Source organism: Pseudoalteromonas sp. T1lg23B (assembly GCF_002964665.1).
Taxonomy (GTDB): Bacteria; Pseudomonadota; Gammaproteobacteria; order Enterobacterales; family Alteromonadaceae; genus Pseudoalteromonas.
This window is the reverse complement of record NZ_PQBZ01000037.1, coordinates 1-45,484: the sequence shown is the minus strand read 5'-3', so window position 1 is coordinate 45,484 and position 45,484 is coordinate 1. Positions and strand designations below refer to the sequence as shown.

General features: G+C 43.5%; 51 protein-coding genes and 2 pseudogenes. 36 read left to right on the top strand and 17 right to left on the bottom strand.

What is annotated here, in order from left to right; genetic code table 11:
* Window positions 1-234 precede the first annotated feature (234 nt).
* From C2M32_RS16150 to C2M32_RS16130, 6 genes are all read right to left on the bottom strand, one after another.
* Complete coding sequence (locus C2M32_RS16150; protein WP_105169364.1) at window positions 235-1,383, bottom strand: dipeptidase; 1,149 nt, start codon at window positions 1,381-1,383, stop codon at window positions 235-237.
* Window positions 1,384-1,459: 76 nt separating this feature from the next.
* A complete protein-coding gene (locus tag C2M32_RS16145; RefSeq protein ID WP_105169363.1) occupies window positions 1,460-1,708 on the bottom strand; it encodes a YheU family protein in 249 nt (82 codons plus the stop codon).
* Window positions 1,705-2,685: a hydrolase gene (locus C2M32_RS16140; RefSeq protein ID WP_105169362.1), complete on the bottom strand. Its 981-nt coding sequence runs from the start codon at window positions 2,683-2,685 to the stop codon at window positions 1,705-1,707. The genes C2M32_RS16145 and C2M32_RS16140 overlap by 4 nt, the downstream gene beginning before the upstream one ends.
* Before the next feature lie 259 nt (window positions 2,686-2,944).
* The gene (locus C2M32_RS20670) at window positions 2,945-3,085 is read right to left on the bottom strand and encodes a hypothetical protein (RefSeq protein WP_199886177.1); all 141 of its coding nucleotides are present in this window, start codon (window positions 3,083-3,085) and stop codon (window positions 2,945-2,947) included.
* 122 nt (window positions 3,086-3,207) lie between these two features.
* The gene (locus tag C2M32_RS16135) at window positions 3,208-3,669 is read right to left on the bottom strand and encodes a TIGR02444 family protein (protein WP_105169361.1); all 462 of its coding nucleotides are present in this window, start codon (window positions 3,667-3,669) and stop codon (window positions 3,208-3,210) included.
* Window positions 3,666-5,585, bottom strand: coding sequence for an ATP-binding cassette domain-containing protein (locus C2M32_RS16130; RefSeq protein WP_105169360.1), 1,920 nt, complete (start codon window positions 5,583-5,585; stop codon window positions 3,666-3,668). Before C2M32_RS16130 ends, C2M32_RS16135 begins: the two co-directional genes overlap by 4 nt.
* 177 nt (window positions 5,586-5,762) lie before the next feature.
* Here C2M32_RS16130 and C2M32_RS16125 point away from each other — a divergent pair, with 177 nt between their 5' ends.
* Window positions 5,763-5,963 carry a YheV family putative zinc ribbon protein gene (locus tag C2M32_RS16125; protein ID WP_105169359.1) on the top strand — a complete coding sequence of 67 codons (201 nt, stop codon included), beginning with the start codon at window positions 5,763-5,765 and terminating at the stop codon, window positions 5,961-5,963.
* A gap of 13 nt (window positions 5,964-5,976) precedes the next feature.
* Here the strand turns inward: C2M32_RS16125 and C2M32_RS16120 are convergent, their stop codons facing one another.
* Window positions 5,977-6,189 (bottom strand): SlyX family protein, encoded by a 213-nt coding sequence (locus C2M32_RS16120; protein ID WP_105169358.1) that lies wholly within the window; start codon window positions 6,187-6,189, stop codon window positions 5,977-5,979.
* A complete protein-coding gene (locus tag C2M32_RS16115) occupies window positions 6,186-7,175 on the bottom strand; it encodes a WD40 repeat domain-containing protein (protein ID WP_105169357.1) in 990 nt (329 codons plus the stop codon). The genes C2M32_RS16120 and C2M32_RS16115 overlap by 4 nt, the downstream gene beginning before the upstream one ends.
* 254 nt (window positions 7,176-7,429) lie before the next feature.
* Here C2M32_RS16115 and fkpA point away from each other — a divergent pair, with 254 nt between their 5' ends.
* Window positions 7,430-8,182: an FKBP-type peptidyl-prolyl cis-trans isomerase gene (gene fkpA / locus C2M32_RS16110; protein WP_105169356.1), complete on the top strand. Its 753-nt coding sequence runs from the start codon at window positions 7,430-7,432 to the stop codon at window positions 8,180-8,182.
* A 79-nt stretch (window positions 8,183-8,261) separates the two neighbouring features.
* On the opposite strand, the gene rsd is transcribed toward fkpA, so the two are convergent.
* Window positions 8,262-8,732 (bottom strand): sigma D regulator, encoded by a 471-nt coding sequence (gene rsd / locus C2M32_RS16105; RefSeq protein ID WP_105169355.1) that lies wholly within the window; start codon window positions 8,730-8,732, stop codon window positions 8,262-8,264.
* A 448-nt stretch (window positions 8,733-9,180) separates the two neighbouring features.
* On the opposite strand from rsd, the gene hemE reads away from it, so the two are divergent.
* Window positions 9,181-10,245, top strand: coding sequence for a uroporphyrinogen decarboxylase (gene hemE / locus C2M32_RS16100; protein ID WP_105169354.1), 1,065 nt, complete (start codon window positions 9,181-9,183; stop codon window positions 10,243-10,245).
* A 71-nt stretch (window positions 10,246-10,316) separates the two neighbouring features.
* Here the strand turns inward: hemE and speE are convergent, their stop codons facing one another.
* The gene (gene speE, locus C2M32_RS16095) at window positions 10,317-11,177 is read right to left on the bottom strand and encodes a polyamine aminopropyltransferase (protein ID WP_105169353.1); all 861 of its coding nucleotides are present in this window, start codon (window positions 11,175-11,177) and stop codon (window positions 10,317-10,319) included.
* Between the two features lie 374 nt (window positions 11,178-11,551).
* Between speE and speA the strand changes: the two are divergent.
* The 4 genes and pseudogenes from speA to C2M32_RS16075 all read left to right on the top strand — a co-directional run bounded on the left by speA (window position 11,552) and on the right by C2M32_RS16075 (window position 16,574).
* A pseudogene (gene speA / locus C2M32_RS16090) lies at window positions 11,552-13,431 on the top strand (biosynthetic arginine decarboxylase).
* 122 nt (window positions 13,432-13,553) lie between these two features.
* Complete coding sequence (locus C2M32_RS16085) at window positions 13,554-14,423, top strand: acyltransferase (RefSeq protein ID WP_105169352.1); 870 nt, start codon at window positions 13,554-13,556, stop codon at window positions 14,421-14,423.
* Between the two features lie 25 nt (window positions 14,424-14,448).
* Window positions 14,449-15,369 carry an acetyltransferase gene (locus tag C2M32_RS16080; RefSeq protein ID WP_105169351.1) on the top strand — a complete coding sequence of 307 codons (921 nt, stop codon included), beginning with the start codon at window positions 14,449-14,451 and terminating at the stop codon, window positions 15,367-15,369.
* Window positions 15,366-16,574: a mechanosensitive ion channel family protein gene (locus tag C2M32_RS16075; protein ID WP_105169350.1), complete on the top strand. Its 1,209-nt coding sequence runs from the start codon at window positions 15,366-15,368 to the stop codon at window positions 16,572-16,574. Before C2M32_RS16080 ends, C2M32_RS16075 begins: the two co-directional genes overlap by 4 nt.
* Here the strand turns inward: C2M32_RS16075 and chrA are convergent.
* Window positions 16,539-17,663 carry a chromate efflux transporter gene (gene chrA / locus C2M32_RS16070; RefSeq protein WP_105169349.1) on the bottom strand — a complete coding sequence of 375 codons (1,125 nt, stop codon included), beginning with the start codon at window positions 17,661-17,663 and terminating at the stop codon, window positions 16,539-16,541. The genes C2M32_RS16075 and chrA overlap by 36 nt on opposite strands.
* 188 nt (window positions 17,664-17,851) lie before the next feature.
* On the opposite strand from chrA, the gene C2M32_RS16065 reads away from it, so the two are divergent.
* Together C2M32_RS16065 and C2M32_RS16060 are read left to right on the top strand one after the other, a co-directional pair.
* Window positions 17,852-18,586: a substrate-binding periplasmic protein gene (locus tag C2M32_RS16065; protein ID WP_105169348.1), complete on the top strand. Its 735-nt coding sequence runs from the start codon at window positions 17,852-17,854 to the stop codon at window positions 18,584-18,586.
* A gap of 69 nt (window positions 18,587-18,655) precedes the next feature.
* Complete coding sequence (locus C2M32_RS16060) at window positions 18,656-19,288, top strand: OmpA family protein (RefSeq protein WP_105169347.1); 633 nt, start codon at window positions 18,656-18,658, stop codon at window positions 19,286-19,288.
* Between the two features lie 82 nt (window positions 19,289-19,370).
* On the opposite strand, the gene C2M32_RS16055 is transcribed toward C2M32_RS16060, so the two are convergent.
* Window positions 19,371-19,715 carry a rhodanese-like domain-containing protein gene (locus tag C2M32_RS16055; protein WP_105169346.1) on the bottom strand — a complete coding sequence of 115 codons (345 nt, stop codon included), beginning with the start codon at window positions 19,713-19,715 and terminating at the stop codon, window positions 19,371-19,373.
* Window positions 19,716-19,718: 3 nt separating this feature from the next.
* Window positions 19,719-19,892 carry a YgaP family membrane protein gene (locus tag C2M32_RS16050; RefSeq protein WP_442792721.1) on the bottom strand — a complete coding sequence of 58 codons (174 nt, stop codon included), beginning with the start codon at window positions 19,890-19,892 and terminating at the stop codon, window positions 19,719-19,721.
* A gap of 111 nt (window positions 19,893-20,003) precedes the next feature.
* Here C2M32_RS16050 and C2M32_RS16045 point away from each other — a divergent pair, with 111 nt between their 5' ends.
* The 3 genes from C2M32_RS16045 to C2M32_RS16035 are packed head-to-tail and all read left to right on the top strand — an operon-like array spanning window position 20,004 to window position 24,642.
* Window positions 20,004-20,300, top strand: a complete 297-nt coding sequence (locus C2M32_RS16045; RefSeq protein WP_105169344.1) for an ArsR/SmtB family transcription factor — start codon at window positions 20,004-20,006, stop codon at window positions 20,298-20,300.
* 9 nt (window positions 20,301-20,309) lie between these two features.
* Complete coding sequence (locus C2M32_RS16040) at window positions 20,310-23,600, top strand: efflux RND transporter permease subunit (protein ID WP_105169343.1); 3,291 nt, start codon at window positions 20,310-20,312, stop codon at window positions 23,598-23,600.
* Window positions 23,584-24,642 (top strand): efflux RND transporter periplasmic adaptor subunit, encoded by a 1,059-nt coding sequence (locus tag C2M32_RS16035; protein ID WP_105169342.1) that lies wholly within the window; start codon window positions 23,584-23,586, stop codon window positions 24,640-24,642. Before C2M32_RS16040 ends, C2M32_RS16035 begins: the two co-directional genes overlap by 17 nt.
* Before the next feature lie 28 nt (window positions 24,643-24,670).
* Here C2M32_RS16035 and C2M32_RS16030 read toward each other — a convergent pair whose 3' ends face one another.
* Window positions 24,671-25,348 carry a nitroreductase family protein gene (locus C2M32_RS16030; RefSeq protein WP_105169341.1) on the bottom strand — a complete coding sequence of 226 codons (678 nt, stop codon included), beginning with the start codon at window positions 25,346-25,348 and terminating at the stop codon, window positions 24,671-24,673.
* 721 nt (window positions 25,349-26,069) lie between these two features.
* On the opposite strand from C2M32_RS16030, the gene C2M32_RS16025 reads away from it, so the two are divergent.
* From C2M32_RS16025 to C2M32_RS16000, 6 genes and pseudogenes are all read left to right on the top strand, one after another.
* The gene (locus C2M32_RS16025; protein ID WP_105169340.1) at window positions 26,070-26,798 is read left to right on the top strand and encodes a hypothetical protein; all 729 of its coding nucleotides are present in this window, start codon (window positions 26,070-26,072) and stop codon (window positions 26,796-26,798) included.
* 1 nt (window position 26,799) lies between these two features.
* A complete protein-coding gene (locus tag C2M32_RS16020; protein WP_105169339.1) occupies window positions 26,800-27,498 on the top strand; it encodes a hypothetical protein in 699 nt (232 codons plus the stop codon).
* A complete protein-coding gene (locus C2M32_RS16015) occupies window positions 27,488-28,189 on the top strand; it encodes a hypothetical protein (RefSeq protein ID WP_105169338.1) in 702 nt (233 codons plus the stop codon). The genes C2M32_RS16020 and C2M32_RS16015 overlap by 11 nt, the downstream gene beginning before the upstream one ends.
* Window positions 28,190-28,324: 135 nt before the next feature.
* Window positions 28,325-28,987, top strand: coding sequence for a fumarylacetoacetate hydrolase family protein (locus C2M32_RS16010; protein ID WP_105169337.1), 663 nt, complete (start codon window positions 28,325-28,327; stop codon window positions 28,985-28,987).
* Window positions 28,988-29,022: 35 nt separating this feature from the next.
* Window positions 29,023-30,211 (top strand): annotated as a pseudogene (gene purT / locus C2M32_RS16005) (formate-dependent phosphoribosylglycinamide formyltransferase).
* Entirely contained in the window at window positions 30,208-31,107 is a 900-nt protein-coding gene (locus tag C2M32_RS16000) for an aldo/keto reductase (RefSeq protein ID WP_105169336.1), read from the top strand. Before purT ends, C2M32_RS16000 begins: the two are co-directional and overlap by 4 nt.
* A gap of 59 nt (window positions 31,108-31,166) precedes the next feature.
* Here the strand turns inward: C2M32_RS16000 and C2M32_RS15995 are convergent, their stop codons facing one another.
* Both C2M32_RS15995 and C2M32_RS15990 read right to left on the bottom strand, forming a co-directional pair.
* Window positions 31,167-31,835: a TorF family putative porin gene (locus tag C2M32_RS15995; protein ID WP_105169335.1), complete on the bottom strand. Its 669-nt coding sequence runs from the start codon at window positions 31,833-31,835 to the stop codon at window positions 31,167-31,169.
* 228 nt (window positions 31,836-32,063) lie between these two features.
* Window positions 32,064-33,230: a hypothetical protein gene (locus tag C2M32_RS15990; RefSeq protein WP_105169334.1), complete on the bottom strand. Its 1,167-nt coding sequence runs from the start codon at window positions 33,228-33,230 to the stop codon at window positions 32,064-32,066.
* A gap of 262 nt (window positions 33,231-33,492) precedes the next feature.
* On the opposite strand from C2M32_RS15990, the gene C2M32_RS15985 reads away from it, so the two are divergent.
* The 18 genes from C2M32_RS15985 to rplQ all read left to right on the top strand — a co-directional run bounded on the left by C2M32_RS15985 (window position 33,493) and on the right by rplQ (window position 44,518).
* Window positions 33,493-35,433: an AsmA family protein gene (locus C2M32_RS15985; RefSeq protein ID WP_105169333.1), complete on the top strand. Its 1,941-nt coding sequence runs from the start codon at window positions 33,493-33,495 to the stop codon at window positions 35,431-35,433.
* A gap of 607 nt (window positions 35,434-36,040) precedes the next feature.
* Complete coding sequence (rplN, locus tag C2M32_RS15980) at window positions 36,041-36,409, top strand: 50S ribosomal protein L14 (RefSeq protein ID WP_010378257.1); 369 nt, start codon at window positions 36,041-36,043, stop codon at window positions 36,407-36,409.
* Window positions 36,410-36,419: 10 nt separating this feature from the next.
* Window positions 36,420-36,734, top strand: a complete 315-nt coding sequence (rplX, locus tag C2M32_RS15975; protein WP_070986511.1) for a 50S ribosomal protein L24 — start codon at window positions 36,420-36,422, stop codon at window positions 36,732-36,734.
* Between the two features lie 16 nt (window positions 36,735-36,750).
* Window positions 36,751-37,290: a 50S ribosomal protein L5 gene (gene rplE / locus C2M32_RS15970; protein WP_070986510.1), complete on the top strand. Its 540-nt coding sequence runs from the start codon at window positions 36,751-36,753 to the stop codon at window positions 37,288-37,290.
* A 10-nt stretch (window positions 37,291-37,300) separates the two neighbouring features.
* Window positions 37,301-37,606: a 30S ribosomal protein S14 gene (rpsN, locus tag C2M32_RS15965; protein ID WP_058031299.1), complete on the top strand. Its 306-nt coding sequence runs from the start codon at window positions 37,301-37,303 to the stop codon at window positions 37,604-37,606.
* Window positions 37,607-37,626: 20 nt separating this feature from the next.
* Window positions 37,627-38,019, top strand: coding sequence for a 30S ribosomal protein S8 (gene rpsH, locus C2M32_RS15960; protein WP_105169332.1), 393 nt, complete (start codon window positions 37,627-37,629; stop codon window positions 38,017-38,019).
* A gap of 13 nt (window positions 38,020-38,032) precedes the next feature.
* A complete protein-coding gene (rplF, locus tag C2M32_RS15955) occupies window positions 38,033-38,563 on the top strand; it encodes a 50S ribosomal protein L6 (protein ID WP_070992635.1) in 531 nt (176 codons plus the stop codon).
* Between the two features lie 9 nt (window positions 38,564-38,572).
* Window positions 38,573-38,923: a 50S ribosomal protein L18 gene (gene rplR, locus C2M32_RS15950; RefSeq protein ID WP_070986507.1), complete on the top strand. Its 351-nt coding sequence runs from the start codon at window positions 38,573-38,575 to the stop codon at window positions 38,921-38,923.
* 9 nt (window positions 38,924-38,932) lie between these two features.
* Window positions 38,933-39,439: a 30S ribosomal protein S5 gene (rpsE, locus tag C2M32_RS15945; protein ID WP_070992633.1), complete on the top strand. Its 507-nt coding sequence runs from the start codon at window positions 38,933-38,935 to the stop codon at window positions 39,437-39,439.
* 6 nt (window positions 39,440-39,445) lie between these two features.
* On the top strand, window positions 39,446-39,628 hold the full coding sequence (gene rpmD, locus C2M32_RS15940; protein WP_016710201.1) for a 50S ribosomal protein L30: 183 nt from the start codon (window positions 39,446-39,448) through the stop codon (window positions 39,626-39,628).
* Window positions 39,629-39,633: 5 nt separating this feature from the next.
* Window positions 39,634-40,068 carry a 50S ribosomal protein L15 gene (gene rplO / locus C2M32_RS15935; RefSeq protein WP_070986505.1) on the top strand — a complete coding sequence of 145 codons (435 nt, stop codon included), beginning with the start codon at window positions 39,634-39,636 and terminating at the stop codon, window positions 40,066-40,068.
* Window positions 40,069-40,079: 11 nt separating this feature from the next.
* Window positions 40,080-41,408, top strand: coding sequence for a preprotein translocase subunit SecY (gene secY / locus C2M32_RS15930; RefSeq protein ID WP_105169331.1), 1,329 nt, complete (start codon window positions 40,080-40,082; stop codon window positions 41,406-41,408).
* A 23-nt stretch (window positions 41,409-41,431) separates the two neighbouring features.
* Window positions 41,432-41,545: a 50S ribosomal protein L36 gene (rpmJ, locus tag C2M32_RS15925; protein ID WP_002959476.1), complete on the top strand. Its 114-nt coding sequence runs from the start codon at window positions 41,432-41,434 to the stop codon at window positions 41,543-41,545.
* A gap of 128 nt (window positions 41,546-41,673) precedes the next feature.
* Window positions 41,674-42,030 carry a 30S ribosomal protein S13 gene (rpsM, locus tag C2M32_RS15920; RefSeq protein WP_058031679.1) on the top strand — a complete coding sequence of 119 codons (357 nt, stop codon included), beginning with the start codon at window positions 41,674-41,676 and terminating at the stop codon, window positions 42,028-42,030.
* Between the two features lie 13 nt (window positions 42,031-42,043).
* Entirely contained in the window at window positions 42,044-42,430 is a 387-nt protein-coding gene (gene rpsK / locus C2M32_RS15915) for a 30S ribosomal protein S11 (RefSeq protein ID WP_010363724.1), read from the top strand.
* A 21-nt stretch (window positions 42,431-42,451) separates the two neighbouring features.
* The gene (gene rpsD / locus C2M32_RS15910; RefSeq protein ID WP_070986503.1) at window positions 42,452-43,072 is read left to right on the top strand and encodes a 30S ribosomal protein S4; all 621 of its coding nucleotides are present in this window, start codon (window positions 42,452-42,454) and stop codon (window positions 43,070-43,072) included.
* Between the two features lie 24 nt (window positions 43,073-43,096).
* The gene (locus C2M32_RS15905; protein ID WP_070992631.1) at window positions 43,097-44,083 is read left to right on the top strand and encodes a DNA-directed RNA polymerase subunit alpha; all 987 of its coding nucleotides are present in this window, start codon (window positions 43,097-43,099) and stop codon (window positions 44,081-44,083) included.
* A gap of 36 nt (window positions 44,084-44,119) precedes the next feature.
* On the top strand, window positions 44,120-44,518 hold the full coding sequence (rplQ, locus tag C2M32_RS15900) for a 50S ribosomal protein L17 (protein ID WP_070992630.1): 399 nt from the start codon (window positions 44,120-44,122) through the stop codon (window positions 44,516-44,518).
* Between the two features lie 63 nt (window positions 44,519-44,581).
* Here rplQ and C2M32_RS15895 read toward each other — a convergent pair whose 3' ends face one another.
* On the bottom strand, window positions 44,582-45,196 hold the full coding sequence (locus tag C2M32_RS15895) for a hypothetical protein (protein ID WP_105169330.1): 615 nt from the start codon (window positions 45,194-45,196) through the stop codon (window positions 44,582-44,584).
* Window positions 45,197-45,484 lie beyond the last annotated feature (288 nt).

Sequence of the window (45,484 nt, the reverse complement as noted above, 5' to 3'; positions counted from 1 at the left end):
TTTGTAAACATTAAAAGTCGTCGGTTCACTTTTCATAAGTCACAGCTCCCACAATCACTTCTTTGTAAACATTAAAAGTCGTCGGTTCACACCTTGTAAGTTAAAACTCAAAGTTCTCAAAAATATCGCTATGTTGGACGCGAAGTTGCTGATCCACTGTTGTTAATATGACGATTATTGCAGGAATAAAAGGTGGGAGTGAAGCAAAGCGCTGTCGCGCTTCGCTTGTATTGGTTAGAAGTTGGCCGCGTATTCCTCGGCTTGTTTCCAAACTCGAAGTGTATTGCCTGATAAGATTTTCTTGATATCTACTTCACTGTAGCCTCTATCTAGTAAGCCTTGAATGAGATTAGGGTAGCTTGAGACATCTTTTAATCCCACAGGAAGAGAATCGCCTACACCATCGTAGTCAGATCCAATACCGACATGATCGATACCAATGAGCTTAACCACGTGATCGATATGATCAAGGACTTGCTCAAGGGTTGCAAATGGGAATGGATTGTCTTTGATAAAATCATCCCGTTGCGCAGCGTTATCACGCTTCTTATACCAGTTTTGAGCGCTTGAAGTTACAAAGCTTGAGCCAAAGTTTATCTGGATCACCCCGCCATTTTTTTTCAGTGCTTTGAGCATGTCATCATCCATATTACGCTCAAAGCCTGGTGTGTATTTTCTCAGTGATGAGTGAGACGCGATCACTGGGACTTTTGACAATTCCATGACTTGGTAGAACGCAGCGTCAGAAATATGTGATACATCGACTAACATACCAATTTTGTTCATCTCGACAACCAGTTCTTTGCCAAATGGACTTAATCCCTTCCACTTACGGCGAACATCATAAGATGAGTCTGAAATATGATTGCTTTGTGAGTGCGCCAAAGTGATGTAACGCACACCTCTATCGAAGAAATGTTTGAGATTTTTGAGACTTCCTTCAATGGGAGAGCCATTTTCCATCCCCATCGCAATAGACATCTTCCCTTGTTTAAAATGGGTAAAAATATCTTTACTAGAATAAGCAATCGCGAATTTATCTGGTGCTCTGAATGCCAGAGCCTCCATCCCATCGATCTGCTGATTAGCCAGTTGGTAGCTCTTACCTTGGCCTTCAAACTCAAGGTTAGCAGGGATGTAAATAGACATAAAAGGTGCGTTCAAGCCGCCTTTAACGGCCCTTGGATAATCGAAGTCACCACCTTCGGTAGCCTTACTCACATCATCCCACTTGTCTTCTAGTCGATAAGGTACATCAATGTGGGTATCAATCAGGATGCTTTTTTGCGCTATCCTATGTGCGCGTTCTGATGCTTGATAATCTTGCGCTTGTGCGGTCAAAACCGACAAAGCAAGGGCGCAAAGAGTAAAACGTAATGTCATGAGCCTGCCTTAAGTTATTCTGGATTTATTCAGACTATAACTGAAAAAGCCATCAGGCTAAATGCTCTGCGACCAGTTACTGATAGTCTGAGTAATCCTCGTCTTGCATAGCCTGAAATTGGGCCTTCGAAACAATGTTGACTGACTCATGTAACTGCGAATAGACAATCAAGGCTTCGCCAGACTTCAACTGTGCTCTGACGTGCTCTACTTTGGCTTCGGTCGAAAACTCTTGCTCGCCATAGTCGGTGCCTTCACGTAACACGTAGTGTTCAATGAGGTTATCCAGTGTGGTTGCGTCAAGTTGCTGGTAAGGAACTATCATAGACTGCCCTTTGCTTGTAATGAGTTGAAGTAGTGAGGTACGGCTTTTTCAAGCCAAAACTCAGGTTTGAACGGATTGTTTCCACAGATAAAACCAACATGACCACCGGTATCTGAAACGGCTAAGGTGACACTGTCGCTTACTTGCTCGGGTTTTGGCACCGCCTGAGCTGATAGCATTGGATCATCTTGTGCATGGATCAGCAAGGTTGGCGTGACAATATGCTTTAAGTAGCGCTGTGCACTGGCTTGTCTGTAATAGTCTTCCGCGCCATCAAAGCCATGTAGCGGAGCGGTGATTAAATCATCAAATTGCCAAAGGTCATTGATTGCATGCAACTGCTGCTCATCGACCGTGAGCACATCACAAATGGTGTCTAATTTACGTGAGAAAGAGCGCTTCATTCTATCGAGTAGGTATTTTTGGTAGAGCCCATAACAGCTTTTTCTGATCACCTGACATGAGGATGACAGATGGTGAGGGGCGGAAATAACCGCGGCACCTTGTAAACCACTGTGCTGCTGTTGTTCTCCTAAATACTTAGCGAGTACATTGCCACCTAGTGAAAAACCAACGGCATATAAAGGTCTGTCGACAAAGCGCTGTTTTAAGGTGTGGATAAGAAATCCAAGATCTGATGTTTCACCACTGTGATAGGCTCTTGGTAACTTATTGGCAGCGCGTGAACAATTACGAAAGTGCATTAATACAGCATCAAAGCCTTTGTGTGTTAAAGCTTTGAGCATTCCTTTGGCGTAAAAGCTGTTAATGTTACCCTCTAGGCCATGTAAGATAATGGCTAGCGGCGCATTTGGACGTCTCTCTTTTGCCCAAGCTAATTCTAAAAAGTCCCCATCAGGCGTGGTTAGCTCTTCAAACTGTACGGGTACTTTTTGCAGCGGTCGAAAAAAGCGTGGCAAAATTGTTTGTACGTGTCGATTGCGCATCCACCATGCGCTGTTGAATGAGTAGTCCATAAAGCGTCTTACAATCTAAGGGGGATGAAGTTTAACAAACCTCTGCTCAGGATAACAGGTACATTCGTTTAGCAAATAGCGTAACCGAGTTGTTTGACGATAGTCCAAGTTTCTAAGTGACTAGCATCTATTCATAAATAAAAAGCACCCGACTAACAAGGTTAGTAAGGTGCTTTGTGCGTCGTGCTTAATTTGTTTACTACTGGGGGGAACCAGTTGTGCCATGAGTATTTACTCATAGCCCAATAAAACGTTTTTATTAATGAGGTACTTCCGACTCTTGTACTTTTTTAACAAAGTAATAAACGTAGAAGATACACAGCCCAATCACTGTTCCTAAGATCCCAAAAGAGAGAAATAGTACAGGGTCACTGAAAAAATCTCTGAAGAATACGTTCATGGCTGCGGCCTCCTAACTTGTCGATGTAGTAATCTTAGCCCCGCTTAGAGGCGGTTGATATGATCGAGATCAAGTTTCTAAGCGCGCTCCCTTGATGGTGAATCAGACCTTGATCGAGATCATTATTTGTCGACAGTTAAGCTCTGTTGAAGCAGAACCACATCTTGCTCACTCAAGTAAAGTGACAGGTTGTAGCTTGGACAGAGGGGTTTTAGGGTAAGCTGCTGGGTGTGCGTGAGTAGCTCGGCTTGCTGTAAGCGCTCTAGCTGTAGTTCACTTCTTAATAGCTGTTCGCGCAGCTGAAGATAGTGGGGGTGTTTTAGATAATGAAGTTTGAGTTGAGACCTTACCGCCCTGTGCGGAGCGAGTAATTGAGCGTCTAGCTGCTGAGATAGCTGAGCCAAGCGCATCACATCTGCCTTGCTGATTTGTAGCTGTAACTTTTCTAGATACAGCAGTAGCAGACATAGATTGATATTTTTTTGTCGGTCATTTTGCAGCATCAGCAAGGTGCTTTGCGCATTACCCTGCTGATAGAGCTGGCATGAAAAGTCCCAAAAGGCCTGTTCACTTAACGCGTTCATAGGCCTAGGCTTTGTTCAAACGAAGCTTGTTTTTCTTCGAGTTCTTCTAGCGCCAACAGCAACGACTCTTCGACTTCGTTGAGTAGTGGAGTGACTTTTGCCTGCTGTGCAAGTAGTTCTGTAAGTTGGGCTTTATTCTCTTCTTGATATAGGTCGTTGTTTGCCAGTTGCAGCTCGATTGTTGATAGCTGCTCTGAATACTTATCCAGCGACTTCTCAAGTTTCTCAATATCTTTTTTGAGTGGTTGCACAGATTTACGAAACTCGGCTTCAAGGCGTTTTTGTTCCTTACGATTGCTACTTGAGTGTGCTTTGTTTTCTATTTCAGGCTTTTTACTTGCCTCTTTGTTGGCGTTTAATAGCCATTGATAGTACGCATCAAGGTCATAGCCAAATTGGGTAACTTCGCCATTGTCTACCAAATAGTATTCATCAGCGGTATTTTTCAGCATGTGACGGTCGTGCGAGACGGTGACCATGGCCCCCTCAAAGCCTTGTAGGGCCATCACTAAAGCATGGCGCATTTCTAGATCTAAATGGTTGGTCGGTTCATCAAGTAGCAATAAGTTAGGTTTTTGATAGACCAGCATGGCAAGTACTAGTCGTGCTTTTTCGCCGCCCGAAAAAGGCGCTACAGGTTCAAGGGCACGATCCCCATTAAAAGCAAACCCACCTAAGAAGTCACGTAGAGACTGTTCACTCGCCTTTGGGTCTAAACGCTGAATATGGGTGACTGCGCTGGCATTAAGATCTAAAGATTCTAATTGGTGCTGAGCAAAGTAACCAATTTTTAAGCCCTGATGCGTAAAGACTTCACCCGCTTGTGGACTGAGCTCTCCCGCCAGTAACTTAATCAAGGTTGATTTACCTGCACCGTTACGACCCAACAAAGCAATTCGGCTGCCTGGTACTAAATTCAATTTGATTTTGTGAAGTACTGTTACATCACCGTAGCCCGCTTGCGCGCCATCCAAAGTCATCAGTGGGTTAGGTAAGCTTGTTGGCTCAGCAAATTCAAAATCAAATGGTGAATCAGCATGCGCAGGGGCTAGTTTTTCCATGCGCTCGAGCGCTTTTACGCGACTTTGTGCTTGCTTCGCTTTGCTGGCTTTAGCCTTAAAGCGAGTGATGAACTTTTCTAAGTGTGCAATTTGTTCTTGTTGCTTTTCAAATAGAGCCTGATGCTGTGCCATTCGTTCCGCTTTTTGGCGTTCAAACTGCGAATAGTGGCCTTTATAGACATTGATTTTTTGTTGGTCTATGTGCCAGATTTGATCCACTACCGCATCCAAAAACTCCCGGTCGTGAGAGATAAGCACCAAGGTGCCGGTATAGGCACGTAAAAAACGTTCTAACCAGTACACAGCGTCCAAATCTAAGTGGTTGGTTGGCTCATCGAGTAACAGCAGATCAGCATCACGGATCAGCGCTTGAGCCAAATTCAAACGCATTCGCCAGCCACCAGAAAAGGCGCTGACGGCATGGCTAATTTGTTCATTACTAAAACCCAAACCATGCAACAACTCGCCAGCTTTAGCTTCAATGCTATAACCTTTCATGAGTTCTAGTTGTTGGTGAACTTGTGCTTGTTTTACGCCATCTTGTGCTTGCTCGGCTTGTTGTAGTGCCACTCTACATTGGTAATATTCAGGGTGACCTTGTAGAACGTAATCCAAAGCGCTGATATCGAGGGCTGGTGTTTCTTGTTTTACTGACGCTATCGACCAATCTTTTGGTATGAGAAGCTCGCCAGCATCAAGTGTTAACTCGCCTTTTAATAGTGCAAACAATGAGGACTTGCCGCAGCCATTGGCTCCGACTAAACCCACTTTATGCTCAGGAAATAAGGTCGCACTGGCATTTTTTAATAGGCTTTTGGTGCCGCGCAATAATTCAATTTCAGACAGCTGGATCATAATGCTTTGTTGTTAAACCCGAATGGGCGTCATCATAACATGAAGGTTGGTGTATAAGTCAGCACTGTTGTGCTAATTGGGTTGTTCTATGCTTACAATCGTATCTATGGGTGTCGCTTTAGGTTAAAATGAGCACAATTTGATATTGGCTTAACATGTGTAGTAGGGGCTAAAGTCGTGAGACAGAAAAAACGTTTTATTGCTGGGGCATCGTGTCCTGAGTGTAAAGAGCTGGACGTCATGATGCTTTTTAAAGAGCACGATGTAGAAAAGGTCGAGTGTGTTAAGTGTGGTTATGTGATGACACAACCAAAAGAAGCCGTTCAAGCATCCACTCGTCAATTTGAGCAAGTGATAGGTGTGTTTAAGCCAGAGTAACTCTGGCTTAACGTTAATAATGTGGTGGTGGAGGCTCCTGATGTTGTGGCATAAGGCCTTCTTCTCGACTTTCTTTGATCTTCTCACCCAGTAACTCTATTTGACGCTGCATCTTTGCAAGTCTTTGTTGATGCGCCTTGAGTTCATCATTGAGGGTTTCAATGGTATCGTCTTGAAAGGCCACCTTGGCTTCAAGCTCCATAACGCGATTTTCTAACTCTGTCATCGGGACTCCACTTGATTAAAACGCTCTAATAAGCCGCTTGAGCTTTCCGTTATTAGGGCCGTGTCTTGCTCGACAAATGTGACATCGAACACAACTGCTGATTTTGGGCGGCTGCCTTCACGTGGCTGCACTTTCCATAACCCGAGCTTTTCACCATCCTTCACTCGCCATAGAGTTAGTTCTCTGTTTGGCGCGCCCGTAGCAAGCAAAGTGCCGGCTTGATTAAACCGTACAGCGCTAAATATTTTCTGCCGCGCAATATACTGTAATTGTGACACAAGATCACCCGATGTCAGTTGCCAAATACTGGCTTTTTTAAGGCTGTCGGCGGTAAAAGCGTATTGACCCGATGCATCAAGCGCAACTTTAGTCACGCGGCTTGGATGATTAAAACGGTGGATCACTTGCCCTGTTCTGGTATCCCAAAAGTATGCGCTGTAATCATTTGCACCTGTGAGTGCAAAGTACCCGTTGGGTGATAAAGCGATAGAATTAATTTTTTCTTGGTGACCAAGGAACTCTATGCGTCTTCCACTTTCTAAGTCCAGATGCACGACAACATTGTCACTGCGTCCGTAAAGCACATAGCGACCTTGGTTGCTAATGGCAATGTCTCTGATGGTCCCCGTTTGGATTTGGTAAAAACCAAGGTTTTTACCCGTAGTGATACTCCAAACCGCAAAAGTTTCGTTTTCTGCGGTAACTGCCACGCTGTTATCGTATGCAATTGCCAGAGAATGAACTAAATTGCCATCGGGTTTAGATTGTTGCCACTGATATTTTAAGCCATGGACTTGATTGTCCCAAAGACTGACACCATGTTCTACGGATGACACTAAACTGTAACGACCATCATGTGAAATGGCAGCAGCAAATGCGCCTCGCGCAGCATGCTCAACGGTAAAATCGGCTTTTTTATCGGCTGGAGTACAACTGATCAGCAGTATACAGACAAAAAACAGCCATAAACGATAGAGTTTGAGCATAAAATGGGTATTTCCCCCTTAACGCTGTAAATTTCACTGGTTAGACTATAAAAATCGACATAGTTTATTGATAGTATCAGTTTGATAGTAGCGTATCGTTGCAGCAAAGTCGCTACAAGTCACAGAAAACGTTAAATATCTGCCAAAGTGCTATACAATTTGGCATATTTAGTGATGAATGATAATGTGGCTACACAGCTTTAACCATTAATATAATATTAACAGACGGTCGACAGACCTGTCGGAGAGAGAGAATGAAACAGACGATTAAACTGTCTTTGGTGGCAGCATCAGTGTTAGCACTGGCTGCATGTAACCAAAAAGCAGAAGAAAAACCAGCAGAACTAAAACTAGAAACAGAAGCACAGCAACAAGCCTATGGTATTGGTGCTTCAGTAGGTAATTTCTTACAAAAAGATTTAGAAGACAAAAGCAGCTTTGGCATTGAACTTGACCAAGCGCTATTAATGCGTGGTTTTGAAGATGCGTTAGCGGGTAAGGCACAGCTTGATGAAGCGAAAATCCGCGAAGTGTTAACTGCGTTAGACACATCAGTACGTGAAAAACAGGCTGAAAAAGTAAAACTAGAAGCTGAACAGAACAAAGCTGAAGGTGAGAAATACTTAGCTGAAAACGCAAAGAAAGAAGGTGTTGTAGTCACTGAGTCAGGTCTTCAGTATGAAGTACTTGCTGAAGGTGAAGGTAAAAAGCCAGTTGATACTGACCACGTTAAAGTACACTACAAAGGTACGTTACTAGATGGCACTGAGTTTGATAGCTCTTATGCGCGTAATCAACCTGCAAGCTTTGGCTTACGCCAAGTGATCAAAGGCTGGACTGAAGGTTTACAGCTAATGCCAGTAGGTTCAAAATTCAAGTTCACTATTCCACCTGAACTTGGCTATGGTGAGCGTAACTTGGGTAAAATCCCTGCTAACTCAACATTGATTTTCGAAGTTGAGCTACTTGAGATCCAAGAAGAAGAGAAAAAAGCTGAAGCTGAATAATCGACTACAGTTTATGACTATTAAAAAGGGCCAATAGGCCCTTTTTAATATGCTGAATATGTCCGCGGCATATCAGTACTTAATCAGTGTGATTTGCATATAAGTTATCGATTAACTCGTCTCCCAATTCAAAACGTGATTCTAAGACTTCACCTAAATGTGACAGGTCACGATCAAAATCTCTTAACACCTTCTCTTGTGAATTCTCAGCGTATTTATCGTTGAAATCTAATGCGACATCTGTGGTATCAGCAATACGTGGATACAATGCTTGGGCAAGTTTAGCGCTATCTGGACCCTTTTCTTCACAAGCTTCTACTAGGTTGTCGTAGATTTCAAAATGTCCAGCCGACAGGTAATCCATGAGTATCTGACAAAATGACTGTATTTGCAGTTGATCAGGTAATGCGTGATCTTTTTTGTCATAAGGAGAGAACCCCGCAATTTTACAGTATTGCAGTAATAATTCTTGTCGCTCTGCTAACCATGCATCAATAACACTATGGCTGCCTCCCCACTTTTCTTGGGCTTGTTCTAACCTCGAAAGCATAGTGATCTCCTATTGCGGATTGTTTTACTCTATAAAAAGGAAATCTGTTGCAAAGGTCAACCTATTTTTATTTTTATTGCATAAAAACAAGGTAGGTTATTGATTTATATGGTGTTCCTATTTTGAGGTTACACAAAAGAAAAAACCACCTAGAAGGTGGTTTGAATGCAGTTTAGCTAGTTGATAACTATTATTGTTATTATTATAAAGGTGTTTTGTTGTTATTTTTGTAACGCGGCATTTTTATAACAAGTTTTTACCTCGCTTGTAAATACCTTCGCACCATGTATTTTGTCTAATTTCAGTACAAATTTGCTAACAGTTTGAGTTGTGGGCAGTTTAATCTAGATCATAGTTACGCGATTTTGCGCTTTCGTTTAGATAGAGTGAGCGCCAAGATAGTGATACAATCTGCGCAATTTTTAAAGCATTGGAATCGAGATACGCTATGAGCGAATTGAAAAACGATCGTTATTTACGTGCGTTGATGAAACAACCGGTTGATGTCACGCCTGTCTGGATGATGCGTCAAGCTGGGCGTTACTTACCTGAATATCGTGCAACCCGTGCGCAAGCTGGCGATTTTATGAGTTTATGCAAAAATGCAGAACTTGCTTGTGAGGTAACTTTGCAACCATTGCGTCGTTATCCGCTAGATGCGGCAATCCTGTTCAGTGATATTTTAACCATTCCAGATGCAATGGGGTTAGGCCTGTACTTCGAGACTGGTGAAGGTCCTAAGTTCGAGCGTCCGATCAGCTCATTACAAGATGTAAAAAATATTCCAAACATCGATCCTACTGATGAACTGGGATATGTAATGAATGCGGTCAGTACCATCCGTCGTGAATTAAAAGGTGAAGTACCGCTGATTGGTTTCTCAGGTTCACCTTGGACATTGGCAACTTACATGGTTGAAGGTGGTAGCAGTAAAACATTCGGCAAAATTAAGAAAATGGCGTTTGCCGAGCCGCAAACATTACATTTATTACTTGATAAGCTTGCAGACTCTGTGATTGATTACTTGAATGCGCAAGTTAAAGCAGGCGCGCAATCATTGATGGTATTTGATTCATGGGGCGGGGTACTTAGCCCTCGTGATTATAAAGAGTTTTCTTTGCAATACATGCATAAAATCGTGGATGGTTTAATTCGTGAACATGATGGTCGCAAGGTACCGGTAACACTATTTACCAAAAATGGTGGCCAGTGGATTGAGGCGATTGCGGCGACGGGCTGTGATGCGATTGGTCTGGACTGGACGATTGATATTGCTGATGCAAAACGTCGTGTTGGTGACAAAGTGGCGCTGCAGGGCAATATGGACCCTGCGATGCTACATGGTACACCTGAGCGTATTCGCGAAGAAGTGCAATCAATCCTTGCAGGCTTTGGTGAAGGCTCTGGTCATGTGTTTAACCTTGGCCACGGCATTACACCTGATGTTGATCCAGAAAATGCGGGTGTATTTATTAACGCTGTGCATGAGTTCAGCGCCAAATACCATAAGTAATTTGCCAAGTTAAAAAGACAAAAAACCCAGACATAGTCTGGGTTTTTATTTCCTGTAAAGCGGCACAAATATTATTTGTTAAATGCGCGCTTCATAAAGTTAGGGGTTGCTAATGCGCCCTTGTGAATACCCGTGTTGTAATACTCAGTATCAAACTGTGCATTGTCAGCATCTTGCTCTCTAAAGCCATTGAACGACTCACCTTTACGTGCCATGGTTGCTGACCACAAGCCACTTGGATAGATAGGCTGAGGGAAAGGTAGCGTTTGTAAATCAACAAAGCCAACCTCAAGCATGGCTTCACGCATTTCCAGAAGAAGTGACATGTGAGTAAGTGGTGACTCACTTTGCTGAACCATGATGCCACCAGGGCGCAGTGCCTCTAAGCAGCTTTTGTAGAAGGCATGATTGAACAGTCCTTCACCAGGACCAACAGGGTCGGTCCCATCAACAATAACAACATCAATAGATTCAGCGGCGGCTTCACGCATATATTTGATGCCATCATCAAACATCACGGTTGCACGTGGGTCATTGTTTGATTCACACAACTCTGGAAAATATTTCAACGACATTTGCGTCACGACTTCGTCGATATCAATCTGAGTTACGCTTTCAACGCCTGGATGTTTTAATACTTCACGCAAGGTGCCGCAGTCACCACCACCAATGATCACCACATTTTTTGGTGCAGGGTGAGAAAAAAGTGCCGGGTGGCTCATCATCTCGTGATAGAAAAAGTTTTCTCTGGTGCTGACCATAGTGCAACCATCGATGATCATGAGGTTACCAAAGTTGGTTGTTTCATACATCTCAACATTCTGGAAAGGTGATTGGATCTCATCCAGCTTTTTGTTGATGCGTAGTGAAAAGGCGCTTCCATCTCGGTCGCTGACCTCTGTAAACCAACGGTTTGCTTCTAAATTCGACATATCTATTTTCACACTTACTATAAATTGTTGGCAATTTTGCCAGTGCTTTGAGTTTTGCTCAATTTATTTTAGCGCATTTAGGGAAATTATGACGGCCTGTTTTGTAGATAAATTGACTAATTCAATGAAAAAAAAGTGTTTTACAATAATAAAAGGTTTGACGATTATTGCCTCGGGTTATGGCACACAAGCCTTAGAATCGTGAGCCTGTTATCTGCTGATTCATATTGAGTGCTCGGTGACTTTTAGCTAACGGCATCAAATCTTCAACAGTAAGGCCTAAATCGGTCACTAGCTTGGCCTAAAAATGTCATCGCCATATGGTTCTTAGCGTATTAAACTACACGTTTTAACAATGAATAAACGAGTAAGCCATGACTTGGGGTTTAGACACAGCACGTGCTTTATACAATGTCGCTCACTGGAGCGAAGGGTATTTTGATATTAATAAAAAAGGTGAGCTAGTCGCTTATCCTGACGGCGATCACAACAAAACCCCAATTTCACTGAATCAGTTGACTGAAGATTTTAAAGCACAAGGCTTAACTTTACCGGTTTTGGTACGTTTTACCGATATCTTAAAACATCGTGTCGATACCATGACAGATGCATTCGCATTGGCTTGCCAGCAACGAGACTATCAAGGTCAATATAATTGTGTTTACCCTATTAAGGTAAATCAGCAGCGTTCGGTGGTGACAAAGTTGCTGGCACATCCAAGTGGTCAAGTGGGCTTGGAAGCCGGTTCTAAACCAGAACTGATGGCAATCTTAGGGGTTGCAACGCAACCCATTACAATCGTTTGTAATGGATATAAAGACAGCGAATTTTTAAGACTCGCCTGTATTGGTCAAGCAATGGGCCACAAAGTGAATATCGTGGTTGAGAAATTGTCTGAGCTGACGACCTTAATCAAAGAAATTGACGACTTAAATATTGAGCCTGCCATCGGTATTCGGATTCGCTTGAATTCGGTGGGTAAAGGCAAGTGGCAAAACACAGGTGGGGAAAAAGGTAAGTTTGGTCTGACAGCAGGGCAGGTTCTTGAAGCCGTTGAGATGCTAAAACAAGCTGACAAATTGCATTTGATGAATTTAGTGCATTTTCACATTGGTTCGCAAATAGCCAACATACGTGATATTCATCGTGCGTTGAAAGAGTGTGCGCGTCATTTTGCTGAGCTATCTCAATTAGGTGTACCATTAAAAACAGTGGATGTGGGTGACGGTTTAGGCGTTGATTACGAAGGTTCTGGCTCACGCAGTGCGTGTTCAATGAATTACACCGTTGCCGAGTATGCCCGTAATGTGGTCAGTGCTTTTGCTGAGGTGTGTGAGCAGCATGGCCTAGCACATCCCGCTATTATAACTGAATCGGGTCGAGCATTGACGGCACATCACGCTGTCCTAATTACTGATGTTATTGACGTTGAAAAGGCACCGAATCAACATACCCCAATTATGCCAACTCAAGATGCGCATGTAATCTTACAAGAGCTCTGGCAGGCTTATAGTCGTATCACAGCGCGCTTAGCGTTGGAAACATACCCGACGCTATGCATTTATTTAGCGAAGCACATGCCCAATATGTTCATGGCATGGTGAGCATGACTCAGTGGGCGCAAATTGAGCAGCTATATTTCACTATTTTGCACCGAGTTAGAGAGTTCCTCAATGAGAACGCTCGTGCGCACCGTGAAGTGTTGGATGACTTAAATGAAAAATTGGCGGATAAATTATTTGTGAACTTCTCATTGTTCCAATCATTGCCAGATGTATGGGGCATTCAGCAGCTGTTTCCTGTGATGCCGATAGAATCATTAGATCAACCACTGACTCAAAGAGCTATTTTGCAGGATATAACCTGTGACTCCGATGGCCAGATCCGCGATTATGTTGAAGGTTCTGGTATTGAATCAAGCTTACCGATTCCTCCGTATGTCCCAGGTGAGCAATATCATATAGCGATGTTTATGGTGGGCGCTTATCAAGAAATTTTAGGTGATCTACATAACTTGTTTGGGGATACGGATTCCGTCCACGTTGAACTGTGTGATGATGGCTATAATCTAACCAATGCCATTAAGGGTGACAGTGTTCAGGACGTATTAAAATTTGTTCATTATGATCACACTCAGTTGGCAAATAACTTTGTCACACGTGTGAGTGAAACGGTGCAGGATGAATCGTTAAGAGCACAATACTTACAAGAACTCAATGCTGGATTGGCAGGCTATACCTATTTTGAAGACTAGATAAAATATAAAGAGTTAGGTTTTTTGCTGGCTAAAAACAAGGTATCATCGTCGGCCATATTAAAGGCTGAGTTGTCTGCTTATGACTCAGCCAGTTGGCTAGGCTGTAAAGGAAGCATTGCATGTCGTTGTTACGTTGTATTCTGAGTTTGATACTGTATGCACTGAACACATTAGTATGGTTTGTTCCCATTTTTATTTTTGGGTTGATCAAACTATTACCCATTACTGTATTGCAAAAGGCGTGCAGTTGGCTGGCAAAAGAGTGTGCAAGCTTTTGGGTAGCCGGTAACAACCTCACCCAAAAGTTGTTGTCACCATACAGGTTGAATGTTGAAGGCTTAAGTGAGTTGAAACAACGAGACTGGTATCTAGTCATCGCCAATCATCAAAGTTGGGTGGATATTTTGGTGATGCAACGAGTGTTACATCGTCGGATACCTTTTTTAAACTTCTTCTTAAAAAAAGAATTGCTATATGTGCCATTTCTTGGCTTAGCTTGGTGGGCACTAGATTTTCCATTTATGACGCGTACCAGTAAAAGTCAGTTAAAAAAGAACCCCAAGCTCAAAGGTAAAGATGTGGAAACCACGCGTAAAGCGTGTGAAAAGTTTAAAGCCATGCCGGTCAGTATCGTTAACTTTGTAGAAGGTACGCGCTATACGCCCCAAAAGCATCGTCGCCAAAACAGTCCCTTTAAACATTTACTTAAGCCTAAGGCTGGCGGTATTGCATTTGTTATGCAGGCGATGGGTGAGCAGTTGAGTAAAGTGGTCAATGTGACGATTCATTACCCAGATGGCATTCCTACATTTGTTGACTTCGTCAGTGGTCGAGTCAAACAAATAGATGTACATGTGGAAGTGTTGCCAGTGAGTGAGAACTTGATTGGTGACTATAGCAATGACAACGATTTTAGAGTACGTTTTCAGGCGGAGCTGAATCAGTTGTGGAGCCAAAAGGACGAGCAGTTACAGCGGTTACGTAGCTAACAATGAAACAAAGTGAGGTTGCGCAATGCTAAGAAATGTTTTACCAAATTGGTTTTTCGGCTTATCTGCGACTTTGATACTGTTAGTAAACACGTTAGTGTGTGGCGTCGTGGTATTTGCCCTAGGTCTGGTCAAGCTAATTCTGCCAATTAGGGCCGTGTCTGAATTACTTCACCTTGCATATGGGCTTTGGTGTCAGGGCAACAAATTGGCGTTACAAGTCGGTTGTGAACAGATCAATGTGAATATACCAGCAGAGGTCAAGCAACAAGGCTGGTACCTGTTGGTGGCAAACCACATCAGTTGGCTTGACATTGTAGTGTTAAGTGCCAACCAAGCTTTACCTGCACCTAAGTTTTTCTTAAAAGACGAACTCAAGTACGTTCCTTTCATTGGAACTGGAGCGTGGGCGATGGGTATGCCGTTTATGAAACGTGCAAGTAAAGCTCAGGTCGCTAAAAATCCAAAGCTCAAGGGTCTCGATGTTGCGCGTACCAAACACAGTTGCCGTAACTTTCGTCAGCACCCAACGACGGTGATTAACTTTGCCGAAGGAACAAGATTTACCAAGATAAAACAGCACAAGCAACAAAGTACATTTAGTCATTTACTAAAACCCAAAGCTGGGGGAACGGCATTTGCGCTAGAAGTATTAGGTGAGCAACTGGATGGGTTATTGAATACCACCATCATGTATCAATCTAAAAATGAGCATATATGTCGTAGCTTTATGTTGGGGCAACTGCAAAGCGTGCATGTCGATATTGCATTGATAGATATTGCCAGTGTGCCACAAGGTTGTTACCAACAAGACAAGCAATACCGTGTCGTGTTTCAAAATTATCTCAATACCCTTTGGCAAAATAAAGATAAGCAACTTAGCCAACTCTATTTACACTATGAAAAAAAGAATGCTGTGGTTAATAAGGAAACGGCCCCTTTATGACATTGGTTCACATTACCGATTTATTTGATACTTGGTTTGTAAATATGCCGCAAGGTAGTTTATTGAGTGCGCTTACAGCTAACAGCGTTGGAGTTGTCGCCTTGCTGTTACTTTATCTGTTTACGCGCAGATTGGTGTTTCCGAGTATTCAAAAGGGGCTGACAAAAGTTTCACCTACGCGCATTGGTCACTTGGCATCAGAGCTTAATAAAGTCACAGGCAGGTTGGCGGCAATGCTGTGCTGCGTCGCGTTTTTAGCCTTTTATGATAAAGTTTTTGTGGCACCTGCTTGGCTAATGAGTATCTTATTGTCTGTTGGTCAAATCGTCCTGATCATCGTCACCGGCTTTTTATTTAGTGGTTTTGTAAATCTAGCGCATGCAATCTACAACCAGCTGAGATTCGCTAAAGATGTGCCAATACAGGGGATTGTGCAAGTTACTAAGCTGATGACATTTATTGTTAGTAGCATCCTTATTATCAGTTTGATTCTCGACAAATCTCCAACCTATATTCTCTCGGGCTTTGGTGCTATCGCTGCGGTTACGCTATTAGTCTTTAAAGATACCATTTTGGGTTTGGTTGCTAGCATTCAAATCGCTGCCAATCGCTTGGTAAAAACAGGAGATTGGATCCAAGTTGATGCATTTGGGGCGGACGGTGAAGTTATCGACCTAGGTTTGAACACGGTACGCGTTCGAAACTGGGACAACACCGTCACGACGATCCCAACTTATATGCTGATTTCAGATTCGTTTAAAAATTGGCGTGCAATGCAGGAGTCTGCTGGACGTCGCATAAAGCGAGCGGTGTTGATTGATATTCACTCTATCAAAGTGCTAGAACAGCAGGAAGTCGAAGCGTTAAAGCGCGAGTTTAACTCATTAAATGATATTGAATCATGGCCAGACAAAACGACAAATTTAGGGTTGTTCCGCCGATATGCAGAGCAATATTTGGCACAACATCCGGGTATTAATAAAGAATGTGTCATGATGGTACGGGAGCTTGCGCCCGCAAACTATGGTTTACCAATAGAGTTTTACTGCTTCAGCAGTAATAAAAAATGGGTAGCCTATGAGCATTTGCAAGCGGATCTTATCGATCACATGCTTGCGATTATGGGCGCATTCCAGTTACGCCCATATCAAAGTATTTCCGGTCAGCTGCTACAGCAGCATCCCCACAACGCAGAACAGCAGTAACATCATCCAAATAGGTGGTTTAAAATACTTAAAGAGTACAAAGCCACCAATGACTGTTAGCATGTGCGTGATTGAGTAAACAGCTGATTGCCAAATGGGGTTATAAAGCGCTGCGGCTAGCAAGCCAACTACGGCAGCGTTTAATGCACATGTCACACTGGCAAATCTGGGTAAGGAACTCAATGATTGCCAATTGTTATGGAATGCCCACATTAAGAGTAAACCGGGTAAAAATATTGCCACAGTTGCTATTACAGCAAAAAGCCAGATATGTTCGCTTGCTAGAGTGGCGCCTAAGTATGTGGCAATGCTGAACATTGGACCAGGAACCGCTTGTGCTGCGGCATAAGCAGTTAAAAAGCTGTCTTGACTTAACTCTGATACGGTATTTTGCAGTAGCGGTAGTACCACATGACCACCGCCAAATACCAAAGCCCCCGCTTGATAGAACTGTGCAAACAGCTCATTTGGCAGACCGAAGAACGTGATGAGAAAGAGTAGGCTAAAGAGACTGAGTACGGGTAGGTTGACCTTGTTATTTGCTGTGTGAACATTGTGTGTTGGAATGACAGAAAAACGATAAACACAGGCTACGCATGCTGTGACGGCTAACACGAGCAGTTGCGCTTGCAAACTGGGTAAAAGCAGTAAAACCATGGTGCTGACAAAAGCGACAAGCTTAAGAGGGATGGTCTTACAAAAACTTTTTGCCATCGACAAGACTGCATCGGCGACTATCACAACGGCAAACAGCTTGAGGCCATTGATAACACCTAAGAGCGCACTGTCTAGTTGCGAAGCGCTCATTGCTAACAACAGCATGATTAAAAAAGAGGGTAAGGTAAAACCCAAAAATGCTGCTATTCCGCCAAATATTCCAGCTCGCTCGAGACCGATTGCAAAGCCAACCTGACTTGATCCCGGACCTGGTAATATTTGCGACAAACTGATCATGGCTGCATAGCGCTCATTGGAAAGCCAACCCAAATTATCAACAAAATGCTTTTTAAAAAAGCCTAAATGGGCTGCAGGGCCGCCAAAGCTGGTACAGCCGAGTAGAAAAAATTGATAAAAAATACTCAGTGCCATGGTTTTCCTTATGGTACAGTTAACATTACATGCTGACATAATATTGTGACATTTTTATTGCGTATGGTCTCTAGCTTGGTTTTGCTAAGCACTATATGTTCTGTTTGCTATGCACATAATTAGGTCGAAGTTAGAGGTGTGATAATTTGCGACACTTGATATTGGCGTTTTATTTTCTGGTTACGTGCATGGTGTACAGCGCGAGTGCGCAACATCAGATAATCCACGTTGCAGTTGATCATGCCCCCCCTTACAGCCAAGTAGGCAGTGATGGGGATTCCTCGGGCCTGATCTTAGACATAACTCGAGCTGCTGTCGCGGATAAATATCATATCCGTCCTGTCCCTTGTCCACTATCTAGATGTTTACGTATGCTAGAGCAGGGAGATGTAGACATCATGGGAGGGCTTATTAAAACTCCGCAGCGTGAAACCAACATGGTCTTTGTTGATCCGCCCTATATGGCTTTGTCATCCTCATTTGTTTTATATGCTAAGAAAGGTAGCAACATGGTCGTTAATCGCTTCGAAGATTTATACGACAAACGTATTGCGGTGATGCGAGGTGCGGCATTTTTTGAACGCTTTGATAAAGATTCAAAACTGTCAAAAGTCGAAGTGACTTCAGAGCAAGTAGCTTTTGATTTGGTGCTTAAAGAGCGGGTAGATTTGGCCATTGCTGTTGAAGATACAGCTGAGGTTGCAATGAAAGTACTTAAACAGCCTATCTCCCAGCTTGAAAAAATGAATTATCGCTATACCAATGTGATTTACGGTTATATGGCTATCAGTAAAGATTTCGCGCAAAGCGAAGCTGCGCAACATCTACGCAATGCCATGATGGAAATGGCAAAAAATAAGCAGCTAGATAAAATCATTACCCCATACGCACTGCCTCCCATCCCAGAGCATCTGCTACAATAATGTCCCTGAGTTAATCTTACATTCACGAAGCAATCGCTAGCCTAGGCGAAAAATCACTTGGAGAAGATCATGACTTTAAGTAAACAAGGGCTCATTGTAGCCACTTTAGGCTTAGCACTGCTATCAGGTTGTGAGATGACAAATACCGGTAAAGGGGCTGCAATTGGAGCCGCCACGGGCGCTGTACTAGGTAAAGCGACTGGTAATCACAAGGATAAGCGTATTTTTATAGGTGCTGCCATTGGTGCAGTTGCTGGGGCTGCCATTGGCGATTACATGGACAAGCAAGAAGCCGCGTTTCGTAAGGAATTAGCCGGTTCTGGTGTTGAAGTGATCCGAGAGGGTGACAACATGAGGTTAGTGATGCCCAGTAACATTACCTTTGCTTCTAATCAGGCAAGTATTTCTCCAAGCTTCTACAACACCTTGGATGCCATCACTAAGGTAATGAATAAATATGAAAAAACATTCCTTAATATTGTTGGTCATACAGATAGTACAGGAACAAGCGCTCTAAACCAGAAGCTGAGTGAGCAACGAGCTAACAGTGTTAAAAACTATTTATTAGGTCAGCAGGTACTTGCTGCAAGGCTTCATACCCAAGGCATGGGTGAATCACAACCGATCGCCAGCAATGATACCGAGCAAGGGCGAGCACAAAACCGTCGAGTAGAAATTCAAATCATTCCAAATAAAGCCTAGAGCGTGCAATATGTGGCGCGGTGATAAAGTCACCGCGCTACTTAGCTAAGCGCTAAATTGCAATCAACAGCTATCAATGTAGCTAAAAGGTGTTACAGATCTCTTCTGCCTTACAAGATATTACACTGACATTTTGATAACCCAGACGGGTGAGCTGCTCCGCTGCAAATACCGCTCGACTTCCCGCTGCGCAGTGCACATAGATAGGCCGCTCGGCATCTTTTTCAATTTCTGGAAGTTTAAACTCAAGCAACCCTCTTGGAATGTTCAAAGCTCCGGCTGCAGATTTTTTATTGTGCTCTTCTGGTTCTCTTACATCAATAAGCAGCCCATTATTCTGGCTGATTTCCGCTTTTGCTTGTTGCGCATCGATACAGCGTTGTGTTGGTTTAACTATCTTTAGTAAGTCTTGTACTGGAGTCAACATAGCTTATTCCTTTACACCGAGTTTTTTAAGTAATGTGATCATAGGGCACCAATTTGAAAATGCCGATTGAATCAAGTTGGCTGCAATAAAAACACTAAACCATATCCAATTTTGGTCAACATAGTGTGTCAGCGCCAATGATAATAACAACATCATACCAGCTATTAGGCGAAGCATAGGGTTTAGTTTCATAACAGACTCTCAGGTTATATTAGAGATTACTAATATTAGACACTGCTAATGTGTTTGTCTATACTTTGCTCACTCGAAATGATTAACGGAGTAAATATGGATTTTGCAGCGATGGCAGATAATGCCCAACAGGCAGAGGCACTTTTAAAAATGATGGCTAATAAAAATCGCCTAATGATTTTATGCAGCCTTTTGGAAGATGAGTTGAGTGTCAGCGCACTCAACGAAGCGGTGCCGTTGACCCAGTCAGCCTTATCTCAGCATCTAGCCAGCCTAAGAAAGGCCAATGTGGTGGCCACTCGTCGTGAAGGCCAGACGATTTACTATCGAGTGATAGACGACAAAGTTAAAGCCATATTGTTACAGCTCTATCGACTGTTTTGCGCACCGTAGGAAAGTAATATGACTCTTTTTGATAGGACAATGGCAGCGAGTCTTGCGGGAAGGCTTCCTGTTTTTATACTCTTTATTGCCTTAATCATGGGCCTATTTGCGATGCAGTTTACGGCGCGAGAGGAGGAGCCTCAGATAGTGGTGCCTATGCTGGATATCCGGGTTAATACCCCCAATTTAAGTGGACCTGAAGTGGTACGCTTAGTGACGGAGCCACTTGAAAAGTTATTGTTACAAATTCCCGGGGTGGAGCATGTCTATTCCACAACGGATACAGGTGGCACAGTAGCGACATTGCGTTTTCATGTGGGTCAAAGCAGAGAACAAGCTATTTTAAACACCTATACCAAGCTGTATGCCAATCAACATAACATGGCCCAAGTGGTGAAAGATTGGCAAATTCAGCCTGTCGAAGTCGATGATGTTCCTATCATGATGCTGGGCTTATACAGCCAATCTACGCAGCGTTACAGCGATTATGAATTAACTCGCTTTGCTCAAGAGCTTTCAACTCAATTGCAAAAATTACCAGACACAAGTGAAGTGAAAGTGATCGCGGGGCGTCAGCGACAAGTGCAGGTATTACTGGATGCGACAGCACTTGCTGCACACCAGACCACACCTTTGGACGTATTGATGGCATTGCAAGCCAGTAATCAATTGCAGCAAGTTGGCGCAACGGTAACAGGTCAGCAATTGATAGCTTTGCAATCAGGCGATGTATTACGCAGCGCTGAGCAGGTATCACAGCTAACCGTTAACGTACTCAATGGCCAACAAGTGTTACTAAAGGATGTGGCAAAGGTGATGGATGGCCCCAGTGAACCTCAAGCCTATCAATGGTTAGCAATCGACGAACAACATCAAAGCTTGCCTCTGATCACACTCAGTGTAGCCAAGCAACGGGGAAGTAATGCGGTATTGGTTGCAAAGCAAAGTTTGGCGCTTATGGCGCAACTAAAAGCTCAGATATTACCTGCCGACATTGACGTTAAAGTGTTGAGAAATTATGGAGATACTGCAAATGAAAAAGTGAATGACCTAACAGCTAGCCTAAGCTTTGCGGTGTTTACGGTGGTTATTTTTGTCGGGGTATTTTTGGGGTGGCGACCTGCTATTGTGGTCGGCCTTGCCGTGCCAATTTGCTATGGGATCACGCTGGCATTAGATTTTTCATTTGGTTATACGATCAACAGAGTTACCTTATTTGCTTTAATCCTGTCACTAGGCTTACTCGTGGATGACCCCATAACTGGCGTGGAAAATATTAGTCGTTTTATGTCGATGGGAAAGAAACCTTCACGACAACACACTGATAAACAAGTGATAGCAGCCATGTCTGAGATCAAAGTAGCGTTGTTACTGTCGACGCTCACTATTAGTGTCGCATTTTTACCACTCGCTTATATCACCGGTATGATGGGACCTTATATGGCACCGATGGCCTTTAATGTCCCAGTTAGTGTGATTGCGTCTACTTTGGTCGCATTTTTAGTTACCCCTTGGTTGGCCAAAAAGTTACTACATGGTCATCCGATAAAAGAGCCGCAAAGATCACAAAAAGTGTCTGTGTATAGTCGAATATTAACGCCTATGTTGGTGACACCATGGCGCGCTAAGGCGGTATTATGGACAACGCTTGCTCTGTTTGTGATCAGTGTTAGCTTGCCTTTGTTTCGTGCTGTTCCGCTTAAGCTATTACCCTTTGATAATAAAAATGAAGTGCAGGTGTTGATTGAGTTGCCCGAGGGTAGCACGTTAGAACAAACTGCAAAATTGACTCGTCAGGTGCAGCATGAAGTTTGGCAACAGCGGGAAGTAACAGCGATAGCCGCTTATGTTGGCAAGCCATCGAGTATGGACTTCAATGGTATGGTACGAGGTTATTATCGCCGTGAGGCACCTCATCTTGCCGATTTAAGAGTACTACTGTTGGATAAAACACAGCGATCCCACCAGTCTCATGCTGTGGTATTGCGGTTACGCCAAGTATTGCAAAGGTTCAATAACAATGGCGTAAAAGTTAAAGTAGTCGAAGTGCCTCCAGGACCGCCCGTATTGAGCACGCTGGTAGCTCAGGTCTATGCCGAGCCATTTGTATCGGCGCAAACACATCAGCAAGCGGCAAAAGCTTTGATGGCACGTTTATCTCAAGAGGCACATGTTGTGGAAGTGGATAGCTCGATGGCTGCAACCACCCAGCTTGCAAGGTTTGTTGTCGATAAAGGTAAAGCCGCGTTATCTGGTATTAGTACCGATGATATCAATCAATCATTACGTATCGCTAATGATGGTTTACATGCAGGGCTGTTGTACCTATCTCATGAATCAGAACCGGTCACTATTAACTTACGCTTGCCATATGAGGTGAGAAACCAGCAGTCTAATCTGGATGCGCTGCAAGTTAGGGGGCAAAGAGCGCTAAGTAAAGTTGGCAGTGAATATGGCCTTGAGGGCGCTACTCGGCCATTAGTTGCGTTGTCAGAGCTTGGGCGTTGGCAAACCTTTGACGCGCCACAACCAATCATTCGCAAAGACCTACAAAATGTGATTTACGTTACAGCAGAGCTCAATGGTCGTACTCCGGCAGAAGTCATAGCGGATGTAGTTGCCGACGAACAGGGTGATGAAAGTGTGCAAACTCATTGGTCAAAACGCAGTTATATTAACAGCGGTGCTGGGCTTGTATGGCAGTTACCAGAGGGAACATCTTACAGCTTTAGTGGTGAGGGTGAGTGGCGCATTACCGTTGATGTATTTCGAGACATGGGGATAGCGTTCGCGTTTGCCTTAACAGCAATATTTGTCATTTTGCGTTGGCAGACCGACTCCAGTGCACTTGCTTTGATCATTATGTCTGCAATTCCACTAACCATGATAGGGATTATGCCGGGGTTTTGGTTACTGAACCAATTTGGTGAGCGTGAAATAGCCGGTGCGCCCGACCCGATATTATTCACCGCCACGGCGATGATAGGTATGATTGCATTAGCAGGGATTGTTGTTCGCAACTCACTGATTTTAGTTGAATTTATCAATCAAGCAAGAGCCCGAGGGGTAGCGCTAAAGCAAGCGCTGATCCAAGCGGGAGAAGTACGTATGCGCCCAGTGTTATTAACTGCTGGAACCACCTTGTTAGGTAATTTGGTAATCATTTTAGATCCTGTTTTTAGTGGTCTCGCGCTGGCAATTATTTTTGGCATTATCGCATCAACCATTTTTTCTATGCTAGTAGTGCCGTTGGTTTATTTCTTAGTCTTTAAAAATACAGAAGGCGACAGCTATGCTATTGATAAGTAATAAGGTTCACAAGGCTATGTTGCCAGTATCAGCGCTCATCGGATTGTTGGTCATGGTGGCATATATGGCGGGTATGTTTGATGAGGTAGTCATGTCAGGCACTAAGCCCACACCTCAAACCTATCAGGGTGAAGAATACGTGGTAAGCGAAAGTACCGTAGTTCATCATGAAGTGGTCAATGCTAATGTGACAGCAAAAGTGAATACCTTAGTTGCTAGTCGATTATTGGCACAATTGAAGAGTTTGAATGTGCGAGCAGGGCAAAATGTAACCGCTGGAGAGTTGTTGGCCACAATTGATGATGCGGATTTACAGGCGCGGGCTTCGCAAGTACAGGCGCAACAAGATGCACTTGCCGTTCAATTAAAGCAGGCAAAAAAGCAGCTAGTCCGCAGTGAAACGCTACAAAGTCAGGGGTTAGTAGCGGTTAATGTGGTTGATGAATGGCGTACTAAGGTAAATGAACTTCAAGCACAGCAATTGGCTCTAGCACAACAGCTAGAAGGTGCGCTCGTGGCTTTGAGCGATACGCAAATCTTGGCACCCATAGATGGCACGGTAGTGGAACGTTTGCAAGAACCCGGTACGATGTTGACACCTGGCACTGCGATTGTTGCTTTGTATAACCCAGCACAATTGCAAGTAACAGCTGCTGTTCGTGAGCAACAAGCGAGTCATTTACAGCTGGGAGATGAGTTGAAAATACACATCCCTGCCAGCGGTATGACCCAGTATGCAACCATCAGTGAAATCGTACCTGTTGCCGACAGTAACGCGCGCCGATTTATGGTGAAGCTAGATATTGAACTGGCACAAAATGTAAAGCCAGGTATGTATGCGCAGCTGCATTTACCAGAAAAGCCTAGAAGGCAGATCTTAATACCCCGTGATTTGATAAAACGCTACGGTCAATTGACCATGGTCGAAGTGGTAGAACAGGGACAATTACACAGACGCTTTGTGCGCTTGGGACAAGTGCATGATAAGCAAATTGAGGTATTAGCGGGGCTGGAAGTAGGTGAGGTACTGGCGGTGCACTAACCACCAGTACCTAATAGGGATTGCCGACTTATAGGAAAGTGGCTATTTCCTCGAATGGCTTTTTCACTAGAGCGTGCTCAGGTATAGTGGCATCTTCACTGGGGTAGCCCGCAATGAGTAGCATGTACGGACGCTCGTTATCTTTGTCACGACCACAAATGTCAGTTAAAAAGCTCATAGGCTTAGGTGTATGAGTTAAAGTGGCAAGTCCTGCATGATGTAGTGCTTGAATTAGAAAGCCAGTTGCAATACCAACGGACTCGTGAACATAGTAGTTGGTGTTTTTATCTTCACTATGAATACCGCCTTTCTTCTGACTGAATATTGCAATCAGCCAAGGAGCGTGCTCTAAATAAGGCTTGTCGGCATCGGTTCCAAGCGGTTTTAGCGCATCAAGCCATTCATCACCAGCACGGCCTTGGTAGAAAGAACGCTCTAAATCTTCCGCAGCTTCTCTAATTTTCTTTTTCATGTCAGCGCTGTGAATTGCTACAAAATGCCAAGGCTGGTGGTTTGCACCACTTGGTGCACTAGCTGCCGCTTTTATACATGCCTCAATAATTTCTTTGGGAACAGGTCGATCGCTAAAGCTTCGAATGGTATGGCGTCGTTGGTATTCACTCAAGTTATCTTCTGCTCTTTGCAGCATATCCTGTTGAGAATACTCAATAAAGTCATTGAGAGGGACGCTTTTGTGATTTTGCATAATGTAAGTCCATTGTCGTATTCGTTTGTTAGGGTTTTGCTATTTTGTGTCAGCGCTATAAGCAGAGTATGACTCACATCTGAGGGCGTCAACACGAGAATTGTTATAACTAAGAACTCATTGAAGAATCATGAGTTTTCTTCATGTTGGCAGCAGCAAAAAATATTAATGTTTACATTATTGAGTGTTCATCATTGTGAAATTTACTATGTTGTGAATGACGCAAAGGATAGAGAAGGAAAGTACATAAATGAAATGTTTTATTAAGCTTTATTTAACAAAATGACATTCTGAGATATTTTACATCAAGCCGCTTAGTTGGAGCATTCCCGTCTGTAAACTCCGCAATTCAAAAAATCGAAATAATGTAGCAATGTTGCGTACATGAAAAATTGTACTTTGGATTGATATTTGATTTTTGCTGACCTAGCTTTTTCAATGTCGGCACAAATGTGGCGACCGAATCTGTAAGTGGGGAGGAATCTCACTCACATCAATCTGTTACATACTAAAAAGGAAGATAGTCATGGAAATAATTACGGAAGTAGTCAACACATTGGGTAATTTTGATACACAGCTTTTTGATCCTCAAGCACTAGACCCCGTGTTTGTTATCCCAATTATCATCATCATTTCAAACAAATAAGAACAAAGCAGCCCCAATGTCAGTTGGGGCTTATGGCAGTAGGGTTAAGGATAGCTAAATAGATAAGGACATCTGATGAATCACTATAATACATTTGATAATTTGAACTCAGTGCAAGCGGTGCTGGAGATGCTTGCGGTGCAAACAGAGCATACGTTTTCAGCTGATAAGAGTCGTTTGGTACTCAAAGACAGCCCTTCACATAGATTGGTATTGTACAAAGGGCCCAGCTGTTTTGGGGCAACGTTGTGTAACTCAGCACCGCATTCACTGTGTCTGTTGCAAGGGTCTTTAAGGATCAAACAGGTCACTCTAGAAGAAAAACTGATAAATAATGGTACGGCAAGCGTATTCAGAGCATGCACTAAGGCCACTGTGAATGATTTAAACCCAGGCGATTCCATACAAGTCGACTATTTGCAGGCATTTGACTATCAGGCATCTAAAGATGCTTACTGGCTAGCTTTGTATGACAAAGATATTGTACATACAAAAAGCGTTAAACTTTGCGCGGTAACACTTGAACCGATTATCACTTCTTTGCTTTATCACAATCATGCTCGTTTATTTAATTTTATTGAAGTGTTGGCCCGTTCAACCTGTGAAAAGAGTTTTCAAGCATTACTGGTGCTGTCAGCCAGCCACATTGATGAGCTAGCTTGGCGAGCGATAGAGGGCATTTATCTCAGAGATCGATATAAAGCCTCCCAACTTGTTCGTGAATATCAGATATCCCATTGCTCTGAAGTGGTGCGTAATCGCGCAGGTGCATTACTGCCATCGTTAGAACTTATGGAGGCCTAACATGACATATACATTTAAATTCGCTACAACTCATGCTATCTCGTTACAGGAGTTCATTGAGAATGTGACGACAAGTTATCAAGGTCTTGAAAGCTTAACGGAACACACATTGCACCACCTTGCGATGCAATTGCAACTACTGGCCAACAATAAGTACTTTTTGAGTCAGGTAGTAAGTGAGCACGTTTTGCAGGATGCACTCGGTGTTGAAACTGGCATTGTGTATGGTAATGATTCATTTGTATTGCATGTCAATCACTCACCATTTTTTCAGGTAAGAGTTTGCTTTTGGCACCCAGATGGTGAACAGAAGCGGCAAAATGATCAGATGAATGTCTATCGATGCTTACATGATCATAACTTTGGGTTTCTGACCACAAACTATTATGGACCCGGTTACATATCACGTTTATATCAGTATCAGTACCATAGTGATCTTGATGTGGACAGTGCCAGTACTTTAAAGTTCTGTGGCAGTCACCAGCTAAGTAAACATGAAGTCATATATTACGAACCCTCAAAAGATGCGCACTTACAGGTAGCGCCAAGTGCATTCAGTATTTCATTAAATTTAATGTTTGAAACTAACACGAATAAGCAGTTTATTTTTGACCCAAGTACTGGGCGTATCATTGACACAGTTATCAGCAGTAGTGACAAAGCCCAGCAATTTATCAAGGAGCTGAGTAATGCGACTTAGGAATATATTGGTATTGGTAGGTTTATTGTTTGTTGGCAGCGGGTGCAGTGTGATTGGTAAAGTCAGTGAGGCGACTTTGGAGGCGGGGACCATAGGTTGGAAGTTACAGCCTATTTCCGTAAGAAAAAGCTATCCTGAGTTTATTCAAAAAGTCTACTTTACAGCTGAGTTGTTTACTTCTGACGCGACAGACTGGGAAATCTATCTGGTGTCTAAAAAACCGCTCGAGGCGCTTTCTGACAGTGCTTACATCGAGCTTTCTTACCAAAGAGACGAGGAAATGGTTGCAGGGCAATTTCCACTTATTTTGGTCTCTCAACACACGGAAAGTTCAACGGCGGCTTATCGATATAAATATAAGTTAGCCAAACAGGCGCAAGAATTTTTCAGTGAGGGGATGCTATTGCGCCTGTCACGCAGAGCTAAAACAATACGTTTTAACTATCTTCAGCCATTGTTTGATTCTCCAGTTGTAGAACATGGCATAACATCATTGGATGCCCATGTAGAGTATGCCTTATTGCCTGACTATGGTCCCTTGAGCCTTGGGGACTTCATGCGGAAATTAAGCTATCTAGATGATGATGACTGGGTAAAATTTTGTTCAGATCCACACTATATCTACGATAAAACGTCGGCGTGTGGAGAAGTATCTATTAATGAGCAGGAAGACTCCTTAAACTCTTTATAAAATAGCGCGTTATATAACTATTCGTGATAGTCGATATTGCAAACTTGTTGGTCTGTCGTGATTTCATTCATCATTAATTCGCTTATTATATGACTGTGAAGTTTAATCAAGTTGTATAGGCTAAGTGGAGAAGTTATGTATAGGCATCAATGGGTAAATGGCAAACAGATAGACTTGCCAGCAGGCAAAGTCGTGTGTGTGGGACGTAACTATGTTGCGCATGCGAAAGAACTTAATAATCCGATCCCCAGTGTCCCTTTGATCTTTATTAAACCCACGACGACCTACCAAGCGTTTGATGGTGAGATGATGCTAGATGCTGATTTAGGAACGCATCACTATGAAGCTGAAATCGCGTTGTTGATTGGCAAGAAGCTTGATAAACATAGCAGTGCACCGTTAGAAGGCGTTGTGGGAATTGGGCTGGCATTGGATTTAACGCTACGTGATGAGCAAGATAAGCTCAAAAAGTTAGGGCACCCATGGGAACGTGCTAAGGCATATGATGGAAGTTGTCCTATTACTGCATTTTCTCCCGTCACCTCGATAGAGCAGTTACAAAATAATGAAGTACGCTTTTGGCTTAACGATGAACTAAAGCAAGTTGGCCACTCACAGATGATGATCTTTCCATATGAAAAGTTGCTCTTTGAGATCTGTCGCTTTTGCACATTATTGCCCGGAGATGTTATTTTAACTGGTACCCCAGAGGGGGTAGGAAAACTGATGAATAATGCGAGCTTGCGTTTGCAACTTAATGATAAAAAGCCTTTTACAGCGCATGTAAGTATTCAGTAATAAAATTTCAGTGACTAGTTACCATAGGAAAACAAATGAAAATTAAACCACTAGGCACGCCGTTTTCTACAACCGCGTGTAAGGTATTGTTGTGCGGGGGCGGAGAGCTTGGCAAAGAGGTCGTCATTGAGTTCAAGCGCTTGGGTTGTGAGGTTGTGGTGTTAGACCGATATCAACATGCGCCAGCTATGCAGGTTGCAGATAGGAGTTACGTGCTTTCAATGCTTGACGGTGAGCGCTTGGAAGCGGTTATTAAGCAAGAGCAACCTGATTATATCGTTCCTGAAATAGAGGCGATTGCTACCGATAAGCTGGTGGCACTTGAAGCTGAAGGGTTTACTGTTGTTCCCAGTGCCAAAGCCGCACAATTGACGATGAATCGAGAAGGAATTCGACGCTTAGCTGCTGAAGAACTGAATATTGCTACGTCAGCATATCGTTTTGTTGACACATTGGGAGACTTTAAACGCGCTGTTGAAGAAATAGGTATGCCTTGTGTGGTTAAACCCATCATGAGTTCATCGGGGAAAGGGCAAAGTGTGGTGAAATCATCACAAGATATTGAGTCTGCTTGGTCGTATGCACAAGAAGGCGGGCGTGCAGGGCAAGGCAGAGTAATCGTGGAAGGTTTTGTGGACTTCGATTATGAAATCACTTTGTTGACCATTCGCCACATTGATGGCACCAGTTTTTGTGAGCCAATCGGCCATAGGCAGGAGAATGGTGACTATCAGCAAAGTTGGCAGCCGCAACAGATGAGCGAGCTGGCTTTGGCGCGCAGTCAAGAAATCGCTCACAAAGTAACAGAAGCACTTGGAGGTCGAGGCCTGTTTGGCGTTGAACTGTTTATTAAAGGAGATGACGTCTACTTTAGTGAGGTTTCGCCAAGACCTCATGATACCGGAATTGGTGACTTTGATATCTCAAGATCTCAGTGAGTTTGCGTTACATGTAAGAGCCATTCTTGGTCTACCAATTCCAAATATCCATTTTCATGGCCCATCAGCATCGAGTGTTATTCTTGTATCAGGGCAATCCGATCAGGTTCAATACGGTGCACTGACTAAGGTGCTTTCAAGGGCAGATACGCAGCTACGTCTATTCGGTAAGCCAGAGGTCTCTGGGACGAGGCGCATGGGCGTGACATTGGCTCGTGCTGAATCGGTTGAACAGGCAGTTAGCACAGCGATGCAGGCATCAGAAGCGGTCGTTATTTCATTATGAGCAAGGTACAAAAACACAGAGTTATCGCACCGTTAGTACAGGGCTTCTGGCGGTTATTGGATTGGCAGTGGAGTGATCAGCAGTGCTTGGGCTTTTTACAGCAGTGTGTTGAACATGGTGTGCGAGATACCGATCATGCCGATATCTATGGTCAGTACGAGTGTGAAGCGGCATTTGGTAGAGCATTGAAATTGGCGCCTCATGTGCGTGAAGATATTAACATCATCACCAAATGCGGTATTCGCCCTGCCTTAGCAAAAAAAGGGCTTGCAGGTAAAGCAAACCACTATGATTCAAGTAAAGCGCACATTATTGCCTCGGCACAACAAAGCTTAAAACATTTCAATACCGATAGGTTGGATGTACTGCTTATTCATCGTCCAGATTATTTGATGTTGGCTGATGAAGTAGCAGAAGCTTTTACTGCGCTTAAGCAACAAGGGGATGTGCTGCACTTTGGTGTTTCTAACTTTACACCAACGCAATTTTCATTGTTACAATCGCGCTTGGACTTTCCTTTACTTACGAACCAAATTGAGTGCTCGGTTTATGAGATGAAAGCGCTGGATGATGGCACCTTAGATCAGTGTCAGCAGTTAGCCGTTAATCCGATGATTTGGTCGCCTCTTGCTGGTGGTCGATTGTTTGATATGGATGATGAAAAAGCGCAACGCCTGTCAAATGTATTGGCACAGGTGGCTTCTGAAATTGGGGCATCATCGTTCGATCAGGTCGCTTATGCGTGGTTGCACAAGTTACCTAGTGCGCCATCGGTGGTGTTAGGCACAGGTAATATTGAGCGTGTGAAAAGTGCTATTGCTGCGCAGCAACTGACTTTAGACCAAGAGCAGTGGTATCGTATTTGGCAGGCGTCAACAGGTCACAGTGTCCCTTAGTCAATCAACGAGAAAAGGGCCTTACGGCCCTGGGTTTGCAGCAAGTATTTATAAAGCCGTTACAAATCGAAGTCGACGCTGTATTGGATATAAGCTTTGACGCCGTCTTGTGAATCTAAGTCTGTCTTGACCAAACCTAGCGTGAAGCCAGCTTTGCTCAGGCTCACACCATAATCCATGTAGCTGTCATCTTCGCCAGTCCACTCCATAATGGTGTCACCACTCGAGCGGGCGATATGGATTGCCAACTCGGTATCGGTAAAGACGTTAAAACTGGCGTTGAGCTCTAGATACAGCATATCTTCTTCTGAACTTGCATCGTCTTGAGCATGAGTCATGTAGCTTGCTTTTACGCTCAACCACTGCCAGCTCAAAGAGCCATAAATTTCACCAAAGTCACTATCACCCTCTGCATCAGGGTAAGCGTAATATAGATAACCGACATCGTAACCTAAGCCTTGAGTCTCGCCACTAAAGCCTCCGTAAATATCCAGCTCGTAACTGGTCTGATCGCCGAAGTCTACGTTAGACATCCAAGTACCGGCATAAAAGCCACTTTCGTTGCTGTAGTCGAGTCCTCCCGATACCGCGGCTCCGTCATCGGTTTGTGTGACACCTCGCCAATAATAATTAGAGCTGGCGGCTACGTTAGCCGTTACTGCGGCCTGTGAGTTGAAAGAGCTAATAGATAGAAAAGCTAAAGCTAATAAAGGAGCTGTTTTGTTCATTATGTTTCCTTAAAGCGCTGTGAGATATTATTAATATTAGCAACGCTTACGCCAATTTTTTGAAAAATTGAACATTTACTGTATGGCTTTGAAATTTATATGCTTATTTTGCTCTGGTAAGGTGGGTTTTGAGCAGCGGTGTTTAAAATGTGCACTGACATGGTGCGCTGAAAATGAAATTTGCACATGTACCTAGCAAGTACATGTGCAAGATGAAGATAATAAATGTTACCCAAAAATGGTGCGCATTAATGAAATAGTTTCATCCACACTACGACCTTTCTCTACTTCAGCAACGATAGAGTCGCGCTTGGCGCGAATATGTTCAGGAATAGAATCATCGCTCAGTGCTCTATCAACCAACACTTGTGCCGACTCCTTACCACGGCGTGCCACTTTTTTTCCAGTTGCGCTTGTGGCGCGTACAGGTTTATTAAGTAACTTAAGGTAATTTGAGTTTTCGGCGGTCTCTTTATCGGCGTAATAAAACCAACACGGTAGCAGCGCTTTGATACTTACTAGTTCATGCTCAAATTCATTTGCAGCACTTGGCTTGCTGAACCATGGCATAGCGTGTAAGGCTAACACGATATCCTGCCAATATCGTTCAAAATCACGATTGTTGAGTTTCGTGATACCCAACGCCGAACAGAGGGAGTCTAATCTCGAACTGGTAACTGGTGTGAATACATCTGGTCGGCGCATGGCGAGTAAACGTGTGGCAGGCGCGAGAGTTGGTTTCTCTTCACTGTCATTAAAGGCCATGAAATAAGCGACCATAAAGCGCTGATAGTCTTCTTCATTCACTGTTCCCTCAATGGGAATATGTGAGAGTGCTTCATCGAATGCCCCTGGTAAATCAGCTAAGAGTTGATGAAAGCCTTTTGCCGTTTTTGTGGAGCTAAACCATTCCACATCAAAGTTATAGATTCCGGGATCCAGCGAAGCTGCATGCTTACCACTAAAAGCAAGTCGGTCTTCGACGATCATTTCCTTCAGTGGCGTTGCACGTTTATCAGCCAAATAGCGAATTAACTTCATTTGCTCATCTAGTGCGAGTGTTTCTTTATGTTGCTCGATGAATGAGATGAGCACAGGCCAAGGTGTAATGCGTAGTGTCTTTAGTTGCAAAAAGCTAATGGCGTTGCTCAGCAAGTCTTGCAGCTTTTTTACGGTAGGAAGTTGATGGTCATCCAGTAGTTCGAAGTTTATGCGGTTTTTCGCAATATCTAATAATTCATAACACCACAGTAGAAAGTCCTCTGGATGGTTGTCTACTTTCACCGCCATCAGGTTCAAACTGATCTCCGTCGCTTGCTTCAAAATATTTTGGTAAATCTGACTTTCTTGTTCACCTAGAGCCATTCTTGACGGGGAAATGAGCAACTTCTTCATGCTGGTTTGAGTCTCCACACATTAGCTTAAAAATTCATCGTAAAAGTTTAGCCGCTGTCAGTTAAAACTGACAAGGGCGGGCGATCATACCTAAGAATCTTGAAGTTACAATCGAAGCGGTAACATTTACTGAATTAATAGCAGCCAATCTCACAAGGCAGAGGGGATTTTTCTCACTATCATCATAAATATGCATGAATTTAAGGTTTAGCAGCGCTACTATAGTAGTACTAACCTGAGCTAAGTCTAATTAAGGAATGTTATGAAAACCATGTTGAAGATATTGGGTGGCGCCATTTTGCTCATAGTCGTAGTGGCACTTGCTGCGCCTTTTTTTATTCCCAAAGAAAGAATAATAAGTGAATTGTCTGAGCAGGTTGAACTAAACACTGGGCGGCAGCTTAAAATTATGGGTCAAAGTGAGTTGTCGGTGATACCGAGCCTTAAAATTGAATTGAATGATGTACATTTTGCCAATGCTGCAACGGGTTCGCGCCCTGATATGGTGAGTATGCAGTCGTTAGAAGTCTATATTCCTTGGTTGTCTATTTTTAGTGGTGAAGCAAAGCTTGAAAAGTTTGTTATTCGTGAGCCTGATATTCTATTGGAAACAGATAAAAATGGTGTCGCAAATTGGCAGATCTTGCCACAACAAGCTCCCCCAACACGCACAGAGTTACAGCAAAAATCTAACAAAGCAACGTCATTACCAGAAAATTTTGATATCAAGCTGGGTGAAGTTGCAATTTATGGTGGAAAATTCACCTTCAAAGATGGCCAAAGTGGTGCACAGCATCAGTTAAGTGATATCGAAGTCAGTGTGCAATTACCATCATTGTATGAAACATTAGCGATTGCGGGTGCTATTACTTATCAACAGCAAGTGTTTGAACTAAATGCTACTTTGTCAACGCCAGCCAAATTGATCAATGGTGATGCGTTTAATGTCACACAAGCGGTAAACTCGGCGCTTGTAAACATGAGCTTCACAGGTAAAGTGGCTCAAATGGGTAAGGATATTCAAGGGGAACTGAGCTTAAAAGGTGATTCTGTGAAAGCCATTGCACAATGGCAAGGCATTGACCTCAATGCCAAAGATCATGCTTTCAACGACTTTGAGATAAAAGGAAGCATGCACCTGCAAGAGCAGACTTTTACCCTCGAGCAACTTACTGCTAAATTGGATGAACTGTCCATAGTCGGACAAAGCACTATAATGTTAGGCGATCGCCTAAACGTAAAAGCCAATGTAGATCTGGGAATGCTGGATTTAAATCCGTATTTGCCTGAGCCAACAGAGCAGCCACAGGAACAGAGCACTCAGACCAGTGCAACGCCAATTGTATGGGATGACACTAAACTCGATTTATCGGCGCTAAATGCGTTGGATGCCAATATTGTGGTGCGCTCAACGGGGCTCAAAGCGAGGGAGATTAAGCTGGGAGAGAACCAGCTATCATTAAAGCTCGTCAATGGTAGCGCCAATCTCGGTTTAGATAAATTTAATGCCTATGAAGGTGCTGGGCAGGGAACTGTGAAAGTTAACGCCAGTCAAGTGCCATATAAAATCAACACTCAGTTTATGCTCGATAGTATCAATGCGCAGCCTTTACTTACCGACGCGGTTGGCTTTGATAAGGTACTAGGTAAAGGCAGTATGAATTGGCAGTTAGCCACACAAGGGCAGAGCCAAAAAGACTTTGTTTCAGCGCTGACTGGCAAATTTGCATTTGATTTGAAAGATGGAGGTGTGAAAGGGGCAAATATTGCTGAAATGACGCGCCAAGCCAAAGAAATGATTAAAGGCGACTTCTCATCTTTAAAAGATGGTCTCAACTCAGATTTTAACCCAGAACAAAAGACTGACTTTTCTTCATTAACAGGTAGCCTGATATTTACCAATGGAGTAGGGCGTAACACCGATCTTTACCTTGCAAGCCCGTTAATTCGTATTACAGGTGAAGGTGAAGTCGATTTGCCACAAACCAATGTAAACTATCGGCTGGTAACGGGCATAGTCGATACCATTGAAGGTCAAGCGAGTAGCGATGATAGTACGGGCTTCAAAGTACCGCTGCGTATAAAAGGTCCATTTCATAAAGTTGATGTAAATCTTGATGTCAGTGGTGCCGCTAAAGATAAGGCCAAGGACAAAGTGAAAGATAAGTTGAAAGACAAGCTGAAGGGAATATTTGGCGGCTAGAAAAGTAATCTTCTTGGTATGAAGGGGTTGCTCAGCCCCTTTTTTATCGCTGTGCTGAAGTTGAGATAAGGTATAGCTAACTTCAGTGGTTAGAAGAGAAAAAGAAAAGTCCGCAGCAAAGGTATTAGACTAACAAATGTTGAAGGAGTGGCTCGTTCGTCATTGTAGGGTCATATTCGCAGGGCATGATATGGCCAAAAGATGGACCGTAAACGGTGTAATGCTGTTTGTCTGTTATTTCAACGACTAGAAAATAGCTACTGGCTAGAGACGGTCTGCGACATCCTAGGACATATAAAGAAAAAGCCTCCATTTATGGAAAGATCGCTAGACGATTAAGGGTAGGTTGTTTTTTAACCTAATGAAGTTTAAAGGGAGTTGTAGGTTGAAATCGCTAACTGACGCCCCCACCTAGTAAAACTGTACCTGCTGCAATGGCTGTGTTTGCTAAATTAATTAAAAATTGAACTATCAATACGCATTCTTTGCTGGTACAATTGCCGGCCCTTGAAAGACAAATAACTCGTTTTTTGAGCGGAAAATAATCTAAATGCTTTGATTTTAAACAAAATTAAAGCGAGTTGTAACTACACCGGAGCTCATTAATATGATCCAAATGCAAACTCAGCTGGACGTTGCTGATAACAGCGGCGCTCGCAAAGTGCAGTGTATTAAAGTCCTTGGTGGTTCGCACCGTCGCTACGCGGCTGTTGGTGACATCATTAAAGTTTCTGTAAAAGAAGCAATTCCTCGCGGTAAAGTGAAGAAAGGTGATGTTAAAAACGCGGTAGTTGTGCGTACTAAAAAAGGCGTTCGTCGTCCGGACGGTTCATTGATCCGTTTCGATAGCAATGCGGCTGTTATCTTAAATGATAACCTACAGCCTATTGGTACTCGTATCTTCGGCCCTGTGACTCGTGAACTACGTACTGAAAAGTTCATGAAAATCGTTTCACTAGCCCCAGAAGTACTATAAGGAGTCTATCATGGCAGCAAAAATCCGTCGTGATGACGAAGTAATCGTACTAGCCGGTAAAGACAAAGGTAAGCGCGGTAAAGTGCTTTCAGTTGTAACTGAAACTGGTCGAGTATTTGTCGAAGGCATTAACTTAATCAAGAAGCACCAGAAGCCTGTTCCACAATTGCAGCAAGCTGGCGGTATTGTTGAGAAAGAAGCGTCAATCGACGTATCAAACGTTGCGATCTTCAACCAGGAAACTGGTAAAGCAGATCGTGTAGGTTTCAAGATTGAAGACGGTAAGAAATTACGTATCTTCAAATCTACTGGTAAAACTATCTAATAGTTGGAGTAGAATGATGGCGAAACTGCATGAAGTATATAAAGACAAAGTAGTCGCTGAACTTCAAGAGAAGTTTGGTTTCAGCTCTGTCATGCAAGTCCCTCAGATCGAAAAGATCACATTAAACATGGGTGTGGGCGAAGCCCTAGCTGACAAGAAAATTCTAGAAAACGCTGTTGCAGATCTAGAAGCAATCTCTGGTCAGAAAGCTCTTATCACGAAAGCACGCAAATCTGTTGCTGGCTTCAAAATTCGTGAAGGCTACCCAATTGGCTGTAAAGTAACCCTACGCGGCGAGCGTATGTGGGATTTCCTTGAGCGTTTAGTCTCAATTGCGATGCCACGTATTCGTGACTTCCGCGGTGTTAGCGCTAAGTCTTTTGACGGTCGCGGTAACTACTCTATGGGCGTACGTGAGCAAATCATCTTCCCAGAAATCGATTATGATAAAGTAGACCGCGTTCGTGGTATGGATATCACAATCACTACTTCTGCGAAAACTGATGAGGAAGGCCGTGCGTTGTTAGAAGCATTTAACTTCCCATTCAAGAAATAAGGGTAGGGTTATGGCAAAGAATTCTATGAAAGCGCGCGAAGCAAAGCGCACTAAATTAGTTGCTCAGTACGCTGAAAAGCGCGCGGCACTAAAAGCTATCATCAGCGATGTTAACGCATCAGAAGATGATCGTTGGGATGCGGTATTAAAGCTTCAAAGCTTACCGCGTGATTCGAGCCCTGCACGTCAACGTAATCGTTGTAACATCACGGGCCGCCCACATGGTTTCCTTCGCAAATTCGGCATGAGCCGTATCAAAGTTCGCGAAGCAGCTATGCGCGGTGAAATTCCTGGCCTTAAAAAGGCTTCTTGGTAATAGAGTCACGGGAGTAAGACATGAGCTTGCAAGATCCTATTGCGGATTTGTTCACACGTATCCGTAACGGTCAGACTGCGAAGAAGGTATCAGTATCTATGCCAACTTCAAAGCTGAAAGTAGCAGTTGCTAAAGTACTAAAAGAAGAAGGTTATATCACTGACTTCGCAGTATCTGGCGACGTAAAACCAGAATTGACTATCGAATTAAAGTACTTCGAAGGCAAAGCTGTAATCGAAAACATCCAGCGTGTTAGCCGCCCTGGTCTACGTATCTATAAGAAACGTGACGCATTACCTAAGGTAATGGGTGGTCTAGGTATCGCTATCGTATCAACTTCTCAAGGCTTGATGACAGACCGCGCAGCACGTAGTGCAGGCGTTGGTGGTGAAATCATTGGCTTTGTAGCTTAATCGGAGGGGAACAATGTCTCGTATAGCGAAGGCTCCAATTACAGTTCCTGCCGGTGTAGAAGTTACAATTAAAGGCCAGGACATCACAGTTAAAGGCAAAAATGGTGAGTTGTCTCGTACTATCAACGACGCTGTTGAAGTAACTCTAGCTGACAACGTGATCACAACGACACCTCGTGACGTTGCGAACGCGTGGGCACAAGCAGGTACTGCTCGTGCACTTATCAACAACATGATTGTTGGTACACACGAAGGTTATGAGAAAAAACTTCAACTAGTTGGTGTTGGTTACCGTGCGGCTGTTAAGGGTAAAGTTTTAGACTTAACTCTTGGCTTCTCTCACCCAGTGAACTTTGATATCCCTGAGGGCATCACTATCGAAGCTCCAAGCCAAACTGAACTTGTAGTTAAGGGCGCTGACAAACAATTAGTTGGTCAAACTGCTGCTAACATCCGTGCATACCGTGAACCAGAGCCTTATAAAGGTAAAGGTGTACGTTACGCAGATGAGCACGTGCGTCGTAAAGAAGCTAAGAAGAAGTAAGGTAAGACGATGGATAAGAAAACAGCTCGTCTACGTCGTGCTAAACGCACCCGTAGAAATTTTATTGAACAAGGCACAACGCGTCTTGTTATCCACCGCACGCCACGTCACATTTACGCTCAGCTAGTAAACGCTGAAGGTAAAGTACTGGCTGCTGCTTCTACAGTTGAAAAAGCTATTGCTGAATCAGTATCTGGCACAAGCAACATCGCTGCAGCACAAGCTGTAGGTAAAGCGATCGCTGAGCGTGCAGCTGACAAAGGTGTTGAAAAACTAGCCTTTGATCGCAGTGGCTTTAAATATCACGGCCGTGTGAAGGCGCTTGCTGATGCAGCGCGTGAAGCCGGTTTGCAATTCTAGGAGTAGACAATGGCTAACGTAGAAGCAAAGCAACAACAGCCTGATTTAGCTGAAAAGCTAATCGCGGTGAACCGTGTGTCTAAAGTGGTTAAAGGTGGTCGTATCTTTAGCTTCACTGCACTAACTGTAGTTGGTGACGGCGCGGGTAAAGTAGGTTTTGGTTATGGTAAAGCACGTGAAGTTCCAGCTGCTATTCAAAAAGCAATGGAAAAAGCGCGTCGTAACATGATCAACGTTGAACTAAACGGTAACACGTTACAGCACCCTATCAAGGGTCGTCACGCGGGTTCAAAAGTATACATGCAGCCAGCATCTGAAGGTACTGGTATCATCGCCGGTGGTGCAATGCGTGCAGTACTAGAAGTAACGGGTGTACAAAACGTATTATCAAAAGCATACGGTTCAACAAACCCAATCAACATCGTTCGTGCAACAATTTCAGCTCTAGAGAACATGAATTCTCCAGAAGGTATTGCTGCAAAACGTGGTTTAACTGTTGAACAGATTCAGGGGTAATTAACCATGGCTAATAAAACTGTAAAAGTTACTCAAGTAAAGAGCTCTATCGGTCGTTTACCGAAGCATAAAGCAACTTTACGTGGCCTTGGTTTACGTCGTATCAACCACACTGTTGAGTTAGAAGACACAGCATGTGTACGTGGTATGATCAACCAAGTTTCTTACATGGTTAAGGTTGAGGGGTAATTCGAATGCATTTGAATACACTTTCACCTGCTGCTGGTGCAAAAACTGAAAAGAAACGTCTAGGTCGTGGTATTGGTTCTGGTCTTGGTAAGACTGGTGGCCGTGGTCATAAAGGCCAAAAATCACGTTCTGGCGGTAAAGTACGCGTTGGTTTCGAAGGCGGTCAAATGCCTATGCAACGTCGTCTACCTAAGTTTGGTTTCACTTCTCGTAAATCTTTAGTATCTACAGAAGTTAACCTATACGAAATCGCTAAAGTTGAAGGCGATGTGGTAGACTTGAACGCGTTACAAGCAGCTGGTCTAGTTAAAAAGAACGTTCTGTTCGTTAAAGTTGTTAAATCTGGCGAAGTTTCACGCGCAGTAACCGTTAAAGGCATTAAAGTGTCTAAAGGTGCTCGCGAAGCTATCGAAGCTGCCGGAGGCAAGGTAGAAGAATAAGGAAGTACACTATGGCTAAACCAGGTCAAGATATGCAAAGTGCACAAAGTGGGCTTGCGGAACTGAAGCGTCGATTACTGTTTGTATTGGGTGCTATCATTATTTACCGTCTAGGTTCATTCGTGCCGATCCCTGGTATTGATGCCGCTGTACTTGCCGATTTCTTCGAGCAACAAAAGGGCACCATTGTTGAAATGTTCAACATGTTCAGCGGTGGTGCGCTTGAGCGTGCTTCGGTACTGGCATTAGGTATTATGCCGTATATCTCAGCTTCAATTATTATGCAGCTATTAACGCATATACATCCTGCGATGATAGAGCTTAAAAAAGAAGGTGAGCAAGGGCGTAAGAAAATTAGTCAGTACACGCGTTATGGTACGCTTGTGCTTGCTACATTCCAGTCAATCGGTATAGCCACAGGCTTACCAAACATGATGGACGGGTTAGTTGTTAACCCAGGTTTCGGTTTCTACTTCACCGCAGTGGTGAGTTTAGTAACTGGTACTATGTTCTTGATGTGGCTGGGCGAACAAATCACAGAACGAGGTATTGGTAACGGTATCTCAGTCCTGATCTTTGTTGGTATTGTAGCTAACCTGCCGTCTGCGATTGGTTCGACAGCTGAAATGGCGCGCCAAGGTGATCTGAATGTTCTTGTACTGTTATTGATTGCGGTAATCGTATTCGCAGTTACTTATCTTGTGGTGTTCTTTGAACGTGGTCAACGTCGTATCGTCGTAAACTACGCCAAACGCCAGCAAGGTCGTCAAGTATTTGCTGCTCAAAGCACGCATTTACCACTAAAAGTAAACATGGCGGGTGTTATTCCACCAATCTTTGCTAGCAGTATGATTTTGTTCCCTGGTACAATTGCAAGCTGGTTCGGCCAAGGTGAAGGTCCGGTCGCTGATGTGCTACAAGCTATCTCTGCAGTATTGACTCCTGGTCAACCTCTGTATGCGATGGTCTTAGCTGCGGCTATTATCTTCTTCTGCTTCTTCTACACTGCGTTGGTATTTAACCCGCGTGAGACAGCAGACAACCTGAAAAAATCTGGCGCTTTTATTCCAGGCATTCGTCCAGGTGAGCAGACATCTAAATACATTGATAAAGTGATGACACGCCTGACATTGGCAGGTGCTTTGTATATAACCTTTATCTGTCTGGTGCCCGAGTTTATGACCATGGCATGGCAAACGCCATTCTACTTCGGCGGTACATCAATCTTGATTATCGTGGTTGTGATCATGGACTTTATGGCACAAGTACAGACTCATATGATGTCACATCAGTATGATTCTGTGCTGAAAAAAGCAAACCTTAAAGGCTATGGCCGATAAGGTTATTTTCACGGAGTTGAGCAATGAAAGTACGTGCTTCCGTTAAGAAAATTTGCCGTAACTGTAAAGTTATCAAGCGTGCTGGTGTAGTACGTGTGATCTGCAGTGAGCCTAAGCACAAGCAAAGGCAAGGCTAATAAAAGTCATGCAGGCTAAGTAAATTCTACTTAGCCTGTGTTTTTGAATATGATCTGATCTTCGTTTGAGTATCCTTGCGGGCTTTTCAAACAGATGGGTGTCGGATCTAAATATAGGAGATGTGTTAGTGGCCCGTATCGCTGGCATTAACGTCCCTGATCATAAGCATGCAGTTATTGGTTTAACTAGCATCTATGGTGTAGGTAAAACTCGCGCTAAGGCGATCTTAGCAGCGACTGGTATCGCCGAAACTACAAAAATCGGTGATCTTTCTGACGAAACACTTGACGTACTTCGTGAAGAAGTTGGCAAGTACACAGTCGAAGGTGATCTTCGTCGTGAAGTGACTTTAAACATCAAGCGTCTTATGGACCTTGGTTGTTTCCGTGGCTTACGTCATCGTCGTTCGTTACCACTACGTGGTCAACGTACTAAGACTAACGCGCGTACTCGTAAGGGTCCTCGCAAGCCTATCAAGAAATAAGGTGGGGTAAGTTATGGCTAAAGCACCAATTCGTCGTAAAAAGGTCAAAAAGCAAGTTGTTGATGGTATGGCACATGTTCATGCTTCATTCAACAATACAATCGTAACCATTACTGACCGTCAAGGTAATGCTCTTTCTTGGGCGACTGCAGGTGGTTCTGGTTTCCGTGGTTCACGTAAGTCTACTCCGTTCGCTGCACAGGTTGCTGCTGAGCGCGCAGGTACTGCTGCACAAGAGTACGGTCTTAAGAACCTTGAAGTATTCATTAAAGGTCCAGGTCCAGGCCGTGAGTCTGCTGTACGTGCATTGAATGCTGCGGGTTACCGTATCACAAACATCACTGACGTGACGCCAATCCCTCATAATGGTTGTCGTCCACCGAAGAAACGTCGCGTTTAACAATAGGTTAGGAGAAAGAACATGGCAAGATATTTGGGCCCTAAGCTCAAGCTGAGTCGTCGTGAAGGTACTGACCTGTTCCTTAAGAGCGGCGTGAGAGCTATCGACTCAAAGTGTAAGCTTGAGACAGCACCTGGTCAGCACGGCGCTCGTAAAGGTCGTCTATCTGATTACGGTTTACAATTACGTGAAAAGCAAAAAGTACGTCGTATCTACGGTATACTTGAAAAGCAATTCCGTAACTATTACAAAGAAGCTGCTCGCCTTAAAGGTAACACAGGTGAAAACCTACTACAGCTTCTAGAGCAACGTTTAGACAATGTTGTATATCGCATGGGTTTTGCGAGCACACGTGCAGAAGCGCGTCAGCTAGTTAGCCACAAAGCGGTTATGGTTAATGGTCGTGTTGTTAATATCCCTTCTTTCGTAGTTACTCCTGAAGATGTAGTAGTAATTCGCGAGAAGTCTAAAAAGCAAGCGCGTATCATCGCTGCTCTAGAGTTGGCTGAGCAACGTGAAAAGCCAACTTGGATTGAAGTTGACGGTAAGAAAATGGAAGGTAGCTTCAAGCGCCTACCAGAGCGTTCTGATCTGTCTGCGGACATTAACGAACAACTAATCGTCGAACTTTACTCGAAGTAAAGTTAAGAGTTAAGAGAGGATAAAATGCAGGGTTCTGTAACCGAATTCCTAAAGCCAAGGTTAGTCGATATCGACGCTATCAACCCAACGCGTTCTAAAGTAGTTTTAGAGCCATTAGAGCGTGGTTTTGGCCACACTTTGGGTAACGCTTTACGCCGTATACTGTTGTCATCTATGCCAGGATGTGCAGTAACTGAAGTTGAAATCGACGGTGTATTGCACGAGTACAGCGCGAAAGAAGGCGTTCAAGAAGACATCATTGAAATTTTGTTGAATCTTAAAGGTTTAGCGGTATCTCTAGAAGGTAAAGATGAAGTTTTTCTGACCCTGACTAAGTCTGGTGTAGGCCCTGTGACTGCGGCAGATATCCAGCACGATGGAGATGTAACAATCGCCAACCCTGATCACATCATTTGTCACTTAACTGCTGACAACAGTGAAATCAGCATGAGAATTCGTGTTGAGCGTGGTCGTGGTTATGTGCCTGCGTCTAGCCGTTTATCCTCTGATGACGATGAGCGTCCAATTGGTCGTTTGCTGCTTGATGCATCATTCAGTCCAGTTGAGCGTATTGCGTACTCGGTTGAGTCAGCCCGTGTTGAACAACGTACAGACTTAGACAAGTTAATCATTGATATGGAAACAAACGGTACTTTAGATCCTGAAGAAGCGATCCGCCGTGCGTCTACTATCTTAGCTGAGCAATTAGAAGCATTCGTAGATTTACGTGATGTTTCTGAGCCAGAAGAGAAAGAAGAGAAGCCAGAATTCGATCCTATTCTGCTTCGTCCAGTTGATGATCTTGAGCTAACAGTACGTTCAGCAAACTGTCTGAAAGCCGAGCAAATTCAATATATCGGTGACTTAGTACAGCGTACTGAAGTTGAGCTTCTGAAAACACCAAACCTTGGTAAGAAGTCTCTAACTGAAATCAAAGATGTACTGGCTTCACGTGGTCTTTCACTAGGTATGCGCCTAGAGAATTGGCCGCCGGCAAGCTTAGCTGAATAAGCTAAGTTACTATATTTTAGTTAGAAGGATAGGGTCATGCGCCATCGTAAGAGTGGTCGTCAATTAAACCGTAACAGCAGCCATCGCAAAGCGATGTTCAGCAACATGGCTGGTTCTTTGGTGAAGCACGAAATCATCAAAACAACTTTGCCTAAAGCGAAAGAGTTGCGCCGTGTAATTGAACCTTTAATCACACTGGCTAAGACTGACAGCGTAGCAAACCGTCGTTTAGCGTTTGCTCGCACGCGTGATAAAGAAGTAGTTGGTAAATTATTCAGCGAAATCGGTCCTCGTTTTGAGGGTCGTCCAGGTGGTTACACTCGTATTCTTAAGTGTGGCTTCCGTGCTGGTGATAATGCACCAATGGCTTACGTTGAGCTTCTAGACCGCCCAGTTGCGGAAGAGACTCAAGAAGACGCACAGTCTGCAGAGTAAGTCTTTATAAGACATTGAAAAAGCCGAGCTATTGCTCGGCTTTTTTCGTTATGGAAGCTATTTTTAGAAATTCCAATGAAACAGCAGACCAAAGTGATTACCATCTACTTGATTGTTCTTTGCGATATTGTCAGGAACATTGATAGAGCCAACTTTTGATACTGTGTATTCAACAGAACTATATCGAAGTTCCAAGCTTGCGCTTATATCTTCAAAGGTATACATACCTGAGAAAATTAGTTTACCCGCGTTATCAAATGTTACATCGTCGGAAAAATCACTATCGAGCTCAACCGAAGTATCCACACCATAACCTACACCCAGTTTTACATACTCATTTAATTTGTAATATGGAATTACCTCGAAAGATAGACGATTGAATGACACATCTCCATTATCAGCGTTTGCCGAATCGAAGTGATACGCGCCATTCGCTCTGACATCAAAATTTTGATTTATTGTGTAATTTAAGCCTGCACCTATTACGATACCAGCACCCGCCTTTATACTCTCGTCACTGTTATCTTCATACTCTAATGTGCCTAACGTATCTCCACCTGCAGTGTAGCCAATTGTTAAAGCGTAAGAGATTGGGTTTACTTCACTCTCGTTTGTGTCACTGGCCAAAACAGCAGAACTCGATAATAAGGTAAGTAAAGCGACTGATAGTTTTTTCATTATTTCTTCTCTAAAGTGCAATTAAAATTTTTTTGGACGCGCATTTATAACTAAAATAGATACAAAGTACAGTAAAAAGAGAAATAGAAGGCTTTAAGCTTGAATTTTGACCTGTTTTACTGTGGTAAATATGCTAAAAATGGCTGTTTAGTACGATTTTTGCTCAAGCTGTCCGTTTTTATCACTTTTCTTCAAAAATTCCTCAAAAACCGCTTGCGCTTTTTATTCGCAGCCCTATAATGCGACCCCACTGACACGGAGCGCTACGCTGATTAAGCAAAGCAACAA

Excerpts from the sequence above, each read along its gene's own strand:
- C2M32_RS16150 (WP_105169364.1), bottom strand. The coding sequence starts at position 1,383 with ATGACATTACGTTTTACTCTTTGCGCCCTTGCTTTGTCGGTTTTGACC.
- C2M32_RS16145 (WP_105169363.1), bottom strand. The coding sequence starts at position 1,708 with ATGATAGTTCCTTACCAGCAACTTGACGCAACCACACTGGATAACCTC.
- C2M32_RS16140 (WP_105169362.1), bottom strand. The coding sequence starts at position 2,685 with ATGGACTACTCATTCAACAGCGCATGGTGGATGCGCAATCGACACGTA.
- C2M32_RS20670 (WP_199886177.1), bottom strand. The coding sequence starts at position 3,085 with ATGAACGTATTCTTCAGAGATTTTTTCAGTGACCCTGTACTATTTCTC.
- C2M32_RS16135 (WP_105169361.1), bottom strand. The coding sequence starts at position 3,669 with ATGAACGCGTTAAGTGAACAGGCCTTTTGGGACTTTTCATGCCAGCTC.
- C2M32_RS16130 (WP_105169360.1), bottom strand. The coding sequence starts at position 5,585 with ATGATCCAGCTGTCTGAAATTGAATTATTGCGCGGCACCAAAAGCCTA.
- C2M32_RS16120 (WP_105169358.1), bottom strand. The coding sequence starts at position 6,189 with ATGACAGAGTTAGAAAATCGCGTTATGGAGCTTGAAGCCAAGGTGGCC.
- C2M32_RS16115 (WP_105169357.1), bottom strand. The coding sequence starts at position 7,175 with ATGCTCAAACTCTATCGTTTATGGCTGTTTTTTGTCTGTATACTGCTG.
- fkpA (WP_105169356.1), top strand. The coding sequence starts at position 7,430 with ATGAAACAGACGATTAAACTGTCTTTGGTGGCAGCATCAGTGTTAGCA.
- rsd (WP_105169355.1), bottom strand. The coding sequence starts at position 8,732 with ATGCTTTCGAGGTTAGAACAAGCCCAAGAAAAGTGGGGAGGCAGCCAT.
- hemE (WP_105169354.1), top strand. The coding sequence starts at position 9,181 with ATGAGCGAATTGAAAAACGATCGTTATTTACGTGCGTTGATGAAACAA.
- speE (WP_105169353.1), bottom strand. The coding sequence starts at position 11,177 with ATGTCGAATTTAGAAGCAAACCGTTGGTTTACAGAGGTCAGCGACCGA.
- C2M32_RS16085 (WP_105169352.1), top strand. The coding sequence starts at position 13,554 with ATGTCGTTGTTACGTTGTATTCTGAGTTTGATACTGTATGCACTGAAC.
- C2M32_RS16080 (WP_105169351.1), top strand. The coding sequence starts at position 14,449 with ATGCTAAGAAATGTTTTACCAAATTGGTTTTTCGGCTTATCTGCGACT.
- C2M32_RS16075 (WP_105169350.1), top strand. The coding sequence starts at position 15,366 with ATGACATTGGTTCACATTACCGATTTATTTGATACTTGGTTTGTAAAT.
- chrA (WP_105169349.1), bottom strand. The coding sequence starts at position 17,663 with ATGGCACTGAGTATTTTTTATCAATTTTTTCTACTCGGCTGTACCAGC.
- C2M32_RS16065 (WP_105169348.1), top strand. The coding sequence starts at position 17,852 with ATGGTGTACAGCGCGAGTGCGCAACATCAGATAATCCACGTTGCAGTT.
- C2M32_RS16060 (WP_105169347.1), top strand. The coding sequence starts at position 18,656 with ATGACTTTAAGTAAACAAGGGCTCATTGTAGCCACTTTAGGCTTAGCA.
- C2M32_RS16055 (WP_105169346.1), bottom strand. The coding sequence starts at position 19,715 with ATGTTGACTCCAGTACAAGACTTACTAAAGATAGTTAAACCAACACAA.
- C2M32_RS16050 (WP_442792721.1), bottom strand. The coding sequence starts at position 19,892 with ATGCTTCGCCTAATAGCTGGTATGATGTTGTTATTATCATTGGCGCTG.
- C2M32_RS16045 (WP_105169344.1), top strand. The coding sequence starts at position 20,004 with ATGGATTTTGCAGCGATGGCAGATAATGCCCAACAGGCAGAGGCACTT.
- C2M32_RS16040 (WP_105169343.1), top strand. The coding sequence starts at position 20,310 with ATGACTCTTTTTGATAGGACAATGGCAGCGAGTCTTGCGGGAAGGCTT.
- C2M32_RS16035 (WP_105169342.1), top strand. The coding sequence starts at position 23,584 with ATGCTATTGATAAGTAATAAGGTTCACAAGGCTATGTTGCCAGTATCA.
- C2M32_RS16030 (WP_105169341.1), bottom strand. The coding sequence starts at position 25,348 with ATGCAAAATCACAAAAGCGTCCCTCTCAATGACTTTATTGAGTATTCT.
- C2M32_RS16025 (WP_105169340.1), top strand. The coding sequence starts at position 26,070 with ATGAATCACTATAATACATTTGATAATTTGAACTCAGTGCAAGCGGTG.
- C2M32_RS16020 (WP_105169339.1), top strand. The coding sequence starts at position 26,800 with ATGACATATACATTTAAATTCGCTACAACTCATGCTATCTCGTTACAG.
- C2M32_RS16015 (WP_105169338.1), top strand. The coding sequence starts at position 27,488 with ATGCGACTTAGGAATATATTGGTATTGGTAGGTTTATTGTTTGTTGGC.
- C2M32_RS16010 (WP_105169337.1), top strand. The coding sequence starts at position 28,325 with ATGTATAGGCATCAATGGGTAAATGGCAAACAGATAGACTTGCCAGCA.
- C2M32_RS16000 (WP_105169336.1), top strand. The coding sequence starts at position 30,208 with ATGAGCAAGGTACAAAAACACAGAGTTATCGCACCGTTAGTACAGGGC.
- C2M32_RS15995 (WP_105169335.1), bottom strand. The coding sequence starts at position 31,835 with ATGAACAAAACAGCTCCTTTATTAGCTTTAGCTTTTCTATCTATTAGC.
- C2M32_RS15990 (WP_105169334.1), bottom strand. The coding sequence starts at position 33,230 with ATGAAGAAGTTGCTCATTTCCCCGTCAAGAATGGCTCTAGGTGAACAA.
- C2M32_RS15985 (WP_105169333.1), top strand. The coding sequence starts at position 33,493 with ATGAAAACCATGTTGAAGATATTGGGTGGCGCCATTTTGCTCATAGTC.
- rplN (WP_010378257.1), top strand. The coding sequence starts at position 36,041 with ATGATCCAAATGCAAACTCAGCTGGACGTTGCTGATAACAGCGGCGCT.
- rplX (WP_070986511.1), top strand. The coding sequence starts at position 36,420 with ATGGCAGCAAAAATCCGTCGTGATGACGAAGTAATCGTACTAGCCGGT.
- rplE (WP_070986510.1), top strand. The coding sequence starts at position 36,751 with ATGGCGAAACTGCATGAAGTATATAAAGACAAAGTAGTCGCTGAACTT.
- rpsN (WP_058031299.1), top strand. The coding sequence starts at position 37,301 with ATGGCAAAGAATTCTATGAAAGCGCGCGAAGCAAAGCGCACTAAATTA.
- rpsH (WP_105169332.1), top strand. The coding sequence starts at position 37,627 with ATGAGCTTGCAAGATCCTATTGCGGATTTGTTCACACGTATCCGTAAC.
- rplF (WP_070992635.1), top strand. The coding sequence starts at position 38,033 with ATGTCTCGTATAGCGAAGGCTCCAATTACAGTTCCTGCCGGTGTAGAA.
- rplR (WP_070986507.1), top strand. The coding sequence starts at position 38,573 with ATGGATAAGAAAACAGCTCGTCTACGTCGTGCTAAACGCACCCGTAGA.
- rpsE (WP_070992633.1), top strand. The coding sequence starts at position 38,933 with ATGGCTAACGTAGAAGCAAAGCAACAACAGCCTGATTTAGCTGAAAAG.
- rpmD (WP_016710201.1), top strand. The coding sequence starts at position 39,446 with ATGGCTAATAAAACTGTAAAAGTTACTCAAGTAAAGAGCTCTATCGGT.
- rplO (WP_070986505.1), top strand. The coding sequence starts at position 39,634 with ATGCATTTGAATACACTTTCACCTGCTGCTGGTGCAAAAACTGAAAAG.
- secY (WP_105169331.1), top strand. The coding sequence starts at position 40,080 with ATGGCTAAACCAGGTCAAGATATGCAAAGTGCACAAAGTGGGCTTGCG.
- rpmJ (WP_002959476.1), top strand. The coding sequence starts at position 41,432 with ATGAAAGTACGTGCTTCCGTTAAGAAAATTTGCCGTAACTGTAAAGTT.
- rpsK (WP_010363724.1), top strand. The coding sequence starts at position 42,044 with ATGGCTAAAGCACCAATTCGTCGTAAAAAGGTCAAAAAGCAAGTTGTT.
- rpsD (WP_070986503.1), top strand. The coding sequence starts at position 42,452 with ATGGCAAGATATTTGGGCCCTAAGCTCAAGCTGAGTCGTCGTGAAGGT.
- C2M32_RS15905 (WP_070992631.1), top strand. The coding sequence starts at position 43,097 with ATGCAGGGTTCTGTAACCGAATTCCTAAAGCCAAGGTTAGTCGATATC.
- rplQ (WP_070992630.1), top strand. The coding sequence starts at position 44,120 with ATGCGCCATCGTAAGAGTGGTCGTCAATTAAACCGTAACAGCAGCCAT.
- C2M32_RS15895 (WP_105169330.1), bottom strand. The coding sequence starts at position 45,196 with ATGAAAAAACTATCAGTCGCTTTACTTACCTTATTATCGAGTTCTGCT.